Genomic DNA, 56,955 nt, shown 5'->3' on the forward strand with positions numbered 1-56,955 from the left:
ACAGAGGGTTTGCAAGCCAACTCCCACATTCGAACCCGGCTTTTACAGGAGAGCCGCCGGGGTCAACTGCTTGCCTCGCCATTCAAACCCGACAGGCGCCAGCACTTGGTCGATCTGCGCATCGCGCCATAACTCGGCCATTGTCTTATCGACTTCAGGGTGCACACGATCCGGCGCCATCAACGACAACGGCCACAACACAAAAGCATTCTTCAGGATCTCTGCACGCGGCAGGATCAAACCATCGAAATTCCCCACCAAGTCACCGTACAGCAGCACGTCGATGTCCAACGGCAGCCCTTTGCGGTCCGGGGCATAACGGCCATTGTCGGCCTCGATGAATTTCAAACGGCGATCCAGCTCCATCAACGGCAAGTCGGTATATGCCGACACGACGAGGTTGAAGAATGGCCCGCTCTTGATGCCCACCGGCTGGCTTTCGAACACCGCAGAGCAGCGTACATCCGTCAGGAAACTCGCCAACGCGTCCAAACCGGCACGCAGGTGCGACTCGCGCTCGATATTGCTGCCAAGGCCAAGGTAAACCTGAGTTAGCGACATCCGCGCTCGATCTCCACGCCCACGCCCTTGGCAGCCGGCACGGCACCGGGCTTGGTCAGTTTGAGGTGCAGCCAGGGAATCTGGAATTCGCTCATAAGCACTTCGGCCAGCCGCTCGGCAAAGGTTTCCACCAGTTGGTACTGGGATTGCTCGGCAAAGGCCTGGATGCGCGTGGACACACTGGCGTAATCCAGCGCCAGGGTCAGGTCGTCACCGGCAGCCGCCGGGCGATTGTCCCAGGCGAAGCTCAGGTCCAGGCGCAGGCATTGTTTGATGCCGCGCTCCCAGTCGTAGGCCCCGATCACGGTGTCGACTTCCAGGCCTTCGATAAACACTCTGTCCAAGCTCTTCTCCGCAGCACGACAAGGGCGCAATGCCCCGTTAGAATCAGGGCGTCCTCGCCCGGAATAGTTAGCATGTTTTGGTTACTGGCGATACTCGCCTACCTGCTCGGCTCGCTGTCCTTCGCCATTTTGCTCAGCCGCCTGACGGGAAATCCCGACCCGCGAATGAGTGGCTCAGGCAATGCCGGCGCCACCAATATGTTGCGCCTGGCCGGCAAAAAACTCGCCGTACTGACGCTGCTGGGCGACCTCTGCAAGGGCTTGTTGCCCGTACTGATCGCCAGCTTCGCCGGTCTTACCTTGCAACAGCAGGCCTGGGTGGGCGTGTGCGCCGTCCTGGGCCATCTGTTTCCACTGTACTTTCGTTTTCGCGGCGGCAAAGGCGTCGCGACCGCGGCCGGCATGCTGCTGGGGGTTTACCCTCCGGCAGCGCTGCTGGCCGTGCTGGCCTGGCTGCTGACGTTCTACCTGACCCGCACCAGCTCGCTGGCCGCCCTGATCGCCACGCCACTCACCCTGCCGTTGCTGGCCTGGCAGGCACCGGCGGCGTTGCTGCCGATGAGCGTACTGACACTGCTGATCGTGTGGCGCCACCGCGGCAATTTACGCGACCTGTTTGCCGGGCGCGAACGGCATTTTTAAATACCGCTGATGAACCCGGCTCAGGCCAATCCGCTTACAACGGCGAAAGCTGCTCCATCGGCCAGCGCGCCTGCACGCTGATCGCCAGGCTTTCGTGCTGCCCGGCCTGCAAGCGCTGGCAACCGGCGTAGGCAATCATTGCGCCATTGTCGGTGCAGAACTCAGGGCGTGCGTAAAACACATCGCCCTTCATGTCGCCGAGCATTTTTTCCAACGAGGTGCGCAATGCCTTGTTGGCGCTGACGCCGCCTGCGATCACCAGGCGCTGCATACCCGCCTGCTTCAGGGCGCGCTTGCACTTGATGGTCAAAGTCTCCACCACGGCCTGCTGGAACGCCAGCGCGATGTCGCAACGGGCTTGCTCACTGTCGTCCCCGGCGCTGACGCTTTGCTGCCAGGTGTTCAGTGCGGAGGTTTTCAAACCGCTGAAGCTGAACATCAGGCCTGGGCGGTCGCACATCGGACGCGGGAAGGTGTAGCGGCCCGGCACGCCTTTTTCGGCCAGCCGCGCGATCTCCGGGCCACCGGGATAATTGAGGCCCATCATCTTCGCGGTTTTGTCGAAGGCTTCGCCGGCGGCGTCGTCCAGCGACTCACCCAAAAGCGTGTATTGGCCGATTCCATCCACTTGAACCAACTGCGTGTGGCCGCCCGAAACCAACAAAGCGACGAACGGGAACTGTGGCGGTGTTTTTTCCAGCATCGGCGCCAGTAAATGGCCTTCCATATGGTGCACGCCAAGGGCTGGAATGCCCCAGGCAAATGCCAGCGCCTGGGCGCAAGAGGCCCCAACCAGAAGGGCTCCGACCAATCCGGGGCCTGCGGTGTAGGCGATCGCGTCGATCTCGGTCGGCACGCAGCCGGCCTCGTCCAACACCTGGCGAATCAAGGGCAGCATGCGCTTGACGTGATCGCGGCTGGCCAGCTCCGGCACCACCCCGCCATAAGCGCGGTGCAGGTCGATCTGACTGAACAGCGCATCGGCCAAAAGCCCGCGTTCACTGTCGTAAAGTGCGACACCGGTTTCGTCGCAGGAGGTTTCAAGTCCCAGTACTAGCATGGGTTTGCGCCTTGTAGAGGCTGAATTCGAAGGCGCGCATAATAGTCGCCACTCCCCCTCCCGACTAGCGGTTTTCGATCAGAGGCTTTGCATTCCGGTCAATGAGGGGTTAACATCCGCAACCCTTAAAAACCGACGACCTCAGCCGCGAATTTTTTGCGACGAGAACGTTGATTCCCGGTAATGAAAGAAGGTAGCTCTGGATGCCAGCCGTCAAAGTAAAAGAGAACGAACCCTTCGACGTAGCTCTGCGTCGTTTCAAGCGCTCCTGCGAAAAAGCCGGTGTTCTGGCTGAAGTTCGTAGCCGCGAATTTTATGAGAAGCCAACTTCTGAGCGTAAGCGCAAAGCAGCAGCCGCTGTTAAGCGTCACGCCAAGAAAGTTCAGCGCGAACAGCGCCGCGCCGTTCGTCTGTACTAATACACAGACTTACGTAGCAAGCTTCTGCCAAGCCCGGCCCTCAGCCGGGCTGTTGGCATTTGCGGATATCGCTTGATGCTTCACCGTCGACGCCGCACACGCGACCGAGACACTGCTTCACACGTCAGGACTGGCTCTTCTGCCAGCGGTGCGCGTCTCTTCTGACGAGCCTAACAAGGCTACTGACGAGCACACCCCTTTTTCTTGCAACACAGATTTCTACAAACAGACGATCAACTGTGTCGGCTGTGCCCATCAAGGCGTTTCCGAGGCCACTATTGGCCAACACCGGACGCACGGGCAACATTCCAAGCCGAAGACTGATAGAAATTAACGTCAGTGAATGCTCGGCAGATACACTCCCCATATAAACGACAGATGTTCGAGCACTCGATACGTGCGCTTGATCACTTCACGGGCCCTCATTTACACGCAGTGATGACGAGAACGCCATGGCCGGGCTGATTCCCCAGAGTTTTATTGACGACCTTCTTAACCGCACCGACATCGTCGACGTTGTCAGCTCGCGCGTGCAAATGAAGAAGGCCGGCAAGAACTACACCGCCTGCTGTCCGTTCCACAAAGAAAAAACCCCGTCATTCAGCGTCAGCCCCGACAAGCAGTTCTACTACTGCTTCGGTTGTGGCGCAGGCGGCAACGCCCTCGGCTTTATCATGGACCACGACAACCTGGACTTCCCCCAGGCCGTCGAGGAACTGGCCAAAGCCGCCGGCATGGAAATCCCCCGCGAAGAAAGTGGCCGCCCACACAAGCCGCGCCAACCCACCGATTCGCCGCTGTACCCGCTGCTGACAGCCGCTGCCGACTTCTACCGTCAGGCGCTTAAAAGCCATCCGCAGCGCAAGGCCGCCGTCGAGTACCTCAAGGGTCGAGGCCTGACCGGCGAGATCGCGCGGGATTTTGGCCTGGGTTTCGCCCCGCCAGGCTGGGACAACCTGTACAAACACTTGAGCAGCGACACACTGCAGCAGAAGGCCATGATCGATGCCGGCCTGCTGGTGGAAAACGCCGAGACCGGCAAGCGTTATGACCGCTTCCGCGACCGCGTGATGTTTCCGATCCGCGACAGCCGTGGCCGCATCATCGCTTTTGGTGGTCGCGTATTGGGTGACGACAAGCCCAAGTACCTGAACTCCCCGGAAACACCGGTGTTTCATAAGGGCCAGGAACTCTACGGCCTGTTTGAAGCACGCAAGAACAATCGCAACCTTGATGAAATCATCGTAGTGGAAGGCTACATGGACGTGATCGCCCTGGCCCAGCAGGGCCTGCGCAATGCCGTCGCCACCTTGGGCACCGCCACCAGCGAAGAACACATGAAGCGCCTATTTCGCGTGGTGCCCAGCGTGCTGTTCTGTTTTGACGGCGACCAGGCTGGCCGCAACGCCGCGTGGCGTGCGCTCGAAGCCACGTTGTCGAGCCTGCAGGACGGACGCCGCGCGCGCTTTCTGTTCCTGCCCGAAGGCGAAGACCCAGACACCCTGGTGCGCTCCGAAGGCACCGACGCCTTCCGCGCCCGCATCAATCAACACGCGCAGCCGCTGGCGGACTATTTCTTCCAGCAATTGACCGAAGAAGCCGACCCGCGCTCCCTCGAAGGGAAGGCCCACATGGCCACCCTCGCGGCGCCACTGATCGACAAAGTGCCGGGCGCCAACCTGAAGTCGCTGATGCGCATGCGCCTGCTGGAAATCACCGGCCTGAGCGGCGAGGCCGTCAGCCAGCTGGTGCACAGCGCGCCGCAGGAAGCACCACCGGCCTACGACCCCGGCATGGATTACGACGCCATGCCGGATTATTCCGACTTCCACCAACCGCAGGAGGCCTACGCGCCCCAGCAGGAATGGACGCCGAAGAAACCCGGTGCCGGCGGCAAAAAATGGGACAAAAAACCCTGGAGCAAGAACGGCAAGCGCGGTGACCGTGACGAGACTTACGCGCCGCGAACTCCTGTCGCTGTCGAAGCTCCAACGCTCATTGCGCTGCGCACACTTATTCACCACCCGCAATTGGCAAAAAAAGTTGAAAGCGCCGATCACTTTGCCAACGAGAGCAACACTTATGCTCAGGTACTGATCGCCTTGATCGAGGCGGTACAGAAAAATCCTAAGCTAAACTCAATTCAATTGATGGCTCGCTGGCATGGCACCGAACAAGGACGTTTGCTCAAAGCACTGGCGGAAAAGGAGTGGCTAATTGACGGCGACAACCTTGAACAACAGTTTTTAGACACCATTACTAGGTTATCCGCAGGTCAGCACACCCAGACCCTGGATGAGCTGATCAAGCGAGCAAGACAGCCGGGTTTGTCGGCTGAAGAGCAAATTCAGATAGCAAAACAGATGCGCGACCTCTTAAAACAGAATGTTTGCACATCAAACCCGACCTCAGCTGGCGTGTGAGGTCATAGCTCGGGTATAATCCTCGGCTTGTTTTTTGCCCGCCAAGACCTTCAGTGGATAGGGTGTTATGTCCGGAAAAGCGCAACAGCAGTCTCGTATCAAAGAGTTGATCACACTGGGTCGTGAGCAGGGTTACCTGACTTACGCGGAGGTCAACGACCACCTGCCTGAGGATATTTCAGATCCAGAGCAGGTGGAAGACATCATCCGCATGATTAACGACATGGGGATCAACGTATTCGAAACTGCGCCAGATAAGGATTCCCTTATGCTGGCCGACGCCGATACCGACGAAGCCGCCGCTGAAGAAGCCGCCGCCGCGTTGGCTGCGGTGGAGACCGATATCGGCCGCACGACGGACCCGGTGCGCATGTATATGCGTGAAATGGGTACCGTGGAGCTGCTGACACGCGAAGGCGAAATCGAAATCGCCAAGCGTATCGAAGAGGGCATCCGTGAAGTGATGGGCGCAATTGCGCACTTCCCAGGCACGGTTGACCATATTCTCTCCGAGTACACCCGCGTGACCACCGAAGGTGGTCGCCTGTCCGACGTTCTGAGTGGCTACATCGACCCGGACGACGGCATTGCGCCGCCTGCCGCCGAAGTGCCGCCGCCTGTCGATGCGAAAGCCGCGAAAGCCGACGACGAAGCCGAAGACGACGATGCTGAAGCCAGCAGCGACGACGAAGACGAAGTTGAAAGTGGTCCGGACCCGATCATCGCAGCCCAGCGTTTCGGTGCGGTTTCCGATCAAATGGAAATCACCCGCAAGGCTCTGAAAAAGCACGGTCGCGCCAACAAGCTGGTAATTGCCGAGCTGGTGGCCCTGGCTGAGCTGTTCATGCCGATCAAGCTGGTGCCTAAGCAATTTGAAGGCCTGGTTGAGCGTGTTCGCAGTGCCCTTGAGCGCCTGCGTGCTCAAGAGCGCGCAATCATGCAGCTGTGTGTGCGTGATGCACGCATGCCGCGTGCCGACTTCCTGCGCCAGTTCCCGGGCAACGAAGTAGACGAAAGCTGGTCCGACGGCCTCGCCAAGGGCAAAGGCAAATACGCCGAAGCCATTGGCCGCTTGCAACCGGACATCATTCGTTGCCAGCAAAAGCTGATCGCGCTGCAAACCGAAACCGGTCTGACGATTGCTGAAATCAAAGACATCAACCGTCGCATGTCGATCGGTGAGGCCAAGGCCCGCCGCGCGAAGAAAGAGATGGTTGAAGCGAACTTGCGTCTGGTGATCTCGATCGCCAAGAAGTACACCAACCGTGGCCTGCAATTCCTCGATCTGATCCAGGAAGGCAACATCGGTTTGATGAAGGCGGTGGACAAGTTCGAATACCGTCGCGGCTACAAGTTCTCGACTTATGCCACCTGGTGGATCCGTCAGGCGATCACTCGCTCGATCGCCGACCAGGCTCGCACCATCCGTATTCCGGTGCACATGATCGAGACGATCAACAAGCTCAACCGCATTTCCCGGCAGATGTTGCAGGAAATGGGTCGCGAACCGACCCCGGAAGAGTTGGGCGAACGCATGGAAATGCCTGAGGATAAAATCCGCAAGGTATTGAAGATCGCTAAAGAGCCGATCTCCATGGAAACGCCGATCGGTGATGACGAAGACTCCCATCTGGGTGACTTCATCGAAGACTCGACCATGCAGTCGCCAATCGATGTCGCCACTGTTGAGAGCCTTAAAGAAGCGACTCGCGACGTACTGTCCGGCCTCACTGCCCGTGAAGCCAAGGTACTGCGCATGCGTTTCGGCATCGACATGAATACCGACCACACCCTTGAGGAAGTCGGTAAGCAGTTTGACGTGACCCGCGAGCGGATCCGTCAGATCGAAGCCAAGGCGCTGCGCAAGTTGCGCCACCCGACGCGAAGCGAGCATCTGCGCTCCTTCCTCGACGAGTGATACCAGAACCCCCGGCCCAGGCCGGGGGTTTTGTTTTCTATAGATTAATTTCTACAGATTAACTTCCCCCGCAACACCCCTCCCCCGCAATGCCCGTCTACACTCGACACATTCCCCGTGCCATAACGAGACCGTTATGCCCAGACTGCCGACCGTGATACTGCTGTCGCTGCTGACCTGGACCGCAACGGCTGGCGCGTTGACTCTTACTGATGATGAGCGTGGCTGGCTGGCGGACCATCAGGAGCTGCGCCTGGGGGTGGACGCTTCTTGGCCGCCCTTCGAATACCGTGATGAAAATGGCCGTTATCAAGGCCTTGCTGCCGACTATGTACGCCTGATCCAGGACCGCCTGGGCGTACGGATAAAGCTGATCGAGCCGGCAAACTGGACCGCCGTGCTCGAACAGGCGAAAAACAACCAGCTCGACCTGCTGCCCGGCATCATGTCGACGCCCGAGCGCCAGAACTACCTGGCCTTTACGCGCCCGTACCTGGACTTTCCCATCGTCATCCTCGCCCATGAGGGCGGCGCGAAACCGCGCAACCTCAAAGACCTGTACGGCCTGAAGATTGCCGTGGTGGAAAACTACGCGCCGCACGAATTACTGCGCACTCACCATCCCGACCTCAACCTGGTGGCCATGCCCAACGTCAGCTCGACGCTGCAAGCCCTGGCCACCGATGAGGTGGATGCGGTTGTCAGCGACCTCGCCTCCAGTGTCTGGAGCCTGCGCCAGCTCAAGCTGGATGGTTTGTACGTCAGCGGCGAAACGCCCTATCGCTACCAGCTGGCGATGGGCGTGCCGCGCGATCAGAAAATACTGGTGGGCATCCTGGACAAAGTCCTCGCCGACCTCAGCTCCGACGAAACCGATGCGATCCAGCAACACTGGGTCGGCAGCTTCACCGATCACCGCACCTTCTGGGCCGATTTACTGATGTACGGCCTGCCGGCGGTGTTGCTGTTGAGCACAGTGCTGGCCATCGTGATTCGCATCAACCGCCGGCTCAGCTCGGAAATTGCCCGGCGGGTCGCCCTTGAGCAGGAATTGCGCAGCAGCGAATACCATTATCGTGGCCTGGTGGAGAGCCTGTCCGCGATTGCCTGGGAAGCCAGCATCACCGACTTCACCTACAGCTACGTGTCGCCCCACGCCGAAGACCTGCTGGGTTACCCCCGTGCCCATTGGCTGATTCCAGGCTTCTGGCGCAACATCATCCACCCCGCCGACCTGACGCGCGCAGAGGCATACTGCTACCGGGAAACCCGTGCCAACCGCGATCACAGCCTCGATTACCGGGTGATCACCGCCGACGGCCGTTGCTTGTGGGTGCGCGATATCGTCAGCCTGATCGAGCACGGCCATGAGCCGGTGTTGCGCGGCTTGATGATCGATATCAGCGAAGCCAAGCGTACTGAAGAAGCGCTGCAGCTTTCCGAAGAAAAGTTTGCCTCGGTGTTTCAGCAATGCCCGGACATTCTGGTGATCGCCCGCCTCTCTGACGGCTGTCTGCTGGAGGTGAACAAGGCCTTCGAGGACCAGATTGGGCTAAGCGCCGAACAAGTCGTGGGCAAAACCGCCACCGAGCTGAATATCTGGGGCGTTCAAGGCGTTGGCCCCGACCTGCTGCAACGGGTGCAGACCACCAGCATCCGCAACCTGGAAATGCCGTTTCTGCGCAGTAATGGCCAAGCGTTTACCGGGCTGATCTCCGCCGAACCGTTCCAACTCGACACCACCGAAGCCTTGGTGGTGGTGGTGCGGGACATCACCCAACTCAAGGAAACCCAGCAACTGCTGCAAACCTCCGAAGAGAAATTCGCCAAGGCCTTCCACGCCTCACCCGACGGTTTGCTGCTCAGCCGCCAGCGCGATGGGCGTTTGATCGAAGTGAACGAAGGCTTCACCCGCCTGACGGGTTTCACCAGCGCCAGTTCGCTCGACCAGTCGACCCTGGACCTGGGCATCTGGGTCGACCTCAACGAACGCAAGCACCTGCTGGAATTGATGCAACGCGACGGTTTTGTGCGCGACTTCGTCTGCCATATCCGCCGCGCCGACGGTTCGATTCGCCTGTGCGAAGTGTCCAGCCGCCCGCTGCCCATCGGCGAGGACGACTGCATGCTGACCATCGCCCGCGACATCACCGAGCGCCAAGTGATGCAGGAAAAACTGCAGCAGGCCGCCACCGTATTCGAGAGCACCGCCGAGGGCGTATTGATCACCGACACCCGGCAGAACATCAGCGCCGTCAACCGTGCCTTCAGCGAAATCACCGGCTACAGCGAAGCCGAAGCCCTCGGCAGCACGCCGCGTCTGCTCGCTTCCGGCCTGCATGACAGCGCGTTCTATGCGGCGATGTGGCATCAATTGACGGCCCACGGTCATTGGCAGGGCGAGATTTCCAACCGTCGCAAAAACGGCGAGCTGTACCCCAGTTGGCTGACCATCAGCGCCGTGCGCAACCGCGACCAGTTGATCACGCACTTTGTTGCCGTGTTTGCCGATATCTCCAGCCTCAAGCACGCCCAGGCTCGCCTCGACTACCAAGCGCACCACGACCCACTGACCGGCCTGCCCAACCGCACCCTGTTTGAAAGCCGACTGCAGGCTGCCCTCAACAGCCAGGAAGAAACCGGCAACCAAGGCGCCGTGCTGTTTCTCGACCTGGACCGGTTCAAGCATATCAACGACAGCCTCGGCCACCCCGTCGGCGACCTGCTGCTCAAGGACATTGCTGTGCGCCTCAAGGAGCAACTGCGCGACATCGACACCGTGGCACGCCTGGGTGGCGACGAATTCATCATCCTGCTGCCCGGCCTGCAACAAGCCAGCGATGCCGAACACCTGGCGAATAAACTGCTCGCCTGCTTCACCCCACCGTTCCAGGCCGGCGAGCACGAGTTCTTTATCAGCGCCAGCATCGGCACCAGCCTCTATCCACAGGACGGCATCGACGTCGCCACCCTGGTCAAAAACGCCGACGCCGCGATGTACCGCTCCAAGGCCAAAGGCCGCAACCGGGTCGAAAGCTACACCCAGGACCTCACCGCCCAGGCCAACGAACGCGTGGCCCTCGAACACGAACTGCGCCGCGCCATCGAGCGTGAAGAGCTGTTTTTGTACTACCAACCCAAGCTCAGTCTGATCACCCAGGAACTGATCGGCGCCGAAGCCTTGATTCGCTGGCACCACCCGACCTTTGGCGACGTGCCGCCGGAACACTTCATCGCCCTGGCCGAAGAGAACGGCATGATCCTGCAAATTGGTGACTGGGTGCTGGAACAGGCCTGCCATCAGATGCACGCATGGAAACTCGCCTTCAACGATTTCGGCCCACTGTCAGTCAACCTCGCCGGCGCGCAACTGCGCCACCCCAACCTGCTGGCGCGCATCGAACAACTGCTGCATGACTACCACCTGGAGCCCGGTTGCCTGCAACTGGAGATCACCGAAAACTTCATCATGAGCCAGGCCGAAGAAGCCCTCGAAGTGCTGCACCAACTCAAGCACCTGGGCGTGCAACTGGCCATCGATGACTTTGGCACCGGCTACTCATCCCTCAGCTACCTCAAGCGCCTGCCACTGGATTTCCTCAAGATCGACCAGTCCTTCGTGCGCGGCCTGCCCGACGACCCCCACGACGCCGCCATCGTGCGCGCCATCATCGCCCTGGGCCACAGCATGCAATTCACCATCATCGCCGAAGGCGTGGAAAACCCCGCACAACAAGCCTTCCTGGCCGCCGAGGGCTGCGAACAGATGCAAGGCTACATCGTCAGCCTGCCGCTGCCGCCGGAGCTTTTTGCCGAGACTTTTCTTCATATGCGGGTTTCAGACTTTTCGGATGGCACAGCACGGAAACCGTCGCTATAATCCGCGTCCTACTGAGGGCCTATAGCTCAGTTGGTTAGAGCAGGGGACTCATAATCCCTTGGTCGTAGGTTCGAGTCCTACTGGGCCCACCAAACAAGAAAGCCGCGCATTGCGCGGCTTTTTCGTGTCTGGCATTCGACTCACACGGCCAGTTCACGCAGCGCTGCTGTCGCCAAAAAACCTGAGCGCGACGCGTAGCGATGATCCTTCTGCACACGCTCATCGATGCGGTGCAACAACTGCTCCGGCAAAGAAGCGTTGAACCGCACCGACTTACCCAAGTACGGAGTCAGGTCAAAGTCGACAATCGCCCATACGCCACCGGCGTAATCCGGATTGTCCAGATGAGCATCCACCTCTTGGGCCTGAGGAAGCTTTTCTTCGTCGGCGACCAGCCCTTCGAGATGCAGCGCCAGCGCTTCCCGAACATTATCCAACGCCTCGGAAAACGAAGCGCCTGCCGAGAAGCAACCTGGTACGTCCGGAACGGTCACGCTGTAGTCCGAGTCGGCGTCTTTATGTACTACCACTGGGAATTTCATTGGTCATCCTCTGAACGAACTCAACCGAGCCCATCCAATTCCTCAGTCAAGCGCTTCAGTTGAGGCCTGCTGATTTGAAAATACTGTGCAGGGTGCCCTTGGCAATCTCTGACTTGGGATGAGGCACGGTCACACGTCCTCGCTTCTCTGGGTGTTTGAACTGGTGATGACTGCCCTTTACCGCCACCTCAAACCATCCATCCTCAACCAAAAGCTCAATCACCTCTCTGCTTCTCATCGCCCACCCTTCAGTGTGTATATTACACACTACCGAGCAGCAGCGCGTTTTTTGTACACACAAGACACACCTATAAAAAGTCTTCTCAGCCTTCAAGCAGACCTGTGTGATGAGATGATGGAGACGTATAACCCCTTTTCGCCAGCGAACAACTGTCAGTTTTTGTGCCCACACCCAATCACATTCATCGCAGCCCCGCCCACCTCCTTGCCAACACAAGCCTGTAACATATCCGATCATTGCCCATCGCACCGGAGCCCCACCCTTGCCCGCCCTCGACGAAATCGATCGCCAACTGATCGCCGCCTTGCAGATCAACGCCCGCGAAAGCGTGGCCATGCTTGCCCGGCAGTTGGGCATTGCGCGCACCACGGTGACGTCGCGCCTGGCGCGCCTGGAGAAAACCCAGGTGATTACCGGTTATGGCGTGCGCCTCGGGCAGCGTGTGGTCGATGGGGGTTTGCAGGCGTATGTCGGCATTACCGTTCAAGCGCGTTCGGGCAAGGAGGTGCTGCGCCGGTTGAGCGCCATGGCGCAGGTGCAGCAGTTGTGTGCGGTAAGTGGCGAGTTCGATTACGTGGCGTGGCTGCGCACTGATTCGCCGGAACAGTTGGACCAGCTGCTGGACCAGATCGGCAGCGTCGAGGGCGTGGAAAAAACCACCACGTCGATCATCCTCAGTAACAAATTGGACCGTGGCCAGCCAGTTTGACCAGTAACTTCGTCATTGTGACTAAAAACAATCCAATCCGACGACACATTGCGTCTTAATAACGAACGCTACGCTCCCTAAACTGGCTGCCATCTTTTCCTATACTCAACGGGCCGAATCCCGCCGAGTCGTCAGTAAGGTCAGCCATGAGCATTCCGTCCAGCACCATCAGCAAGACCAATCGCCATCCCGCCGACGGTAAAAAACCTATCACCATCTTCGGCCCGGATTTTCCGTTTGCCTTTGATGACTGGATTGAACACCCGGCCGGCCTGGGCAGTATTCCCGCCGCCAACCATGGTGCGGAAGTGGCGATTGTGGGTGCCGGGATCGCAGGTCTGGTGGCCGCCTACGAGCTGATGAAGCTGGGCCTCAAGCCGGTGGTGTATGAGGCCTCGAAGATGGGCGGGCGCTTGCGCTCCCAGGCGTTTGAAGGCGCCGAAGGCATCATCGCCGAGCTGGGCGGCATGCGTTTTCCGGTGTCGTCCACCGCGTTTTACCACTATGTGGACAAGCTGGGCCTGGAGACCAAACCTTTTCCTAACCCGCTGACACCTGCTTCCGGCAGCACAGTGGTCGACCTCGAAGGCCAGACCCACTACGCGCAGAAACTCTCGGACTTGCCGGTGCTGTTCCAGGAAGTGGCCGATGCCTGGGCGGATGCACTGGAGGCCGGCTCGCAGTTCGGTGATATCCAGCAAGCCATTCGCGACCGTGACGTGCCGCGCCTCAAGGCGCTGTGGAACAAGTTGGTACCGCTGTGGGACGACCGCACCTTCTATGACTTCGTCGCCACTTCCAAGGCGTTCGCCAAACTGTCGTTCGCGCACCGCGAAGTGTTTGGTCAGGTGGGTTTCGGCACGGGCGGCTGGGACTCGGATTTCCCCAACTCGATGCTGGAAATTTTCCGCGTGGTGATGACCAACTGCGACGATCACCAACACCTGGTGGTTGGCGGCGTAGCGCAAGTGCCCATGGGCATTTGGCGCCATGTGCCGGAGCGCTGCGCCCATTGGCCGACAGGCACCAGCCTCAGTTCATTGCATCGCGGCGCACCACGGGCGGGGGTAAAGCGTATCGCTCACGCTGCTGATGGCCGCTTCGCGGTCACCGATAACTACGGCGACACCCGCGAATACGCCGCCGTGCTGACCACCTGCCAAAGCTGGCTGCTAACCACTCAGATCGAATGCGACGAAACCCTGTTCTCGCAAAAGATGTGGATGGCCCTGGACCGCACGCGCTACATGCAGTCGTCCAAGACCTTCGTGATGGTCGACCGCCCATTCTGGAAGGACAAAGACCCGGAGACCGGCCGCGACCTGATGAGCATGACCCTCACCGACCGCCTTACCCGTGGCACCTATCTGTTCGACAACGGTGACGACAAGCCAGGCGTGATTTGCCTGTCGTACTCGTGGATGAGCGACGCGCTGAAAATGCTCCCGCAGCCCATCGACAAGCGCGTGAAGCTGGCCCTCGACGCGCTGAAAAAGATCTACCCGAAAGTCGATATCAAGGCGCGCATCATCGGCGACCCGATCACCGTGTCCTGGGAAGCCGACCCGCATTTCCTCGGGGCCTTCAAAGGCGCCTTGCCCGGCCACTATCGCTACAACCAGCGCATGTATGCGCACTTTATGCAGAAGGACATGCCCGCCGAACAGCGTGGGATTTTTATCGCCGGTGACGACGTATCCTGGACGCCTGCGTGGGTCGAGGGCGCGGTGCAAACCTCGCTGAATGCGGTGTGGGGCATCATGACCCACTTCGGCGGCGGCACTCACCCCGAGAACCCGGGCCCAGGTGATGTCTTTGACGAAATCGGCCCGATCGCCCTGGCCGATTAAGGAGTTGAGCATGCGTGTCGCCCTGTACCAATGCCCACCGCTGCCGCTGGATGTGGCCGGCAACCTCAAGCGCCTGCATCAATTGGCCCATGAGGCCACCGGTGCCGACGTGCTGGTGCTGCCGGAGATGTTCCTCAGCGGCTACAACATCGGTGCCGAAGCGGTGGGCGCACTCGCCGAAGCCCAGGATGGGCCATCGGCACAGGCGATTGCCGAGCTGGCCAAAAGCGCCGGTTTGGCAATCCTCTACGGTTACCCGGAGCGGGCTGAGGACGGGCAGATCTACAACGCCGTGCAATTGATCGATGCCCATGGCCAGCGCCTGTGCAACTACCGCAAGACTCATCTGTTTGGCGACCTGGACCACTCGATGTTCAGTGCCGGGGAAGATGACTTCCCGCTGGTGGAGCTTAACGGCTGGAAGCTCGGGTTTCTGATCTGTTACGACCTGGAGTTCCCGGAAAACACCCGCCGCCTGGCCCTGGCCGGCGCGGAGTTGATCCTGGTGCCGACAGCCAATATGGTGCCGTTCGACTTTGTTGCCGACGTGACCGTGCGGGCGCGGGCCTTTGAAAACCAATGCTATGTGGCCTACGCCAACTACTGCGGGCATGAAGGCGAAATTCAGTACTGCGGGCAGAGCAGTATTGCTGCGCCCAATGGCCAGCGAATCGCCCAGGCGGGATTGGATGAAGCGTTGATCGTCGGTACGCTGGATCGCCAGTCGATCCTGGATGCTCGCGCGGCGAATCACTATCTGCAAGACCGTCGCCCAGAGCTGTACGGCGCGCTGCACAAGCCCTGAACCAGCCGGTTTGTTAGCATAGGCACATTCTACGTTTCGGAAGTGCCCATGCCTGCGCCGGCCCACCCTCATTACCTTGACTTGACCCTGGCCAACGGCCTGCGGGTTTCCTTGCGCCATGCGCCACGCTTGAAGCGTTGCGCCGCGCTGCTGCGCGTGGCCGCCGGCAGCCATGACGTGCCAGTGGCGTGGCCGGGCTTGGCACATTTTCTTGAGCATTTGCTGTTTCTCGGCACCGCGCGTTTTCCCACAAGCGAAGGCTTGATGGCTTACGTGCAGCGCCAGGGCGGGCAGGTCAACGCCAGCACCCGCGAGCGCACCACGGACTTTTTCTTTGAATTGCCAGTGCCGACCTTTGCCGGGGGACTCGAGCGGCTGGCGAATATGCTCACCCATCCGCGCCTGGCGATTGAAGACCAAGTGCGTGAGCGCGAAGTGCTGCAGGCAGAGTTTGTGGCCTGGTCACAGGATGCCAAGGCGCAGCAGCAGGTTGCGCTGCTGGAAGGCTTGGCGGAGGACCATCCGCTGCGCGGTTTTCATGCCGGTAACCGGGATAGCCTGCCGGTGGAGCGTGAGGCCTTTCAGCAGGCACTGCGGGAATTTCACCGCGAGTTCTATCAAAGCGGGCAGATGACGTTGAGTCTTGCCGGCCCGCAGTCGCTGGAAGAACTGCAAGCGTTGGCCGAGCGTTTCAGCGACGAATTGGTCCCTGGCCCGCTGCGCCCACAAACCGCACCGCCAGCATTGATGCCAGGCCACGCGCGCAGCTATCAACACGGCGCCAATAATCACCTGCACCACGTCATCACCTGTGGCGCTTCTCGCCAAGCGCTGGAGTTTCTCTGCACCTGGCTCAACGCTGCGGCGCCGGGTGGTTTACTGGCTGAGCTGAAAGCGCGAAAACTGGCCAGTGCAATGCAGGCGTCCGTGCTTTATGCGTTCGCCGGGCAAGCCGTGCTGGATATCGACTTTACTCTCGCTACTCAAGACGATTCGGCTACGCAAATCGAAGCATTGCTGCACGACTGGCTGAGCTTTTTCGCACACTGCGATTGGGCATCTTTGCGCGAAGAGTTCGCCTTGCTGAACGCTCGCCAGCAACAGGTGCAAAGCGCACTGGCGGTGGCGCGAAATGAACGTGAAGACCTGTCGGAACAGGGCGCGGCCGAACTGAAAGAGCTACTTGATTCGCTGCGCCTTAAACCGTCCCAACACCCTTGGCAGTTGCCGCCAGGCAACCCGTTCCTGCGTTCACCTGCCAAAGAAGAACGCGCCGGGCTTATCCGTGGCCAGACCAGTGCCCACCGGGGTTTGCGCACCTTCGCCCAAGACCGCTCCCGTGGCCGCCGGGAGGTTTCGGCGCTGACATTCAGCCAGGCATTGGCGGATGACACCGATGAAGGCGCGCTGTATCTGCAATGGCAGTTTGATAACGCCGCGCCCGTGGGGTTGGAACATACGTTACAACCATTGCGCGAGAATGCCCGGCAGGCCGGCGTTGAGTTGTCTTTCGAAACGATCGGCAATGATTTCCTGGTGAAGATGGTCGGTCTTCACCAGCCCATGCCGGCTGTTCTGGACGTATTGGCGCAAAGCTTAAGCCTGCCACCAGAAGCCGCACCCGCCACGACACCGATGATCGCCATTCGAGCGTTGCTCAAGGCGCTGCCCACTTGCTGCACCGACACTCACTCCGGGCCAGCTTCATGGGCGACGGCTCGATGGCATGGGCTCGGCTTTGGATTACCGGCCGCTTGTGAAGCCGCGGTCAAAATCGCCGCAGTCCGGCTACCGGGTCAGCCGACAAGCATTGAACGCACGCCGCAGCCCCTCACCGGTCAGAAACTCTGGCACGAGGTGAAAACCGACGCCAACGAAGCCGCTTTGCTGCTGTTTTGCCCCACGCCCACGCCTTCCCTGGCCGATGAAGCCGCGTGGCGACTGCTTGGGCATCTACTCCAAGGGCCTTTTTACCAGCGTCTGCGGGTCGAACTACAAATCGGCTACGCAGTATTCAGCGGCATCCGACAGGTCAACGGGCAAACCGGGCTGCTATTTGGCGTGCAGTCCCCCAGCGTTTCACTGAGCGGGATCGTCGATCACCTGCAAAGCTTTCTGAAGCAGTTACCAATGTTAATCGACAGCAGCCCAGACCTGGGCAACCAGGCCCTGGCGCAGCAATTCAATGCCCGGGAACTGCCGCTCAGCCAGGCCGCCGAGCTGCTGTGGCAGGCGCAGTTGGCGGGCCACCCGTCGGGTTATCTGGAGCAGCTACAACAGTTGATACAAAACCGCACACGCGAGGATGTGCAGCGTGCCGCCCAGCAACTCAACGACGCTGCCGGCGGCTGGCGCTGCCTAGCCAACGGCCCGTCTATCAACGATTACTGGCAGCCGGCAGGCTGATCGTTGCCAACCCTGCAACAGGCTTTTTCCGTCAAGACAGCGCTAACTTGAAAAGAATTGCGTAATATTCATGCGCAATATCTGAACATCTCCGATAGGAGGTGGACTATATGTATTACTTGGTAGTGAACGTCCCATCCCTTGGTAGGAGTATGAATATGACCTGGTCCAAACCCGCTTACACTGATCTGCGTATCGGTTTCGAAGTCACCATGTACTTCGCCAGCCGTTGATTGGCTGAGTAATACAACGCCTCGGTTCGCCCGGGGCGTTTTTGTTTTGAGCTTTGCGTGATGGAGCAATCATGTTTGTCCAGATTCTAGGTTCCGCCGCCGGCGGTGGCTTCCCGCAGTGGAACTGCAACTGCGTGAACTGCGCAGGCTTTCGCGACGGCAGCCTGCGCGCCCAGGCGCGTACCCAGTCGTCCATCGCGATTTCTGACGATGGCGTGAACTGGGTGCTGTGCAATGCATCGCCGGATATCCGTGCGCAACTGCAAGGCTTCGCGCCCATGCAACCCGGTCGCGCGCTGCGCGACACCGGCATCAGCGCGATCATCCTGATGGACAGCCAGATCGACCACACCACCGGCCTGTTGAGCCTGCGCGAAGGCTGCCCGCATCAGGTGTGGTGCACCGACATGGTCCATGAAGACCTCAGCACCGGTTTTCCGCTGTTCACCATGTTGACCCACTGGAACGGCGGCCTGGCCTGGAACCGTATCGAGCTGGACGCCAGCTTCACGATCCCGGCCTGCCCGAACCTGCGCTTCACCCCGCTGCCCTTGCGCAGCGCCGCGCCGCCCTACTCGCCGCACCGCTTTGACCCGCACCCAGGCGATAACATCGGCCTGATCGTCGAAGACCTGCGCACCGGCGGCAAGCTGTTCTATGCGCCGGGCCTGGGCAAAGTCGACGCGCCGCTGCTGGAAATCATGGCCGCCAGCGACTGCTTGTTGGTGGACGGCACGATGTGGGACGACGATGAAATGCAGCGCCGTGGCGTCGGCACGCGCACCGGTCGCGAGATGGGTCACCTGGCGCAAAACGGCCCCGGCGGCATGCTCGAAGTACTCGAGCAGCTACCCAAGCAGCGCAAGGTGCTGATCCACATCAACAACACCAACCCGATCCTCGATGAAGACTCCCCAGAGCGCGCCGAGCTGGTGCGGCGCAATGTCGAAGTGGCTTACGACGGCATGAGCATTGAATTGTAGGAGCAGACGAAGTGACTGACACACCGTTGACCACCGCCGAGTTCGAAGCCGCCCTGCGAGCCAAGGGCGCCTTCTACCATATCCATCACCCGTACCACGTGGCGATGTACGAAGGCCGCGCCACCCGCGAGCAGATCCAGGGCTGGGTCGCCAACCGTTTCTACTATCAAGTGAACATCCCGCTGAAGGACGCCGCGATCCTGGCCAACTGCCCGGACCGTGAGATCCGCCGCGAGTGGATCCAGCGCCTGCTCGACCACGACGGCGCGCCCGGTGAAGACGGCGGTATCGAAGCCTGGCTGCGCCTAGGCCAGGCCGTCGGCCTCGATCCCGACCAGTTGCGCTCCCAGGAACTGGTGCTGCCCGGTGTGCGTTTTGCGGTGGATGCCTACGTCAACTTTGCCCGCCGCGCCAGCTGGCAAGAAGCTGCCAGCAGCTCGCTGACCGAACTGTTTGCGCCGCAGATCCACCAGTCGCGCCTCGACAGCTGGCCGCAGCACTACCCGTGGATCGACCCGGCCGGTTATGAGTATTTCCGTACTCGTTTGGGCCAGGCGCGTCGCGACGTAGAGCATGGTTTGGCGATTACGCTGCAGCACTACACCACTCGCGAAGGCCAGGAACGCATGCTGGAAATCCTGCAGTTCAAACTCGACATCCTGTGGAGCATGCTGGATGCCATGAGCATGGCTTATGAACTCAAACGCCCGCCGTATCACAGCGTGACCGAGCAGCGGGTCTGGCATAAAGGGATCACCCTATGAGCTTTGATCGCAGCAAAACACCCACCTGGCGCCAGGGCTATCGCTACCAGTACGAGCCGGCGCAAAAAGGCCACGTATTGCTCTACCCCGAAGGCATGATCAAGCTCAACGACAGCGCCGCATTGATTGGTGGCTTGATCGACGGCGAGCGCGACGTGGCCGCCATCATCGCCGAGCTGGATAAGCAATTTCCCGGCGTACCTGAGCTCGGTCAAGACATCGAGCAATTCATGGAGGTCGCCCGTGCTGAGCACTGGATCGAACTTGCCTGAAAAGCCCCCGGTTGGCCTGCCATTGTGGCTACTCGCCGAGCTGACTTACCGCTGCCCTTTGCAGTGCCCGTATTGCTCCAACCCGCTGGATTTTGCCGAGCAGGGTAAAGAGCTGAGCACTGAGCAGTGGATCAAGGTGTTTCGCGAAGCGCGGGAAATGGGCGCCGCGCAACTGGGGTTTTCCGGCGGTGAACCGTTGGTGCGCCAGGACCTTGCCGAATTGATTGCCGAGGCGCGCAAGCTGGGTTTTTACACCAACCTGATCACCTCGGGTATTGGACTCACCGAGCAGAAAATCAGCGACTTCAAGAAGGCGGGCCTGGACCATATCCAGATCAGCTTCCAGGCCAGCGATGAGCAGGTGAACAACCTGCTCGCCGGCTCGAAAAAAGCCTTCGCGCAAAAGCTGGAAATGGCCCGCGCAGTGAAGGCGCACGGCTACCCGATGGTGCTCAACTTCGTCACCCATCGGCACAATATCGACAAGATCGACCGCATTATTGAGTTGTGCATCGCACTGGAGGCGGACTTCGTCGAACTTGCCACCTGCCAGTTCTACGGCTGGGCGCAGCTCAATCGTGTGGGCTTGTTGCCGACACAGGAACAGCTGGTACGCGCCGAACGCATCACCAATGAATACCGCGCCAAGCTCGAAGCCGAAGGCCACCCGTGCAAGCTGATATTCGTGACACCGGATTACTACGAGGAACGCCCAAAAGCCTGCATGAACGGCTGGGGCAGTATTTTTTTTACGGTCACACCGGACGGCACCGCCCTGCCTTGCCACGGCGCCCGACAGATGCCAGTGCAATTTCCCAATGTGCGCGACCACAGCATGCAACACATCTGGTACGACTCGTTTGGCTTCAACCGCTTTCGCGGCTACGACTGGATGCCCGAGCCGTGCCGGTCATGCGATGAAAAAGAAAAGGACTTCGGCGGCTGCCGTTGCCAGGCGTTCATGCTCACAGGCGATGCGAGCAATGCCGACCCGGTGTGCAGCAAGTCCGAGCAGCACGGCATCATCCTCAAGGCGCGGGAAGAAGCCGAGCATGCCACCCAGACCATCGAGCAGTTAGCCTTTCGCAACGAACGTAACTCACGGCTCATTGCAAAAGGCTGACGGCCTCAGCGCTTGGCGATGATGTACACCGCGTGGATGATGCCGGGGAAGTAACCGCACAGGGTCAGCAGGATGTTCAGCCAGAATGCGCCGCCGAAACCCACTTGCAGGAACACACCCAGTGGCGGCAGCAAGATAGCGATGATGATACGAATGATGTCCATGGGTCAGCTCCAAAAAATCGGCTCGTGTGAGCCGTGTAGCTAATCGACCTTGGGCGTTCGTGAGGGTTCAGTGGGATCTGGCGTTGGGCCATCTTCAGGCCAGAATCTCCAGGCCGTGCTTCTGTACGATGCTCAGTAACTTGAGTGCCATGCCACTGGGTTGTTTTTCGCCGGACTCCCACTTTTTCACGGTGGAGGCGCTGGTGTTGAGGTAGCGGGCGAAAACGGGCTGGCTGACATGGCTGCTTTCACGCAGCTGCTTGATCTGCTCGGCCGGAATTTGTTCAGGAACGGCCGATAAGCATGCTTCGTCATATTCTCGGAGGGTGGTTTTGCTGATTGCTCCAATTGAATGAAGTGCTACGGCAGATTTATGAATCGACTCCAGCGCTTCACTTTCATATTTTTTGATCATGATGAACCTCCACAAACTCCCTTAAATCCAGTAATTGCTGGACTTGTGTGTCTTTTAAGCCTTCATAATTTTTTGCCATCGCCCGAAACCAAATCAAATCTTTTTGACTGATATTGCTTTGATTCTGCTTGGCAAATAGCAGCTGATAAACCCAGTAGTGCCTGCCCTTGGCCAGGACAATTGAACGATGACGGTTTTGATTGAGGCGCTTCTTCCAGACCCCGCCTCCCAGGTTATCGGCTTGGCCCTTCAACATCTCGCTGAATGCTTCGCTTAACTCCGAATCACAGATCCAGGCCTTGGCGGCTGCATCAGCAAAGTCCCGTGTCTTGAACAACCTAAGCTTCATGGATATCCCTTCCCACAAACATACCACCCAGTGGTACAGATTAGTAATGGAGCAAGTAAAATTCTTTGTGCCCCAGCGGCAGTCCTTGCTGATGCCCGCTAAAAAGCCATGGTTTTCACGGATGCTCAATGAACGTTTTCAATCCAAAAATTTCACGGACAAAAAAACGCCCCCAGCCAAAAGAATCAGGCTGGAGGCGCCGCGTATGCCGCGAGACGGTTCAGAAATATGAGGTTAAACGGCGATGCCCTTGCGGCATTGCAGTTGAGCTGTGCGCACGCGGGAGAAGGCGCGCGCCAGGCGCAGGAGCATTTCGTCGATGTGGCTTTTGCTGATGTTCAGGGCTGGAGTAAAACGCAAGCAGTCAGGTTGTGCGGCCGCGAGGATCAAGCCTTCGTGCAGCGCAGCCTTTACCACCGCCTCTGCGCAATCGTCCGACAGCGTCAGGCCCCACATCAGCCCGTTGCCGCGTAATTGCCCGTGTTCATAACGGTAGGCCAAACGGGCAAGCCCTTCTCCCAGGTACAAGCCGGCTTCGCGTACCTGTTCGAGAAAGCCACTTTCCAGCACCGCGTCGAGCACCGCGACTCCCGCCGACGCCATCAGTGCATTGCCGTGATGCGTACCTTCCAGCTCGCCCACTTCAAAACAGCAAGCCTTGCCCCGCGCCAGCAGCGCGGCCAGCGGCACACCGCCGCCCAGGCCCTTGCCGAGCGTGATGATGTCGGCGCGCACGCCGTACTGTTCTTCAGCGAGCAATGTGCCGCAGCGGCCAATGCCGGTTTGCACTTCGTCAAAAATCAGCAGAATACCCAGCTCGCGGCACAGGCGTTCAACGCCTTTGAGGTAATGCTCAGTCGCAGGAATCACCCCGGCTGCGCCTTGGATCGGCTCCAGCATGATCGCGACTGTTTGCGCATCGACGGCGGCGTGCAGGGCCGGCAGGTCGTTGAAAGGCACGTGGCTGAAGCCTGGCAATTGCGGCTCAAAACGATTGTTATCAAAACGCGCCGACGCGGCCATGGTGGCGAAACTACGACCATGGCAACCGCCGCTGGCCGTGATGATGTGATGAGCACCGCCGCGATGCAGTTGGCCCCACTTGCGCGCCAGCTTGATCGCTGCCTCACAGGCTTCAGACCCGCTGTTGAGCAAGTAAGCCTGGTCACTGCCGGTGCGATGGCACAGACGGTCGACCAAATTGAGTTGCGCCCGGTTGTACAGGCCAACGCCGGGGTTGATCAACGTTTGCATCTGCTCAGCCAGAGCCGTGAGCACGACCTGCGAGCTGTGGCCGAAGCTATTGGCGCCGCCGCCCTGGTTGAAGTCCAGATAGGCACGATCATCGCTGTCCGAAAGCCACGAGTCTTGGCCCCGCACGAAGACTTGGGCCGGGCGCGCCACAGTGGGCATCAGGCATTCGCTGGAGAGATCATCACGCGGTATATCGAGAACCAGATCGTCCAGGCTCGGCGCAGGTCGACGGAACAAATTCACAATTTACCTCCGATAGCAACCTGACCTTGGTCGACAGGCCCAGCAGACCTTGACTGGAAGTGTTTTGCCTTGCCTATGTAAACGCCATCAACATAAACGCTGTTCATTGTCCGATCCGGCCCTGTAAGCCCTGCGAATAGGCGCTAGACTAGGCGTCCGAGGGGCCATCGGCCATTTCGATTTTCCAGCTTTTTCGATAAGTAAGTCTTATGGATTTCAAGCAACTGCGTTATTTCGTCGCGGTGTATGAGGAAGGCCACGTGGGCCGTGCCGCCGAGCGCCTGTCGATCTCACAACCGGCCTTGTCGCAACAGATCCGCCAGCTGGAACAGAACCTGGATGTCAGCCTGTTCGAGCGCAGCAGCAAGCGCCTGCTGCCCACGCTGGCGGCACACACCTTGTACAACCACGCCTTGCCGCTGATCGATGGCATGCAGCAAGCCGTCGAGGCGTTGCGCAACTTCAAGGGCCAAGCAATGCGCACCCTGGCCATTGGCGTGCTGCAAACCGTGCACACCAGCCTGGTCCCGCAGATGCTCGAGCGTGTGCGCAAAGCCCAACCGCATCTGGTGGTGCAGATCTATGAATTGACTGGGCTTGAGATCGAACGGCGTTTGCTCAACGGCTCGTTGGACATCGGCATCAGCTACTTGCCACCCCGTCAGCCGGGATTAACGGGCGTGCTGCTGTACGAAGATGAACTGAAGGTCGTCATCCCCGAAGACCATCCACTGCGGGAATTCAAGAAAGTCTCGCTGAAACAGGCAGCCGAGTTGCCGATGCTGCTGTTGGGGGAGGAGTTTCAGGTGCGCCAGATCTGGCAAGGCCAGTTATCCAACCTGGGGCGACGGCCCCAGGTGCAGGCGGAGTTGAATACAATGGCCGGGATTCTCGACAGCTTGCCCCATACCCAGCTCGCCACGGTATTGCCGGGGCGTTCCCAGGATGAGCACAACAGCAAGGCGCTGCTGTGGAAGCCCTTGAGTGAACCCAGAGTGCCGCTGAAAGTGGGGTTGGTGTGCCGCGATGTGCAGCGCCAGCAAGCGACGGTGGCGCTGTTGCGCACCTTGCTGGAAGACGTGATGAATGCCCCGTCGGCAAGCGCCTGACTTTTTCGCGGGCAAAAGAAAACCCCGCCGAAGCGGGGCTTTGCAGACTGTTTCCCTGACATCCATTTCACTCCGCCATCCTGGCAGAATCCTACGTGTCCCTGTTGTTGCTTTGCGCTTCCTGCGCGACGTCCATGTGAAGTAGATTATCCGTGGATCCAATTTGGCGATAGAGGACGAATAGCAGCACGTCATGTAAGAGAATGCTTACACGCCCTCCAAGCCCTTAGAACAGGGCTTCATCCAGCAAAAACAATGATTCGCTACCGGCTTTTACCGACGCACTCAGCGAATGAATACGTGGCAGCAAGCGAGCAAAGTAGAAACGCGCAGTGCCCAGCTTGCTAGCGTAGAAGTCTTCTTCAGTCTCTTTGCCCAGCGCGGCCTTGGCCATGCGCGCCCACATATAGGCATAGGCCATGTAGCCAAAGGCGTGCAGGTACTCAACCGAAGCCGCGCCGATTTCATTCGGGTTGGTCTTGGCGCGGTCCAGTACCCAGGCGGTCAACTCATCCAGATTATCCACGGCAGCGCTGAGCGGTCGGGTGAACTCGCTCAACTCGGCGCCTGAAGCCGCGATGAACTGGCGGATCTCGTCGGCAAACAGGGTGTAGAACGCCCCGCCGCTGCCAACGATCTTGCGCCCCATCAAGTCCAGGGCCTGAATGCCGTTGGTGCCTTCGTAGATCTGGGTGATGCGCACATCACGCACCAACTGCTCCTGGCCCCACTCGCGGATATAACCGTGGCCGCCAAAGATCTGCTGGCCAAGCACGGTGGTTTCCAGGCCAAGGTCGCTGAGGAAGGCCTTGGCAACAGGTGTCAGCAGCGCCACCAGGTTGTCCGCACGTTCGCGAGCGGCGGCATCTTCACTGAACTTGGCGATGTCCAATTGCGTGGCCACGTAGGTGGAGAACGCGCGACCGCCTTCGTTCGACGCTTTCATGGTCAGCAACATGCGGCGCACATCCGGGTGCACGATGATCGGGTCGGCCACTTTGTCCTTGGCTTGGGCGCCGGTCGGCGAACGGCTTTGCAGGCGGTCGCGCGCATATTCAATCGCGTTCTGGTAGGAGCGCTCACCCGACGCCAGGCCCTGAATACCCACGCCCAAACGCTCGTAGTTCATCATGGTGAACATCGCCGCCAAGCCACGGTTCGGCTCACCTACCAGGTAACCCACGGCAGCATCGAAGTTCATCACGCAGGTCGCGGATGCCTGAATGCCCATCTTGTGTTCGATCGAGCCACAGCTCACCGGGTTGCGCGCGCCCAGGCTGCCGTCGGCATTGACCATGAACTTCGGCACCAGGAACAGCGAGATACCCTTGGGCCCGGCCGGTGCATCCGGCAGTTTGGCCAGCACCAGGTGGATGATGTTGTCGGTGAGGTCGTGCTCGCCGCCGGTGATAAAGATCTTGGTGCCACTGATGGTGTAGGACCCGTCCGCCTGAGGCTCGGCCTTGGTGCGGATCATTCCCAGGTCAGTCCCGGCGTGCGCTTCGGTCAGGCACATGGAACCGGCCCATTCACCTGAATACATTTTCGGCAGGTAGGTGGCCTTGAGATCTTCGCTGGCGTGGGTGTTGATCGACACGCAAGCGCCGGAGGTCAGCATCGGGTACAGGCCAAACGCCAGGCTCGACGAGTTGATCATCTCTTCAACCTGGGCCGAGACCGCCTTGGGCATGCCCATGCCGCCGAAGATCGGGTCGCCGCCTACGCCCACCCAGCCACCTTCGGCGTAGGTCTTATAAGCCTGTGGGAAACCATCCGGCGTGCTGACAGCAGTGTCCGCCCAACGGCAACCTTGCTCGTCGCCATTACGGCTGAGCGGCGCGATGGATTTGGCCGTGACCTTGCCGGCTTCCTCAAGGATCGCCTCTACGGTTTCGGCATCTACGGTGTCTGCCAATGCCGGCAATTGGGCCCAAGTGTTGGCGACCTCAAAAACTTCGTTGAGGACGAAGCGCATATCACGCAGCGGCGCTTTGTAATCAGCCATGGCAAACCTCGTGAGAACATGAAAAGTGATTCGATAGGATCGGTTTTACAGGCTCCGAGTGTAACCGAACAACATTTGAGACACATAGGGTCTGTTCATGACCATTAGGTATTTATTAGTCACAGCCCTGTATCAATGTGGGCTTGTGTGGGAGCTGGCTTGCCTGCGATGGCATCAACTTTATGTACCTGATACACCGAGGTGCCCGCATCGCAGCATAGGTATCTACACAGCCGGTTAGGCTGTTGTGGCGAGCAGGCTTGCCCTGCGTTGGGCTGCGAAGCGGCCCCAGTACAGGCCACCGCAATTTCCCTGAAAGAACTCAGCGTCTGGTTTTGGGGCTGCTTCGCAGCCCAACGCAGGGCAAGACTGCTCGCCACAACGGCTCACCTGCCACAGATTTCGTGTCAACCGGCTGTGTAGATACCTATGCCCATCGCAGGCAAGCCAGCTCCCACATGTTGACCAGCGGTTAATCAGTCACCTTTACAGCGCAAAAAATTGCGCAGGCAAGCTCATCAGGCACTCACTGCCCGCCTCTACAGCGGCGCGATGCGTTGCAGTACGCGGCAACAGGCGCTTGAAGTAGAAATCGCAAGTGGCCAATTTGGCCTGGGCGAACTCGGCGTCGCCCTGTGACTGCGCCGCAATCGCCATGCGCAACCACAGGTACGCCAAAATGATGTAACCGCTGTACATCAAGTAATCCACCGCTGCTGCGCCCACTTCATCCGGGTTTTTCATGGCGGCCATGCCGACCTTCATCGTCAGCTCGCCCCATTGCTGGTTCAGTTGGTTGAGCTGCTCCACCTGTGCCTTGAACTGCGGATGCTCGGCATTTGCCGCGCAGAACTTATGCACAAGCTTGGTAAACCCGCGCAGCAACTTGCCCTGGCTGCCCAGCACCTTACGGCCCAGCAAGTCGAGCGCCTGGATGCCATTGGTGCCTTCATAGATCGGCGCAATCCGCGCATCACGTGCCAGTTGCTCCATGCCCCATTCGCGAATGTAGCCGTGGCCGCCAAACACCTGCATACCGTGGTTGGTCACCTCCAGCCCGGTTTCGGTCATGAAGGCTTTGCAGATAGGCGTGAGGAACGCCAACAGGTCTTCGGCCTCCTGGCGTTGGGCGGCGTCGCTGCTCAAGTGCGCGGTGTCGAGCAACTGCGCGGTGAAGTAGGTCAGCGCCCGATTGCCTTCGTTGAAGGCCTTCATGGTCAGCAACATGCGGCGCACATCCGGGTGCACGATGATCGGGTCGGCGGCTTTATCCGGGGCCTTGGCGCCGGTCAGCGAGCGCATTTGCAGGCGGTCGTAGGCGTATTTGATTGCGCCCTGGAAGCTCGCCTCGCCATTGCACAAACCCTGCATGCCAGTGCCCAGGCGCGCATGGTTCATCATGGTGAACATGCAGTTAAGGCCTTTGTTCGCCTCGCCAATCAAAAAGCCCTTGGCGCCGTCGAAGTTCAGCACGCAGGTGGCCGAGGCCTTGATGCCCATCTTGTGCTCGATGGAGCCGCAGTGCACCGCGTTGCGCGCGCCCGAATCGGCGTGGAACTTGGGCACGATAAACAACGAGATACCTTTGGTGCCCGCCGGAGCGTCCGGCAGTTTGGCCAGCACCAAGTGAATGATGTTGGCGCTCATGTCGTGTTCGCCGGCCGAGATGAAGATCTTGCTGCCGGTGACCGCGTAGCTGCCATCTGCCTGGGGCACGGCGCGCGTCTTGATCAGGCCCAGGTCGGTGCCGCAATGGGCTTCGGTCAGGCACATGGTGCCGGTCCATTCGCCGGCGGTGAGTTTGCTCAGGAACGTGGCTTTCTGCTCCTCGGTGCCGTGGGCGTGGATCGCCGACATGGCGCCGTGGGTGAGGCCCGGGTACATGCCCCAGGAGGTGTTGCTGGAGCCGATCATCTCGCTGAGCACCAGGCCCAGGGACAGCGGCAAGCCCTGGCCACCATAGGCTGGGTCCGCCGCCACGCCATGCCAGCCGCCTTCCACGTACTGGGCGAAGGCTTGCTTGAAGCCCTTGGGCGTGGTGACCACGCCGTTGTCGAAGTGGCAACCTTCTTCATCGCCACTGCGATTAAGCGGCGACAGCACGTTTTCGCAGAATTTGGCGCCTTCTTCGAGGATCGCGCTGACCATATCCGGGCTCGCGTCGGTAGCGCCCAGCGCGGCGTAATGGCCGTGAAAATCAAATACGTTGTCGATCAGAAAGCGCATGTCGCGCAGGGGAGCTTTGTACTCAGGCATGGCAATTTCTCCGGCAGCAGATACCTTCAACCTACTGCCGGCCACCGCACGGAACAATCACTGTAGAACCGCTGAATACACCGCCATCACTCAACCGGCAGCGCTCTCCATGCGCACCGCACCACGCCGGTTCTGGCCAGACGCGACCACGCAGTTACGCCCGGCGCCCTTGGCGGCGTAGAGCGCCTGGTCGGCCGACTTGAGCACTTCTTCGGGTGTGCGTTGCTCGGCCTGGCGTTCGGCCACGCCAATGCTGACCGTCACCGACACACTCGAGGCGCCACTGCCTGCCCGGCGTTGGCGGCCCTGCTGGTCGTCGTGGGGGCGGTCCGGGTTGCGCAGCTTGATGTCGTAGTTGGCGATGATCTCGCGAATCTCTTCCAGGTGCGGCATGCACTCGTCCAACGTCTTGCCGGCGAACACCACGGCAAACTCTTCCCCGCCATAGCGATAGGCACGCCCGCCGCCATTGACCTTCGACAGCTTGCTGGCCACCAGCCGCAATACTTGGTCACCGACATCATGGCCGTGGGTGTCGTTGAAGCGCTTGAAGTGATCAACGTCACTCATCGCCAACACATAATTGCGCCCCAGCCGTTGCATGCGCTCATTGAGCGCGCGCCGCCCCGGCAGGCCAGTGAGTTCATCGCGAAAGGCCATCTGATAAGCCTCGTGCGCCACGCCGGCGGCAATCATCAGCATCACCTGGCTGCACATGATGTTCAGGGTGAATGGCAGGATGAAGGTTTGCGGCAACATCCAGAACAGCCCCAGCAAACCCACCAGTTGCGCGGCGTGCAAGGGCCGCGGCTGATACCAGTACTGCGCCGCCAGGGTGACAAAGCCAATCAGGAACATCGGGTATGACAACTGGATCAGGCTCATCCAGCTGCCATGCAGCGCCGGCCAGCGAATCTCCGCCAGCCAGCTCAGCAAGGCTTGGGGAAAGCTCTGCTCAAGCGCCAGCGCCACGCTGCCGAATGCAAAGAGCACGGCGCAGCGCGCCACGAAGTCGCGGAACAGGTGGGTTTTCTCCTGCCACAGCGCGTAGATGCTGAACAGCAACGGCAACAGCAAGCAACACAGGTGGAACACCACGGCGGCGTCTTCGCGCACGCTGCCGTTGTCGCGGTAGTAGTCGGTCTGGGTGTCGAGCAGGAAATAAACGACGTACACCGTGATCATCAAAAACAGCTCACGCTGACGCCGATACACCGCGCAGTACGCACCGCCGAGCAACAACACCAAGGTCGGCAGCACATTGAACAATGAGGTGAAGAACACGTTGAGATCTTTGACATACGCAGCCGAGAGCCCGGCCAGTAACAGCAGCAACGAAGGAAGAAAATGACTGAAACGTACAGCGGACACGCGTGACAAGGGTAAAGCTCCGACCCACTCAGAAAGATGGCACAGTGCCTTCACTGAGCACAGTTAAGCACATTCAATGTGACCTGTATCACATTGCCATCACTGTAACGGCAGCCAAAGGCAATCCCTGAGTGCTGTGCTGTGTTTTTTATCGCGCATAAAAAAACCGCCGCTCCCAAAGGCAGCGGCGGTTTTCAAGAGAACCGGCTGGGCTTAGTAAGCCAGGCCGAAGTCTTCTTCTTTCATGTCCATCAGGTTGTTGGCGCCCGACAGCATGGTGACCTTATGGGTCTGGGTACGCGGCAGGATGCGCTGGAAGTAGAAGCGCGCAGTCTGCAGCTTGGCGGTGTAGAACGCCTCTTCGGTGGTGCCGGCAGCCAGTTTTTCGGCGGCCAGGCGTGCCATGTCGGCCCAGAAGTAAGCCAGGCACGCGTAGCCGGAGTACATCAGGTAGTCCACCGAGGCGGCACCGACTTCTTCACGGTCTTTCATCGCGGCCATGCCGACCTTCATGGTCAACTCGCCCCACTCTTTGTTCAGTGCCGCCAGCGGAGCAACGAATTCTTTGACGGCTTCGTTGCCTTCGTTGGCCTGGCAGAACTTGTGCACGATCTTGGTGAAGCCCTTGAGCGCTTCGCCTTGAGTCATCAGCACTTTACGGCCCAGCAGGTCGAGTGCCTGGATGCCGGTGGTGCCTTCGTACAGCATCGAAATGCGGCTGTCGCGCACGTTTTGCTCCATGCCCCACTCGGCGATAAAGCCGTGGCCGCCGTAGATTTGCACGCCGTGGTTGGCCGATTCAAAACCGACCTCGGTCATGAACGCCTTGGCGATCGGGGTCATGAAGGCCAGCAGGCCATCGGCTTGCTTCTTGGCTTCGTCGTCGGTGCCGTACTTGACGATATCCACTTGCTTGGCGGTGAAATACACCATCGCACGGTTGCCTTCAGCGAAGGCTTTCATGGTCAGCAGCATGCGGCGCACGTCAGGGTGCACGATGATCGGGTCGGCGGCCTTGTCTGGCGCTTTCGGGCCGGTCAGGGAGCGCATTTGCAGGCGGTCGCGAGCGTATTTCAGGCCGCCCTGGAAGCCGATCTCTGCGTGGGACAGGCCTTGCAGCGCGGTGCCCAGGCGCGCGGTGTTCATAAAGGTGAACATGCAGTTCAGGCCTTTGTTCGCCGGGCCGATCAGGAAACCGGTGGCCGCGTCGAAGTTCATCACGCAGGTGGCGTTACCGTGGATACCCATCTTGTGTTCCAGGGAGCCACAGGTCACCGCGTTGCGCTCGCCGACCGAGCCGTCTGCGTTCGGCAGGAACTTAGGCACGATGAACAGCGAAATACCTTTGGTGCCGGCCGGTGCGTCCGGCAGGCGGGCCAGTACGATATGGACGATGTTGTCGGCCATGTCGTGTTCACCGGCCGAGATAAAGATCTTGGTGCCGGAGACTTTGTAGGAACCGTCGGCCTGAGGCTCGGCCTTGGTGCGCAGCATGCCCAGGTCGGTGCCGCAATGCGGTTCGGTCAGGCACATGGTGCCGGTCCACTCACCCGAAACCAGCTTGGTCAGGTAAGCGTCTTGTTGTTCCGGGGTGCCGTGCTCGGAGATGGTGTTCATCGCACCGTGGGACAGGCCAGGGTACATGCCCCACGACCAGTTGGCGGCGCCGACCATTTCGCTCACGGCCAGGCCCAGGGATTCCGGCAGGCCTTGGCCACCGTGCTCCACGTCGTGGGCCAGGCTTGGCCAGCCGCCTTCGACGAACTGCTTGTAGGCTTCTTTGAAACCAGTAGGGGTTTTTACGCCTGACTCGCTCCAGGTACACCCTTCGATGTCACCCACGCGGTTCAACGGTGCCAGCACTTGCTCACAGAACTTGGCGCCTTCCTCAAGAATGGCGTCAACCATGTCCGGGGTAGCGTCCTGGCAAGCCGGCAGGCTCTGATAGTGCGCTTCATAACCGAGCAGTTCGTCACGAACGAAGCGAATATCACGCAAGGGGGCCTTGTAGTCAGGCATAGCGATAAACCTCTGCTGATGTATCTGGGATGAACAACCGCGTGGATTTGTTATGGCGGTCAAACAGGTGTTTGAAACATACGTTTACGACCTGGGGTTGTCAAGCATCGCACCGAAGCCGTTTGTCCTGACGTGAGTCAACTCCAGGCACGGCAAGGCCTGAGGCGGGATGCCACGTGATTTGAAAGTGTAGAAGTTCTGAAGGACGAATCAGGACAATGTGGGAGCTGGCTTGTGTGGGAGCTGGCTTGCCTGCGATGCAGGCGCCGCGGTGTATCAGGAGGATTGAGTCGATGCTATCGCAGGCAAGCCAGCTCCCACAGAAGAGCCGGCGCGTGCCCGTAGAAAGTTAAGCGTAGGTATCGATCAACGTGCCAAGCATTTCATCCGAAGCCTTGGCGACTTTCGCGCCCAGCTCCACTTGGAATTTGCCTTGGGCCATTTCGACCATGTTGCTCGCCGAGTTGGACGGCTGGGCGCGATCGTTGGCTTGCAGACGATCGCTTTGTGCATCCGAGGGCTGGGTGGTCGCGGCGCCGGCGATTTTGCCGGCGGCCTGGTCGACGCGGTTCTGCCCGGCCTGAATGGTGCTCAGCCCCGAATAAAACGCGCTGCTTCCAGAGATTTCCATGGCGTAAGCCTGCCTTTAGAGAATCGTGAACTTGAATTGAAGCAGACATCCTGTCAAAACGCCCGTCAAAAACACTAATGGCATAATGCCTTAGCGATAGCCAAAATCAGTCAAGCAGGTCCAATTCCAGGTACTCGGCCACCGCTTTTGCGCTTGCCTGCTTGAGCTTCGGCACGCGCCCCAGGCACGGCGCCGGCAACCGCTCTGCCAGGGTGGCGAGGTTCTCTTCCAGACGAGAGGTCTTGGGGTCGATGATATTCGCCACCCAACCCGCCAACGGCAAACCGTCGCGTGCAATGGCTTCGGCAGTGAGCAAGGCATGGCTGATACAACCCAGACGCACGCCCACCACCAGGATTACCGGCAGCTTGAGCGCGATGGCCAGGTCCGACAGGTTGGCCTGATCGGCCAACGGCACTCGCCAGCCGCCTGCACCTTCGATCAAGGTGAAATCCGCGTGCTGCGCGAGTATGTGCTGCATCGGTTTCAACAGTGATTGCACCGTCAGCGCCACACCCGCCTCCCGCGCAGCCAAGTGCGGCGCAATCGCGGGCTCGAAGGCCACCGGGTTGACCTCGGCATAGGTCAGCGGCAGCGAACATTCGGCCAGCAGCGCCAAGGCGTCGGCATTGCGCAACCCTTTAGGCGTGAGCTGGCAGCCTGAGGCCACCGGTTTTCCGGCGGCGGTGCTTTTACCCGCAAGCCGCGCGGCATGCAGCAGCCCGGCGGCGATGGTGGTTTTGCCCACATCGGTGTCGGTGCCGGTGATGAAATAAGCAGCGCTCATAACGGTTTCTCCAGTACGGCGTACACCACTTGGTACGTGGCGGGCAGGCCCTGGGCCTGGCGGAACTGCTCGTAAGCGTGCACCAGTGCAACAATCCGCGCGCGGCCCGTCAACCCTCCCGGCCGACCGGGGTTGAGGTTATGCGCGCCCAACGCCTTGAGTTCGTGGGTCAGGCTGCGCACATCCGGGTAATGCAGCACGTGGGGCTGGCGCTCCAGGCTCAGCACCCGCAAACCGCTGGCAGCGCACAGCTGTTGGTAGGCCTCGAAGGTGCGGAAGCGGTTGACGTGAACCAGGCCATCCGCCGCACGCCAGCTTTGGCGCAACTCGTCCAGGGTGCCCACGCACAGGCTCGCAAATGCGAACACTCCCCCGGGTTGCAGCACACGATAGGCCTCACTGAGCACCGCGTCGAAATTAGCGCACCACTGCACCGCCAGGCTGGAGAACAGCATCTCGAAGCTTCCAGCCGCCAGCGGCAAGCGCTCGGCATCACCCGCGATAAAGTGCTGCGCGCCACCCAAAGGCCGCGCATGGCTAAGCATGCCTTCGGCAATATCCAGCGCTACGCCTTGGCTTGCGGGCAACAGTTCGCCCAGCGCACGGCTGAAATAACCCGTGCCGCAGCCTACATCCAGCCAGCGCCGGGGCGCGATGGCCGCCGGCAAGCGGGACATCAGCGCATGCCCGACTGCGCGCTGCAACTCGGCCACGCTGTCGTAGCTGGCGGCGGCGCGGGAAAACGAGGCCGCCACCTGGCGCTTGTCCGGCAAGCCGCCCGGCAGTGGCGGCTGGGATAAATCAGTCATCGACACACTCATGCAAAAAAGCCTGGATGGCCCCCGCTACACCGTGAGGGTCTTCCAGAAGAAACGCGTGACCGGCCTGTTCAATCAGGCCGATTTCTACATCGGGCAACAGCGCCAGCAAAGCACTCGCGGCTTCGGCGGGCACCAGCTCATCCATGCCCGCAAACAAGTGCAGTTGCGGGCCGCGATACGCCTGCAAAGCGGCGCGGGTATCCAGTTGTGCAAGCAACTCCAGACCTGGCATCAACACGCTGGAAGGTGCATTCGGTGCGCCGCCGACCAACAAACGCGACAGCCCGCGCGGGTCTGCGGCACCTTTGGCGCACAGCAAACCGAAACGTTTGAGGGTGACCTGAGAGTCGGCATGGCAACCCGCGAGAAACGCATCGAACGTCTCGGCAGGCATCGCACTGGGCCAGCCTTCATGGGCGACAAAACACGGGTTGCTCGCCAACGTCAGCAGCCCGCAGCAGCGTTCGCCGCGCCGCGCCGCCAGCTCGGAGGCGAGCATGCCGCCCAGGGACCAGCCGCCCAGCCAGGCGTTGTCCGGCAGCGTGGCGTCGAGCTCGTCGAGCCATTCATCCAGATCGCTGGAAGCCAGCACGGGCAACGGCTCGATATGCACTTGCAAGTGTTCGTCCAGCCCCTGCAAGGCGGCAGCCAGAGGCTCCAGCGGTGACACGCCGAGCCCCCAACCGGGCAGCAATACCAGTCGATCACGCATGGTCGGGCTCCGTAATACTTAACAACCGGAAACACTCATCCAATCCGTTTAACAATAGCTGCACCTGGGCCGCGCTGTGGGCTGCCGTCAATGTTACGCGCAAACGCGCACTGCCGGCCGGCACGGTCGGTGGGCGGATGGCCGTGACCATCAGGCCGCGCTCGCGCAACATCTGCGACAGGCGCATGGCGGTGGCGCTGTCGCCGATCAAAATCGGCTGGATTGGCGTAAAGCTGTCCATCAGCTTTAAGCCGATCTGCTCGGCGCCCTGGCGGAACTGGCGGATCAGGCCGTTGAGGTGCTCACGCCGCCAGTGCTCGGTGCGCAACAGCTCCAGGCTCTTCAAGGTGGCGCAGGCCAATGCCGGTGGCTGGCTGGTGGTGTAGATGTAGGGCCGGGCGAACTGGATCAGGCTTTCGATCAGCTCTTCACTGCCCGCCACAAACGCCCCGGCCGTGCCGAAGGCTTTACCGAGGGTGCCGACCAATACCGGCACATCTTCCTGGCTCAAGCCGAAATGCTCGACAATGCCACCGCCCGTAGCGCCCAACGGGCCGAAGCCATGGGCGTCATCGACCATCAACCAGGCGCCTTTGGCGCGTGCCTCACGGGCCAGCGCAGGCAGGTCGGCCAGATCGCCGTCCATGCTGAACACGCCATCGGTGACCACCAATGTATTGCCGGTGGCCTTCTCCAGGCGCTTGGCCAGGCTGCTGGCGTCGTTATGCAGATAGCGGTTGAAACGCGCCCCGGACAGCAGCCCGGCATCCAGCAGCGAGGCGTGGTTGAGTCGGTCTTCCAGCACCGTATCGCCCTGCCCCACCAACGCGGTGACCGCGCCCAGGTTGGCCATATAGCCGGTGGTAAACAGCAGCGCGCGCGGGCGCCCGGTGAGGTCCGCCAGCGCTTCCTCAAGTTCATGGTGCGGCGTGGCATGGCCGATCACCAGGTGCGAAGCGCCACCGCCCACGCCCCAACGGGACGCACCGGCGCGCCAGGCTTCGATCACTTGCGGGTGATTGGCCAGGCCCAGGTAGTCGTTATTGCAAAACGCCAACAGCGATTGGCCATCCACTACCACTTGCGGGCCTTGCGGGCTCTCAAGCAAAGGGCGTTGGCGATAGAGATGTTCGGCCCGGCGGGCAGCGAGGCGCGCGGCGAGATCAAAAGACATGCAGGCCTCGGCAGATCAAAGAACTTGAGACTGAATGCGGTCAACTGTGGGAGCGGGCTTGCTCGCGAATGCGGTGTGTCAGTAAACACACCCGTTACTGAACCACCGCTTTCGCGAGCAAGCCCGCTCCCACAGTTGGATTGCATTCCAAAGGTTGGAGCTGGGCGTTAAACCACCGCGTTATAAAACTGCTCGCTGCTCTTTTGCTCCACCAACGCCTGCTCAATCGCCGCCTGATGCACTTCATCGGCGTGCTCTTCACGCGCTTCCGGCAAGATCCCCAGGCGCGAGAACAGTTGCATGTCCTTGTCGGCCTGCGGGTTGGCGGTGGTCAGCAACTTGTCGCCGTAGAAGATCGAGTTGGCGCCGGCAAAAAACGCCAGGGCCTGCATCTGCTCGTTCATGGCCTCACGACCGGCCGACAGGCGCACATGGGACCGCGGCATCAGGATGCGCGCCACGGCGAGCATGCGGATAAAGTCGAACGGGTCGATGTCTTCGGCGTTTTCCAGCGGCGTACCGGCGACCTTCACCAGCATGTTGATCGGCACCGACTCCGGATGCTCCGGCAGGTTGGCCAGTTGGATCAGCAGGTTGGCACGGTCGTCGAGGGACTCGCCCATGCCGAGGATGCCGCCCGAGCAGATCTTCATTCCCGAATCACGCACGTAGGCCAGGGTTTGCAGGCGCTCGCCGTAAGTGCGGGTAGTGATGATGCTGCCGTAGAACTCAGGCGAGGTGTCGAGGTTGTGGTTGTAATAGTCCAGGCCGGCCTGGGCCAGCGCTTCGGTCTGGTCCTGATCGAGTCGGCCGAGGGTCATGCAGGTTTCCAGGCCCATGGCCTTCACGCCTTTGACCATTTGCAGCACATAGGGCATGTCTTTGGCCGACGGGTGCTTCCAGGCGGCACCCATGCAGAAGCGCGTCGAGCCGATGGCTTTGGCGCGGGCCGCCTCTTCGAGGACCTTCTGCACTTCCATCAGCTTTTCTTTTTCCAGGCCGGTGTTGTAGTGGCCCGACTGCGGACAATATTTGCAATCTTCCGGGCAGGCGCCGGTTTTGATCGACAGCAAGGTCGAGACCTGCACGCGGTTGGCGTCGAAATGCGCGCGGTGCACGGTCTGCGCCTGGAACAACAGGTCATTGAAGGGTTGCACAAACAGCGCTTTGACTTCGGCTAAAGACCAATCGTGACGCAGGGTGGCAGAGGTGCTGGCGCTCATGGGCGATTCCTTGATTATGCTTGGGCTTACGCTGCGGGAAGGGCAATACCCGAAATACCCACAGTCAGTCGCGACACGGATGCTCGGCATATTTAAGGAAGATTCATGCACTGTCAACCTGGATACAAACACCAAGTTTACATCTGGTTAGAAAACAACCAATTCTGTTTAATTTGCGATGAAGCAACAAACACCCACCACACGGTGTGCAACGTCTGCGAAACCGAGCTGCCCTGGCTGTTGGAGCACTGCGAGGTGTGCGCCCTGCCACTGCCGATGGAAGGTTTGATCTGTGGCGCCTGTCAAAAAAAGCCGCCTGCCTATAAACAGGTGATCGCCCCCTGGACCTACGGTTTCCCCGTCGACACCCTTATCAGCCGCTTCAAGCACCAATCGCGCTGGCCCCTCGGCCATCTGCTCGCCCGCTTGCTGGGGCAGTATCTGCAACACCGTTTCGACGACACCGGACTCACCCGCCCCGACTGCCTGCTGCCGGTGCCCATGGCGCGCAAGCGTCTGCGTGAGCGCGGCTTCAACCAGGCGCTGATGCTGGCCCGTTGGCTCAGCGAAGATCTCGACCTCCCACACGATGAACACCTGTTGTTACGCCCCCATGAAACCGTCGCGCAACAAGCCCTCGACGCCAAGACCCGCCAACGCAACCTGCTCACGGCGTTTGCGCTGGCACCGGGTGCCCAGGTGCAGGGCCGCCACTTCGCGCTGGTGGACGACGTACTCACCACCGGCGCCACCGCCCACAGCCTGGCCCGGCTGTTGATGGCCGCCGGCGCCCGTCAGGTCGATGTGTTCTGCCTGGCCCGCACGCCAAAACCGGGCACATGACTTGACTCGCGTGCGCCGCGCCTGCAACGTCCGCTGACCTCATCGAAGCGTATCCACATGTCCCTGCCGACCTCACTCAGCCAACACATCATCCGCCGTCCCCAGCGCATCGCCTTGCTGGCGCATATTGCCGAGCAGGGTTCGATAACCCGCGCGGCCAAGAGCGCCGGCCTGAGTTACAAGGCTGCGTGGGATGCGATCGACGAGCTGAACAATCTCTCGCAAAAACCGCTGGTGGAGCGCAGCGTCGGCGGCAAAGGCGGCGGTGGCGCCAAGCTGACGGCCGAGGGTGAGCGTGTGCTGCGCCTGTACCAACGCCTGCAAGTGTTGCAAGCCGAAGTGCTCGGTTCGGATGAGGACGCGAGCGACTTCAACCTGCTCGGCCGCTTGATGCTGCGCACCAGCGCGCGCAACCAGTTGCACGGCCAGATCAGCGCCATCGAACACCAGGGCCGCAATGACCTGATTCGCCTGCAACTCTCGGGCGGCTTGAGCCTGAATGCGCAGATCACTCACGACAGCACGCAGCGCCTGGAGCTGGAAACCGGCGTTGAAGTGGTCGCCTTGATCAAGGCCGGATGGCTTGAATTGCTCGACATCGGGCAGGCTGCAACACCTGGACACAATTGCATGAGTGGTGTGATCGAGACGATTCTCGACGCCGACGACGGCCCCAGCGAAGTGCGCATCACCCTGCCCAACGGCCAGGTTTTATGCGCCCTGGCGCAGCCCGCCGCGCTCAAGGCACTGGATGCCGTCGAAGGCGCGCCGGTTCAGGTGCAATTCTCACCCAACAATGTGCTGCTCGGCACACCGGTCTAGGCGCCCGCCGTCTTCAAGCTGCAACAAATTCGTCACGCGCGCTCCTTAAGGTGTCTGCAAAAACCGCAGGGAGCCTGAAATGAGCCTATTAGAAGAAAACCAAGCCACCGACTTTGAACAGATGGTCGGCCTCACCCGCCGCCGCTTTATCGGCGCTGGTGCCCTGTGCGGTGCCGCGATGTTCCTGGGCGGCAACTTGCTCACCCGCAGCGCACTGGCCGTGAACGCGGCCACCGCCAGCCCCTTGCTGGGCTTTACCAGCATCGCCGCGGCCACCAGCGACGCCATCACCTTGCCGCCGGGTTACTCCGCCTCGGTGCTGATCAGTTGGGGCCAGCCGCTGCACAAGAACGCGCCGGCCTTCGACCCGTCCGGCAACGGCACCGCCAAGGCCCAGGAACAGCAGTTCGGCGACAACAACGACGGCATGAGCCTGTTCGCCTTCCCCGGCGACAACAACCGTGCGCTGATGGCCATCAACAACGAATACACCAACTACCGCTACCTCTACGCCCATGGCGGCGCGCCGCAATCGGCCGAAGATGTGCGCAAGGCCCAGGCCAGCGAAGGTGTGTCGGTGATCGAAGTGCGCCGCAAGGGCGATACCTGGCAGTTCGTGCAGGACTCGCGCTACAACCGCCGCATCCACGGCAACTCGCCGATCCGCCTGGGCGGCCCCGCGGCCGGTCATGCCTGGCTGAAAACCAGCGCCGACAAAACCGGCAAGAAAGCCCTCGGCACCTTCCAAAACTGCGCCAACGGCAAGACGCCGTGGGGCACTTACCTGACCTGCGAAGAGAACTTCACCGATTGCTTCGGCAGCAGCAACCCGCAACAAAGCTTCGATGTCGGGCAAAAACGCTACGGCGTAGTGGCCGCCAGCCGCGAGATCAACTGGCACCTGCACGACCCGCGCTTCGACATGGCCAAGAACCCCAACGAACTCAATCGCCACGGTTGGGTGGTAGAAATCGACCCGTTCGACCCGCAATCCACGCCGGTCAAGCGCACCGCCCTGGGCCGCTTCAAGCACGAAAACGCCGCACTCGCCGAAACCCGCGATGGCCGTGCCGTGGTGTACATGGGCGACGACGAACGTGGCGAGTTTATCTACAAGTTCGTCAGCCGCGACCCGATCAACCATCACAACCCTAAAGCCAACAAGAACCTGCTCGACCACGGCACCTTGTACGTGGCGATTTTCGATGCCGGCGATGGCAATGCCGACCACCCCAAGGGCAAGGGCGAATGGGTCGAACTCACCCACGGCAAAAACGGCATCGACGCCAGTTCGGGTTTTGCCAGCCAGGCCGAAGTGCTGATCCACGCGCGCCTGGCCGCCAGCGTAGTGAAAGCCACACGCATGGACCGCCCGGAATGGATCGTGGTCAGCCCCACCGACGGCCAGGTCTATTGCACGCTTACCAACAACGCCAAACGCGGCGAAGACGGCCAGCCGGTAGGCGGGCCGAATCCGCGTGAGAAAAACGTCTACGGCCAGATCCTGCGCTGGAAAGCCGATGCGGATAACCACGGCGCCAACACCTTCACCTGGGATTTGTTCGTGGTGGCCGGCAACCCCGGTGTGCATGCCGGTACGCCAAAAGGCGGCTCGTCCAACATCAACCCGCAAAACATGTTCAACAGCCCCGATGGCCTGGGGTTCGACAAGGCCGGGCGCTTGTGGATCCTCACCGACGGCGACTACAGCAACAAGGGCGACTTCGCCGGCATGGGCAATAACCAAATGCTCTGCGCCGACCCCAACACCGGGGAAATCCGCCGCTTCATGGTCGGGCCGGTGGCGTGCGAGGTTACGGGTATCAGCTTCTCGCCGGACCAGAAGACCCTGTTTGTGGGGATTCAGCATCCAGGGGAAACCGGTGGTTCGACCTGGCCGGAGCATCTGCCAAACGGCAAGCCGCGTTCGTCGGTGATAGCGATTCGGCGTGATGATGGTGGAATAGTCAGCGCCTGACAGGGCCTCGTGGCGAGCGGGCTTGCCCCGCGTTGGGCTGCGCAGCGGCCCCAAAACAGCGGGAGCGCTGCGCACTCCAACGCAGGGCAAGCCCGCTCGCCACAAACAGCCACCACCTGCCTATGCTGTTACCATACCCGGCCGGACGCGGCGCCCTGCTGCGCGCAGGAGTTCGCATGGCCCATCCGTTTGAAACACTCACCCCCGATTTAGTACTCGACGCCGTCGAAAGTATCGGCTTCCTCAGCGATGCGCGCGTGTTGGCGCTCAACAGCTACGAAAACCGTGTGTATCAGGTGGGTATCGAAGACTCCGAGCCGCTGATCGCCAAGTTCTACCGCCCGCAGCGCTGGACCAACGAAGCGATCCTCGAAGAACACCGCTTCACCTTCGAACTGGCCGAGTGCGAAGTGCCAGTGGTTGCGCCGCTGGTGCATAACGGCGAAAGCCTGTTCGAACACGCCGGCTTTCGCTTCACGCTGTTCCCACGCCGTGGCGGCCGTGCGCCGGAGCCGGGTAACCTGGATCAGCTCTATCGCCTCGGGCAATTGCTCGGCCGTTTACACGCGGTGGGCTCCACCCGCCCGTTTGAACACCGCGAAGCCCTGGGTGTGAAGAACTTCGGTCACGATTCCCTCAACACTTTGCTTGAAGGCAATTTCATTCCCAAAAGCCTGCTGCCCGCTTACGAGTCTGTCGCACGCGACCTGCTCAAGCGCGTGGAAGAGGTGTACAAGGCCACACCGCACAAGAACATCCGTATGCACGGCGATTGCCACCCCGGCAACATGATGTGCCGCGACGAGATGTTCCACATCGTCGACCTGGATGACTGCCGCATGGGCCCGGCCGTGCAGGACCTGTGGATGATGCTCGCCGGTGACCGCCAGGAATGCCTGGGCCAGCTGTCGGAATTGATGGACGGCTATCAGGAGTTCCACGACTTCGACCCACGCGAACTGGCTTTGATCGAACCCCTGCGCGCCTTGCGCCTGATGCACTACAGCGCCTGGCTGGCGCGACGCTGGGATGACCCTGCATTCCCGCACAGCTTCCCGTGGTTTGGCAGCGAGCGGTATTGGGGCGACCAGGTGCTGGCATTGCGCGAGCAACTGTCGGCGCTGAATGAAGAACCCCTGAAACTCTTCTGACTACCGATCGTCCCCACGCTCCGCGTGGGAATGCATCCTGCGACGCTCCGCGTCACGCACCTCAACTGCGGACGCAGAGCGTCCAACACGGCATTCCCACGCAGAGCGTAGGAACGATCATCCCATTGCCTGACAAAAATCCTTACAATCGCGCTTTGTAAGCTGCCTGAGCAAGGATTCTGCAATGCACGCCGCCAACCCCCGCAAGGGGTACATCCTGGGCCTGAGTGCCTATGTCATCTGGGGTCTGTTCCCACTTTATTTCAAAGCCATCGCCAGTGTGCCCGCCGCCGAGATCATCGTGCACCGCGTGTTGTGGTCGGCGCTGTTCGGCGGCTTGCTGCTGATGGTGTGGAAGCACCCCGGCTGGTTCCGCGAACTGCGCGACAACCCCAAACGCCTGGCGATTCTGGCACTCAGTGGCTCGTTGATTGCGGCCAACTGGCTGACCTATGTATGGTCGGTGAACAGCGGACGCATGCTCGAAGCGAGCTTGGGTTACTACATCAACCCGTTGGTGAATGTGCTGCTGGGCATGCTGATCCTGGGCGAGCGCCTGCGCCGTCTGCAGTGGATCGCCGTCGGGCTGGCGGCGGTGGGTGTGGCGCAGCAAGTGTGGCAAGTCGGCAGCCTGCCGTGGGTGTCGCTGGTGCTGGCGCTGACCTTCGGCTTTTACGGCTTGATCCGCAAACAGGCGCCGGTCAAAGCGCTGCCAGGGCTGGTGGTGGAAACCTGGATGCTGGTGCCGATCGCTGTGGCCTGGTTGCTGTTCAACCCGTCGGCCCATAGTGCGCAGCTTGAGTTTTGGAGCACCTCCGAAGCCTGGTGGCTGGTGGCCGCAGGCCCGGTCACGCTGATTCCGCTGGTGTGTTTCAACGCCGCCGCACGGCATTTGCCCTACACCGCGCTGGGCTTTTTGCAGTACGTGGCGCCGACGCTGGTGCTGTTGGAAGCGGTGTTGCTGTTCGGTGAGCACCTGGCGACCAGCACGCTGATTGCTTTCGCCTTTATCTGGGCGGGCCTGGTGGTCTACAGCCTGGATGCCTGGCTGACGGTGCGCAAACGCTGATCAAATAACGTACAAACCCCTGCAAGCCACGGTGCACGTGGCTTGCAGGCATTCACCCCAAGGTTATCCACAACCTGATCCCCGCCATTTGTGCACAAGCCATTGAAACTGCTCGTTTTTTGCTCAATAGCCAGAGAAGCCCGGCCGGCGTGGCCTGGCGCCGGGTCTCTACAGGTTATCCACAGGCCCATGCAAGATTTCCATGCATAACCCTGTGGGCCGATTACTCCTCGTGGTGCAATTCCACCATCAAATCATCGGCCAGGGTTTCCAGGGACAGTTGCAAGGTATCCAGGGATAACGCTGCCGGCACCTGCAACAGTGCTTCGGCAGTGAACAGTGGATCACCGCTCATGGGCGCGGGACGCACATCCGTGCTCAGGCTTGCCAGGTTCACGCCTTGTTTGCTCAGCAGCGCGGTTATTTCGCGCACGATGCCCGCGCGGTCATTGCCCACCAACGTCATCATGATCGATTTGGACGCCGAGGCCTGCCCGCTGCTGCCCTCGCCCACAAGCACACGAATGCCGTGGGTGGATAAGTCCTCCAGCGCGCCGACCAGGGCCTGACGCTGTTCCGTCGGCACACTGACCCGCAAAATCCCGGCAAACTGCCCGGCCATGTGCGCCATACGGCTTTCCAGCCAGTTGCCGCCATGGGCAGCAATGTTCTGCGCGATGCGTTCAACCAAGCCGGGTTTGTCGGCGGCGATAATAGTGAGTACAAGATGGTCCATGGCGAAGCCCTCTGGAATTCAACCTACAAGGTGGACGCAGGCGCCCTCAAAAACAAATCGTGTACCATTTTTATATTTATCTGGAACAATCTAATAGTTTTTTGAGAACATCTGATTCTCCGCTGTGACCGTACGACCAAAATGGGTCGCTAAACGACGTATTTAGTCTAATTTTCACAACCGCAAGTCATCATGTAGTATGCCCAACCGTGCACTACATAATGAAAATCTGAAACAGCGCATAAGCTCCGCAGAGTGAGGCAAGCAATGACTGAACACGTTCAAGTCGGTGGCCTGCAGGTCGCCAAAGTCCTGTTCGACTTCGTGAACAACGAAGCCATTCCCGGCACCGGCATCACTGCCGACCAGTTCTGGGCCGGTGCCGACAAGGTCATCCACGACCTGGCACCGAAGAACAAAGCCCTACTCGCCAAACGCGATGATTTCCAGGCGCGGATCGACACCTGGCACCAGACCCACGCCGGCAAAGCCCACGACCCAGTGGCCTACAAAGCCTTCCTGCAAGATATCGGCTACCTGCTGCCAGAAGCCGCAGATTTCCAGGCCTCGACCCAGAATGTCGATGACGAAATTGCCCGCATGGCCGGTCCACAGCTGGTGGTGCCGGTGATGAATGCCCGCTTCGCCCTCAACGCCTCCAATGCCCGCTGGGGCTCGCTGTATGACGCGCTGTATGGCACCGATGCCATCAGCGAAGCCGACGGTGCCGAGAAGGGCAAGGGCTACAACAAAGTGCGTGGCGACAAGGTGATTGCCTTCGCTCGTGCTTTCCTCGACGAAGCCGCGCCGCTCACCGCCGGCAGCCACGTCGACTCCACCGGTTACAAGATGGTGGATGGCAAGCTCATCGTCAGCCTCAAGGGCGGCAGCAACAGCGGCCTGCGCGACGATGCACAGCTGATCGGCTTCCAGGGCCCTGCGGCCGAGCCGATTGCGATCCTGCTGAAACACCACGGCCTGCACTTCGAAATCCAGATCGACGCCAGCACCCCGGTCGGGCAGACCGATGCCGCCGGCGTCAAAGACGTGCTGATGGAAGCGGCGCTGACCACCATCATGGACTGCGAAGACTCCGTCGCCGCCGTCGATGCCGATGACAAAGTGGTGATCTACCGCAACTGGCTCGGCCTGATGAAGGGCGACCTGGCCGAAGAAGTGGCCAAGGGCGGCAAGACCTTCACCCGCACCATGAACGCCGACCGCGTCTACACCGGCGTGGATGGCAAGGACGTAACTTTGCACGGCCGTTCGCTGTTGTTCGTGCGCAACGTTGGCCACTTGATGACCATCGACGCGATCCTGGATAAAGACGGCAACGAAGTACCGGAAGGCATCCTCGATGGTCTGCTCACCAGCCTGGCGGCGATCCACAGCCTCAACGGCAACAGCAGTCGCAAGAACAGCCGCACCGGTTCTGTGTACATCGTTAAACCGAAGATGCACGGCCCCGAAGAAGCCGCGTTCACCAATGAGCTGTTTGGCCGCATCGAAGACATGCTGAACCTGCCACGCAACACCCTCAAAGTCGGGATCATGGACGAGGAGCGCCGCACCACGGTCAACCTCAAGGCCTGCATCAAGGCGGCCAGCGAGCGTGTGGTGTTTATCAACACCGGCTTCCTCGACCGCACCGGCGATGAAATCCACACCTCCATGGAAGCGGGCGCGATGGTGCGCAAAGCCGCCATGAAGGCCGAAAAATGGATCGGCGCCTATGAAAACTGGAACGTCGATATCGGCTTGAGCACCGGCCTGCAAGGCCGTGCGCAAATCGGTAAAGGCATGTGGGCCATGCCCGACCTGATGGCGGCGATGCTTGAGCAGAAAATCGCCCACCCATTGGCCGGTGCCAACACCGCCTGGGTGCCATCGCCGACGGCGGCTGCGCTGCATGCGCTGCATTACCACAAGGTTGATGTGTTCGCCCGCCAGGCCGAACTGGCCAAACGCGAGCGGGCTTCGGTAGACGACATCCTGACCATTCCTCTGGCCAGCAACACCGATTGGTCCGAAGAAGAAATCCGCAACGAACTGGACAACAATGCCCAGGGCATCCTCGGCTATGTCGTCCGTTGGATCGACCAGGGCGTCGGCTGCTCGAAAGTGCCGGACATTAACGACGTAGGCCTGATGGAAGACCGCGCCACCCTGCGCATCTCCAGCCAGCACATCGCCAACTGGTTGCGCCACGGCATCGTCAATGAAGCCCAGGTAATGGAAAGCCTCAAGCGCATGGCGCCGGTGGTGGACCGTCAGAATGCCGGGGATGCGCTGTATCGCCCGTTGGCACCGGATTTCGACAGCAACATCGCGTTTCAAGCGGCGGTGGAGTTGGTGATTGAAGGGACTAAGCAGCCGAATGGGTATACCGAGCCGGTGTTGCATCGCAGGCGTCGGGAATATAAGGCGAAAAACGGCATTTAATCAGAAAACAACTCCCTGATCTGCGGATCAGGGAGTTCAAGCCTACACATAAACTTACCTCTCCGATTTCATCATGGGATGTATTTGATAACAGCCGCCCCCTTAAATAGGTACTTCTTCCCGGGTACTTTTTCATAGTTGGCATCTATTGTTATTGTTTGATGATCGCCATCGTCCGAAGCGACCACAGTAACTTTCCCGTCCAAACCGCGGGCGTCTCCGTCACCAAAGAACTGTAGCCCCCAAGGATGACTTGCTGGGTATTCAAACGAATAGGTTTCACCGTTTTTAACGTCACGAGGGTAAACAATGGATAGGATTGTTTTGCCTTTTTCGTCAAAAGCAACGAAATTGTTGGCGCTCCCTTCAACCTTATCCAAATCAAACTCAAGGTGGGGTTTGTCGTTATAGGTAACTTTCAGAGTTGCCGAACCTTCGAACTTGCTTTTAGTCGCCATTACCATCTCCTGTTCAATGAATATTTAAAGTAACGATCTCTGCGCGTCACTTCACCCAGTAAACAAGAGCTTATTCAACTTTCCTACTGTGAACATTGACAGGTAAAAAATAAAACTGACCAACGGCAACTACTGCGCCATCCCCAATTCCCGCTTGACCATCTTCGCCAACTTCACGCTATCAATCGGCTTGAGCAAAAAATCCACCACGCTCAAATGCATCGCATCAATCACATCCGGCGCTTCCGCGTCCCCCGACATGATGATGATCGGCAACGCCGCACGGGTTGAATCGCGCACCTTGCGAATCAATTGCAGGCCGTTGCTGGGCGCCATGCGCAAATCGGTGATCAGCAAACCGATGGAGCTGCTGGACTCCAACAAATCCCACGCTGTCTCGCCACTGTCAGCGGTCATGCAGCGAATGCCGTCCAGGCCCAGGATTTCCGCCAGCAGTTCACGTGCGTCCTTGTCGTCGTCGACAATCAACACCCGTTGTGGCGGCAGATCGGGCTCCAGCATCACGGCGCTCAGCGCCTCGCGCTCGGCATCACTTAAAATATCGTGGTCGGACATACGTTTCTCAGCAGTTCTATTCAATCTCCCAGCACACTCGTCAGACATCTGCGGAAGGGCGAACAATGTGCACTTCGTCGGAAAGTTTGCCTAGTGGGCGTTCTACGGGGTTTGGACGATAGTCATGTAAGGTTTTTCCCTAGTCGTAGTGGGTTTTGTCCAGACCTAGACTTACGTCCAATGGGCACCCGCCGCGCGGGAGTCGACCATGCAGGACGATAACGACAAAAAAACTGCGGTCACTGTTATGAGTAAAGCTGATGCTTTCACGCAGGCGGGAAAAACCGCCGTGTTGCAGAACATCCACGGCACCCTGCAATTCCTGCAACGCTTCCCCCCGTTCAACCAGATGGAAAACGCCCACCTGGCGTTTTTGGTCGAACAGTGCCAACTGCGCTTCTATGGCCCCGGCGACAGCATTCTCAAACCGTCCGGTGGGCCGGTAGAACACTTCTATATCGTCAAGCAGGGCCGCGTCGTCGGCGAGCGGCCGGACTCGACGCAAACCACCTTCGAAATCACCACCGGCGAGTGCTTCCCCCTCGCCGCGTTGCTGGGTGAGCGTGCGACCCGCACCGAGCACAAAGCCGCCGAAGACACCTTCTGCCTGCAACTCAACAAGCCGGCGTTTATCAAGCTGTTCGCCCTTTCCAGCCCGTTTCGCGATTTTGCCCTGCGCGGTGTCAGCAGCCTGCTGGATCAGGTCAACCAACAGGTGCAGCAAAAGGCTGTGGAAACCCTGGGCACCCAGTATTCGCTGAACACCCGCCTGGGCGAATTGGCCATGCGCCACCCGGTCACCTGCAGCCCGACCACGCCGCTGCGCGAGGCGGTGACGCTGATGCATGAGCAACAAGTGGGCAGCATCGTGATCGTCGATGAGCACAAGGCGCCGCTGGGGATTTTCACCTTGCGCGACCTGCGCCAGGTGGTCGCCGACGGCACCGGCGATTTCAATCAAGCCATCGCTGGCCATATGACCCAGGCACCGTTCTTTTTAAGCCCGGACCACAGCGCTTTCGATGCCGCCATCGCTATGACCGAGCGGCATATCGCGCATGTGTGTCTGGTGAAAGACCAGCGCCTGTGTGGCGTGGTGTCCGAGCGCGACCTGTTTTCCTTGCAACGGGTCGACCTAGTGCACCTGGCTCGCACCATCCGCAACGCACCCCGGGTGGAAAACCTGGTGGTGATTCGCGGCGAGATTGGCCAGTTGGTGGAACGCATGCTGGCCCATGGTGCGTCGTCCACCCAAATCACCCACATTATTACCCTGCTCAACGACCATACCGTGTGCCGGGTGATCGAACTGACCCTGGCCGACAAAGGCGACCCTGGCGTGCCCTTCACCTGGCTGTGTTTCGGCAGTGAGGGGCGCCGCGAACAAACCCTGTTTACCGACCAGGACAACGGCATCCTGTTCGAGGCCAAGGACGCCGCCGAAGCCGCCGAGATTCGCGGCCGCCTGCTGCCCCTGGCGCAGCAGATCAACCAGAGCCTGGCGCTGTGCGGCTTCAGCCTGTGCAAGGGCAATATCATGGCCGGCAACCCCGAGCTGTGCCTGTCGCGGGCCGAATGGGCGCGGCGCTTTGGTGCGTTTATTCGCGAAGCCACGCCGGAGAACCTGCTGGGCTCGAGCATCTATTTTGATTTGCGCGTGGTGTGGGGCGACGAGCGCGGTTGCGAGCAACTGCGCCAGGGCATCCTCGATCAGGTGGCCGATAACCGGTTGTTCCAACGCATGCTGGCCGAGAACGCCTTGCGCCAGCGCCCGCCGGTCGGGCGTTTCCGCGACTTTGTGCTGACGCGCAAAGGCGCCGAAAAGGCCACGCTCGACCTCAAGGTGCAGGGCCTTACACCTTTTGTGGATGGCGCGCGCCTGTTGGCCCTGGCCAATGGCATTCACACCAACAACACTTTGGAGCGCCTGCGCCAACTGGTAGCCAAGGAGGTCATCGAACCGCTGGATGGCGCCGCCTATGAGGAGGCCTATCACTTTATCCAGCAAACCCGCATGCAGCAGCATCAGTTGCAAACCCGCGAGAACCTGCCGTATTCCAATCGTGTCGACCCCGACAGCCTCAACCATTTGGACCGGCGCATCCTGCGTGAATCCCTGCGCCAGGCCCAACGCCTGCAAAGCAGCCTGACATTTCGGTATCAGCTGTGAGTTTTTTCGGTTGGCTGCATAAGAAAAAGCCTGGGCTCGACGCTGATCAGAAGCAGCGCCTGGCGCAATTGCCCAAGCCCGCAGTGTTAGGCGACGGGTCTCTACGCGGGCAGCGCTGGGTGGTGGTCGACCTGGAAACCAGCGGCCTGAATCTCAACCGCGACCAGGTGTTGTCCATCGGCGCAGTCGTGATCGAGGATGGCGCAGTGGATTTCTCGCAGATGTTCGAGCGCACCCTGCATCGGGCCAACACCAAGGTTGGCCCCAGTGTGCTGATCCATGGCCTCGGCCCCAGCGCGATTGCCGCCGGCAGCGACCCGGCCGAAGCCTTGCTGGACTTTATGGCCTTTGTCGGCGACAGCCCGTTGCTGGCGTTCCATGCGCCGTTCGACCAACACATGTTGTGCCGGGCGCTCAAAGACAGCCTGGGTTATCGGCTGGCCCACCCGTTCCTCGATGTAGCCGACATCGCCCCGCTGTTGTGCCCCGACGCGACTATCCGTGAGGCCGGGCTCGACGACTGGATCAACCACTTCAAGCTGCACGTGGGCGAACGCCATCACGCCAGCGCCGATGCGCTGGCCACGGCGGAGCTGATGCTCATCCTGTTCAGCCGTGCGCGCCAACAGCAAATCGACAGCCCACATGCGCTGCAAGAGCGCTTGAGCCAATGGGCACGGCGCAAACAAGCGCCCTCGTTCTAGGGGACGCGGAGCGTCCCAGGAGGCGTTCCCACGCAGAGCGTGGGAACGATCGTCCGACAGACGCCAATTGCGCAGGCTCACAGCCTCTGACACAATCGCGAATAATTCTCGTTAGTTTAAACCCCCTTGTTTATTCGGTGATGCCTTGTCGTCGGTCCAAACCCCACACAGTGAGCTTGTTGGCGCGTTGTATCGCGACCATCGTGGCTGGCTGTTGGCGTGGCTGCGACGCAATGTGGCCTGCCCGAGCCGCGCCGAAGACCTGAGCCAGGACACCTTCATGCGCCTGCTGGGCCGTGAAGAGTTGCGCGAACCGCGCGAGCCACGCGCGTTTCTGGTGGCCATCGCCAAAGGCTTGCTGTTCGACTACTTCCGCCGCGCGGCGTTGGAACAGGCCTACCTCACTGAGTTGATGCTGATCCCGGAAAGCGAACACCCCTCGCCCGAACAACAGCAACTGATCCTCGAAGACCTCAAGGCCATCGACCGCCTGCTCGGCAAGCTGTCGAGCAAGGCCCGCGCCGCCTTCCTCTATAACCGCCTCGACGGCCTGGGCCACGCCGAAATCGCCCAGCGCCTGGGCGTGTCGGTGCCGCGTGTGCGCCAGTACCTGGCCCAGGGCATTCGCCAGTGCTACATCGCGCTGTATGGCGAGCCACTGTGACAGGCGCCAAACCGGTCACGGCCCGCGTGCTGGATGCGGCGATTGCCTGGCAACTGTCGCTGGACTCGGGCGCCGGCAACGCGGTGGAACAGGAAGAGTTCGGCAAATGGCTGGCCAGTGATGAAGAACACGCACGCGCCTGGCGCCAGTTGGGCATGCTCGACCAGCGCTTCAGCGTGGCCTCGGGCCCGGCGCGGGCGGCGTTGATGCAGTCACGCCAAGGCATTCGCCAGCGCGTGCGCAAGTTGGGCAGCGGTTTGGCCAGCATCGCGCTGGTGATTGGCTTGGCGCTGTTTGCCGGTGAGCGTTACGTGCCGATCCACTATTGGCTGGCCGACCAGCGCACGGCTACCGGCGAGCAACGCACGCTGAAGCTGGCCGACGGCACACTGGTCAACCTCAACACCCACAGCGCCATTGACGTGCGCTTCGATGAAAAACGCCGGCTGATCGTGTTGCAGGAAGGCGAAATCCTCGTCGAAACCGGCCACAACGATACGCGCCCGTTCTACGTGCAAACCCGCGACGGCAGCCTGCGAGCCCTGGGCACGCGGTTTATCGTCAAGCGCGAAGACGACGCCACGCGCCTGAGCGTGCTGCAATCTGCCGTGGCCGCCCAGCCTGAGGCGCTGCATCAGGAACAGATTTTCAAAGCAGGCCAACAGGTGCTGATGCGCAGCGACGGCCTCGGCCCTGCGCTGGTGGTGACACCCGCCGCAGACGCCTGGACGCGCGGCATGCTGGTAGTCGACAACGCCCGCCTGGGCGATGTTGTTGCCGAGCTCAGTCGTTACCGCACCGGCTACCTGGGCGTGGACAAAAACGTGGCCGACCTGCGCATCACCGGCAGCTTCCCGCTGCACGACACCACCTTGGCGCTCAATGCCCTGCTGCCGACCCTGCCGGTGCAAATCGAGCAGCACACGCCGTGGTGGGTCACCGTTAAGGGTAAGCCTTAGTTTTTTTGTGCCAGGGCGATCGCCTTCGCAGGCAAGCCAGCTCCCACATTTGGAATCGTGAACACCGTTAAATGTGGGAGCTGGCTTGCCTGCGATGAGGCCCTCAAAGCCACCTCAGAAAAATATTTTCACCCAGCCCTATCACTTTTTGATTCTCGTCCGGCACCTAGGCAATTGAGAAATATTTTCATTCAGGAGCCGCCCTATGTCCCGCACGCTAGACACCTTGTTGCGCCCCAGCCTGTTAGCCGTCGCCATTGCCCTCAGCGCCCCGCTGACGAGCACCGCGCTGATCGCCGCCGAGCAAGCTTCCAGCGTGCGCGCCTATAACCTGCCGGCTGCGCCCTTGGCCAGCACCCTGAACCAGATCGCCAGCCAGGCCGGTCTGGCGCTGACGCTTAACCCTTCGCTGGCAGCGGGCAAGACCTCGGCACCGGTCAAAGGCCAGTTCGATGCCCAGGGCGCGTTGCACGAGGCGTTGCGTGGCACGGGCTTGCAGTTGGAGCAGAGCAGTGCGGGGACGTTTACGCTGGTGGCCATTCCTGAAGGTGTCGTGGCACTGCCAGAGACCAGCATCATTGCCCAGGGCAGCGATGAAAGTGCCTGGGGCCCTGTCGACGGCTACCTGGCCAAGCGCACTGCCGCCGGCACCAAAACCGACACCGCGCTGGTCGAAGCCCCGCGCTCGATCTCCGTCGCCACCCGTGAGCAGATGCAGGACCGCAACGTCCAGAACCTGGATGACGCGGTTAAATACATGCCAGGCATCGTGTCCGCCAGCTACGGCAGCGACACCCGCTATGACTGGATGCGCGTGCGCGGCTTCGAGCCCACCCAATTCCTCGACGGCCTGCCACTGCCACGCGGCGTGTACGCCAACCCGAAAGCCGAAACCTGGAACCTCGACCGCCTCGCCCTGCTGCGCGGCCCGGCCTCATCGGTTTACGGCCAAACGCCACCGGGCGGCCTGTTGGACATGGTCAGCCGTCGTCCCAGCGCCGAACAAAGCAGCGCCATCCAGGTGCAATACGGCAGTGACAACTACCGCCAGATCAACTTCGCCAGCACTGGCAAGATCGATGATGAAGGGCAGTTCCTGTATGGCCTCAGCGGCGTGGTGCGCGATGCCGGCACCCAGATCGATCACATCGACAACAAGCGCTACAACATTGCGCCGAGCCTGACCTGGAACATCGACCCGGATACCAAGCTGACCTTACTGTCGCAGTTCACCCGCGACGATACCGGCGCCACCAGCCAGTTTTTGCCGATCCAGGGCACCAAGATCAAATCGCCGCTGGGTGATATCTCCCATCACAAAAACCTGGGCGACCCGAACTACGAGTTCTACGACCGCACCTACTACGCATTGGGCTATGCCTTTGAGCATCGCCTCAATGACACCTGGCAGTTCCGTCAGAACCTGCGCTACACCAAGTCGGAATTGTCATTCCAGACACTCACTGTAGGTGCGTATCCCTACACCATGGTTGACGCAGACGGTAACGTTGGCCGCACGTCGACAAACGTGGACGAGAACATCGGCCAATTGGCCCTGGACAACAACTTCCAGGCCGACTTCGCCACCGGCGACATCTCCCACACCCTGCTGCTCGGCCTGGATCACCAGCGCACCGACACCTCGTACCTGTCGATTTACGGCGACGGCCTGAAGACCAACGTTAACAATCCGATCTACGGCCAGCCCATCGTTCGTCCCGCTCGCTCCGGGGCGTATTACGACTACAACCAGAAGACCGTGCAGACCGGCCTCTACGCTCAAGACCAGATGGCGCTTGACCAATGGCGCCTGACCTTGGGCGGCCGCGAAGACTGGGTGCATCAGGGCACCACGTACTTCAACCAGAAAGATGCGACCAATACCGACCGAATCAAACATTTCAGCGGCAACGCCGCACTCAGCTACGTATTTGATTCCGGCTTCGTACCCTATATTTCCTACGCAGAATCCTTCCAACCGGCGAGCAATGCCAGCGTCTCGGCGACCGAGTCGTACAAGCCCACCGAAGGCAAACAGTGGGAACTGGGTATCAAGTACCAGCCGCCTGGCTCGAACACACTGCTCACTGCTGCCGTGTATGACCTGACCCAGAAAAACGTGCTGGTAACCACCACTACCGCTGGCAGCATTCCAGTCACCAACCAGACCGGTGAAGTGAAAGTCAAAGGCCTGGAACTGGAAGCCGTGTCTGATGTGACCGACAACCTCAAAGTCATCGCTTCCTATACCCTGGCCAAATCCGAAGTGCAAAAAGGTGACTACAAAGGTAATCGTCTGCAACTGATGCCAAACCAGCAAGCAACCCTGTGGACAGATTACACCTGGCACACGGGTGTCCTCGACGGCTTCGGTATTGGCCTGGGTGCTCGCTACACCGGCAATACCTACGGCGACCAAGGCAATACGTGGTTGGGCAAGGCCGACGCCTACACCGTGTTCGATGCGGCGGTGCACTACGACCTCGGTCGTCTGGACAACAGCCTCAAAGGTGCCTCGGTGAAACTGAACGCCACCAACCTGTTCGACAAGGACTACATTTCAACCTGCGATGGTTTCTATTGCTATTACGGCGACCAACGCAGCGTCGTCGCCAGCGCCACTTACCAGTGGTAATCGGCTGAGTTAACAACCGGGCCGCCCCTGGGGCGGCTTTGGTGTGTCTGAAGGCTAGAAAATGAAAAGCAAAACCATACGCCGCTGGTCCTTCATCCACACCTGGACCAGCCTGATCTGCACGGTGTTCCTGCTGCTGCTCGCCCTTACCGGCCTGCCGCTGGTGTTTCACCACGAGATCGACCATCTGCTGGGCAACGAGCCGGAACTGGCGCAGATGCCCGCCGATACGCCGCAACTGAACCTTGAGCAGTTGGTGGCCAAAGCCCAGGCTCATCGCCCCGGCGAGGCCATGCAGTACCTGGCGTGGGACGAAGACGACAAGAACGGTGTGATTGCGATCATGGCCGCCACGGCGGGCACCGAGCCGAATTCATCCCACACCTTCATGCTCGATGCGCGCACCGGCGAGGCGGTGGAAACCCCGGCGGCCAATGGCGGGCTGACGCTGTTCCTGCTGCGCTTGCATACGGACATGTTCGTCGGCCTGCCGGGCAAGTTGCTGCTGGCGTTCATGGGCATTCTGTTCGTGGTGGCGATTGTCTCGGGTACGGTGCTGTACCTGCCGTTCATGCGCCGGTTGAAGTTCGCCACCGTGCGCAAAGACAAATCCACGCGCCTACGCTGGCTCGACCTGCACAACCTGATCGGTGTGGTCACGCTGACCTGGGCGCTGGTGGTGGGTGTGACCGGCGTGATCAGCGCCTGCGCCGACCTGATCATCGCCGCCTGGCGCCAGGACAGCCTCAGCGCCATGATCGAGCCGTACAAAAACGCGCCGCCGCTGAGCCAACGCGCACCGGCCACCGAATTGCTGAGCATCGCCGCCAAGGCCGCGCCCGGCATGGAGCCGGACTTTATCGCCTTCCCCGGCACACGCTTTTCCAGCGAGCACCACTACGCGGTGTTCATGAAGGGCAGCACGCATTTGACCTCGCACCTGCTCACGCCGGTGCTGATCGACGCCAGCACCCTGGCCGTCACCGCCATCGCCGAACGGCCGTGGTACATGGACGCCATGGGCATGTCCCAGCCGTTGCACTTTGGCGACTATGGCGGCATGCCGATGAAGATCCTCTGGGCGGTGCTGGATGTGCTGACCATCATCGTGTTGGGCAGCGGGGTTTACCTGTGGATAGTGCGGCGCAAGGCGGCCAAGTCATGAAGCCGCGCCAGTCGAGTTTCTGGAAGGTATTCGGCATCCCGCTGGGGATTGGCCTGCTCAGCGCGGCCGGGTTGTTTGCGGCGCTGTTGGGTGACGGGCTGTGGGATTCGGTGAGTTGGGTGGGGTTGGGTATTCCGGCTGCAATTGGGGCTTGGGCGTTGCTCAAGCGCTGAGATAGATTAGCGCTGCCCTTTTCCGAGGAATGCCCATGTCCGCGCCCAGCATGACCTTGTTTCACAACCCCGCCTCACCCTTTGTTCGCAAAGTCCGCGTGCTGCTGATCGAAACCGGCCAGCAAGGCCGCGTGGCCCTGCACGGCTGCATGCCGACGCCGGTCAACCCCGATGCGCAGGTGGTGCAGGACAACCCCGTGGGCAAGATCCCGGCCCTGCGCCTGGCCGATGGTTCGGTGCTGCACGACAGCCGGGTGATCCTCGATTACTTCGACCACCAGCACGTCGGCAACCCGCTGATCCCGCGTGACGGCTCCGCCCGTTGGCGCCGCCTCACCCTCGCCTCGATGGCCGACGGCATCCTGGATGCCGCCGTGCTGGTGCGTTACGAGACCGCCATGCGCCCGGCAGAAAAACACTGGGACCAATGGCTGGAGGGGCAGCGCAACAAGATCCACCGCACCCTCGCCGAGCTGGAAGCCGATGCGATTGCCGAACTGGCCAGCCACTTCGACATCGCCGCCATCAGCGTGGCCTGTGCCCTGGGTTACCTGGATTTTCGCCATCCCGACCTGCAATGGCGCGCCAACCACCCCAAGCTTGCCGACTGGTATGCCGAGGTCAGCCAACGGCCTTCGATGCTGGAAACTCAGCCACCGCTCTAACAGGCTGGAACTCGGTCCCTTGTGGCGAGCGGGG

General features: G+C 60.4%; 51 protein-coding genes and 1 tRNA gene. 30 read left to right on the top strand and 22 right to left on the bottom strand.

What is annotated here, in order from left to right:
• Nucleotides 1–42: 42 nt before the first annotated feature.
• Nucleotides 43–561, bottom strand: coding sequence for a 2-amino-4-hydroxy-6-hydroxymethyldihydropteridine diphosphokinase (folK, locus tag K0H48_RS24955; protein ID WP_219269540.1), 519 nt, complete (start codon nucleotides 559–561; stop codon nucleotides 43–45).
• On the bottom strand, nucleotides 552–905 hold the full coding sequence (gene folB / locus K0H48_RS24960; RefSeq protein WP_078739419.1) for a dihydroneopterin aldolase: 354 nt from the start codon (nucleotides 903–905) through the stop codon (nucleotides 552–554). Before folB ends, folK begins: the two co-directional genes overlap by 10 nt.
• 72 nt (nucleotides 906–977) lie before the next feature.
• Between folB and plsY the strand changes: the two genes are divergently transcribed.
• Complete coding sequence (gene plsY / locus K0H48_RS24965) at nucleotides 978–1,547, top strand: glycerol-3-phosphate 1-O-acyltransferase PlsY (RefSeq protein ID WP_056857845.1); 570 nt, start codon at nucleotides 978–980, stop codon at nucleotides 1,545–1,547.
• Between the two features lie 34 nt (nucleotides 1,548–1,581).
• On the opposite strand, the gene tsaD is transcribed toward plsY, so the two are convergent.
• Nucleotides 1,582–2,607, bottom strand: a complete 1,026-nt coding sequence (tsaD, locus tag K0H48_RS24970) for a tRNA (adenosine(37)-N6)-threonylcarbamoyltransferase complex transferase subunit TsaD (RefSeq protein ID WP_017138051.1) — start codon at nucleotides 2,605–2,607, stop codon at nucleotides 1,582–1,584.
• A gap of 203 nt (nucleotides 2,608–2,810) precedes the next feature.
• Between tsaD and rpsU the strand changes: the two genes are divergently transcribed.
• The 5 genes from rpsU to K0H48_RS24995 all read left to right on the top strand — a co-directional run bounded on the left by rpsU (nucleotide 2,811) and on the right by K0H48_RS24995 (nucleotide 11,339).
• Nucleotides 2,811–3,026 carry a 30S ribosomal protein S21 gene (gene rpsU, locus K0H48_RS24975; RefSeq protein WP_002551877.1) on the top strand — a complete coding sequence of 72 codons (216 nt, stop codon included), beginning with the start codon at nucleotides 2,811–2,813 and terminating at the stop codon, nucleotides 3,024–3,026.
• Nucleotides 3,027–3,478: 452 nt separating this feature from the next.
• Nucleotides 3,479–5,449: a DNA primase gene (gene dnaG / locus K0H48_RS24980; RefSeq protein ID WP_219269542.1), complete on the top strand. Its 1,971-nt coding sequence runs from the start codon at nucleotides 3,479–3,481 to the stop codon at nucleotides 5,447–5,449.
• A gap of 67 nt (nucleotides 5,450–5,516) precedes the next feature.
• On the top strand, nucleotides 5,517–7,367 hold the full coding sequence (gene rpoD, locus K0H48_RS24985) for an RNA polymerase sigma factor RpoD (RefSeq protein WP_219269544.1): 1,851 nt from the start codon (nucleotides 5,517–5,519) through the stop codon (nucleotides 7,365–7,367).
• 136 nt (nucleotides 7,368–7,503) lie between these two features.
• The gene (locus K0H48_RS24990) at nucleotides 7,504–11,247 is read left to right on the top strand and encodes an EAL domain-containing protein (protein ID WP_219269546.1); all 3,744 of its coding nucleotides are present in this window, start codon (nucleotides 7,504–7,506) and stop codon (nucleotides 11,245–11,247) included.
• Nucleotides 11,248–11,262: 15 nt separating this feature from the next.
• A tRNA-Ile gene (locus K0H48_RS24995) sits at nucleotides 11,263–11,339 on the top strand.
• A 48-nt stretch (nucleotides 11,340–11,387) separates the two neighbouring features.
• Here K0H48_RS24995 and K0H48_RS25000 read toward each other — a convergent pair.
• Nucleotides 11,388–11,789, bottom strand: a complete 402-nt coding sequence (locus tag K0H48_RS25000; protein WP_219269548.1) for a type II toxin-antitoxin system HicB family antitoxin — start codon at nucleotides 11,787–11,789, stop codon at nucleotides 11,388–11,390.
• 55 nt (nucleotides 11,790–11,844) lie between these two features.
• Complete coding sequence (locus tag K0H48_RS25005) at nucleotides 11,845–12,027, bottom strand: type II toxin-antitoxin system HicA family toxin (RefSeq protein ID WP_219269550.1); 183 nt, start codon at nucleotides 12,025–12,027, stop codon at nucleotides 11,845–11,847.
• 265 nt (nucleotides 12,028–12,292) lie between these two features.
• Between K0H48_RS25005 and K0H48_RS25010 the strand changes: the two genes are divergently transcribed.
• The 9 genes from K0H48_RS25010 to pqqE all read left to right on the top strand — a co-directional run bounded on the left by K0H48_RS25010 (nucleotide 12,293) and on the right by pqqE (nucleotide 21,175).
• Nucleotides 12,293–12,739 carry an Lrp/AsnC family transcriptional regulator gene (locus K0H48_RS25010; protein ID WP_058420501.1) on the top strand — a complete coding sequence of 149 codons (447 nt, stop codon included), beginning with the start codon at nucleotides 12,293–12,295 and terminating at the stop codon, nucleotides 12,737–12,739.
• A gap of 167 nt (nucleotides 12,740–12,906) precedes the next feature.
• Nucleotides 12,907–14,589 carry an NAD(P)/FAD-dependent oxidoreductase gene (locus tag K0H48_RS25015; RefSeq protein WP_219337605.1) on the top strand — a complete coding sequence of 561 codons (1,683 nt, stop codon included), beginning with the start codon at nucleotides 12,907–12,909 and terminating at the stop codon, nucleotides 14,587–14,589.
• 10 nt (nucleotides 14,590–14,599) lie between these two features.
• A complete protein-coding gene (locus K0H48_RS25020) occupies nucleotides 14,600–15,394 on the top strand; it encodes a carbon-nitrogen hydrolase family protein (protein ID WP_219269552.1) in 795 nt (264 codons plus the stop codon).
• Nucleotides 15,395–15,442: 48 nt separating this feature from the next.
• Nucleotides 15,443–17,800 carry a pyrroloquinoline quinone biosynthesis protein PqqF gene (pqqF, locus tag K0H48_RS25025; RefSeq protein WP_219269554.1) on the top strand — a complete coding sequence of 786 codons (2,358 nt, stop codon included), beginning with the start codon at nucleotides 15,443–15,445 and terminating at the stop codon, nucleotides 17,798–17,800.
• Between the two features lie 158 nt (nucleotides 17,801–17,958).
• On the top strand, nucleotides 17,959–18,033 hold the full coding sequence (gene pqqA / locus K0H48_RS25030; RefSeq protein ID WP_003194766.1) for a pyrroloquinoline quinone precursor peptide PqqA: 75 nt from the start codon (nucleotides 17,959–17,961) through the stop codon (nucleotides 18,031–18,033).
• Between the two features lie 71 nt (nucleotides 18,034–18,104).
• Nucleotides 18,105–19,016 (top strand): pyrroloquinoline quinone biosynthesis protein PqqB, encoded by a 912-nt coding sequence (pqqB, locus tag K0H48_RS25035; RefSeq protein ID WP_219269556.1) that lies wholly within the window; start codon nucleotides 18,105–18,107, stop codon nucleotides 19,014–19,016.
• Nucleotides 19,017–19,027: 11 nt separating this feature from the next.
• The gene (pqqC, locus tag K0H48_RS25040) at nucleotides 19,028–19,780 is read left to right on the top strand and encodes a pyrroloquinoline-quinone synthase PqqC (protein ID WP_017138042.1); all 753 of its coding nucleotides are present in this window, start codon (nucleotides 19,028–19,030) and stop codon (nucleotides 19,778–19,780) included.
• The gene (gene pqqD / locus K0H48_RS25045) at nucleotides 19,777–20,052 is read left to right on the top strand and encodes a pyrroloquinoline quinone biosynthesis peptide chaperone PqqD (protein ID WP_219269558.1); all 276 of its coding nucleotides are present in this window, start codon (nucleotides 19,777–19,779) and stop codon (nucleotides 20,050–20,052) included. The genes pqqC and pqqD overlap by 4 nt, the downstream gene beginning before the upstream one ends.
• Nucleotides 20,024–21,175: a pyrroloquinoline quinone biosynthesis protein PqqE gene (gene pqqE, locus K0H48_RS25050; protein ID WP_219269560.1), complete on the top strand. Its 1,152-nt coding sequence runs from the start codon at nucleotides 20,024–20,026 to the stop codon at nucleotides 21,173–21,175. The genes pqqD and pqqE overlap by 29 nt, the downstream gene beginning before the upstream one ends.
• Before the next feature lie 5 nt (nucleotides 21,176–21,180).
• On the opposite strand, the gene K0H48_RS25055 is transcribed toward pqqE, so the two are convergent.
• The 4 genes from K0H48_RS25055 to K0H48_RS25070 form a co-directional block, all read right to left on the bottom strand.
• Nucleotides 21,181–21,339 (bottom strand): YqaE/Pmp3 family membrane protein, encoded by a 159-nt coding sequence (locus tag K0H48_RS25055; RefSeq protein ID WP_003194776.1) that lies wholly within the window; start codon nucleotides 21,337–21,339, stop codon nucleotides 21,181–21,183.
• Nucleotides 21,340–21,433: 94 nt separating this feature from the next.
• Entirely contained in the window at nucleotides 21,434–21,754 is a 321-nt protein-coding gene (locus K0H48_RS25060; RefSeq protein WP_017138039.1) for a DNA-binding transcriptional regulator, read from the bottom strand.
• On the bottom strand, nucleotides 21,738–22,103 hold the full coding sequence (locus K0H48_RS25065; protein ID WP_219337606.1) for a type II toxin-antitoxin system RelE/ParE family toxin: 366 nt from the start codon (nucleotides 22,101–22,103) through the stop codon (nucleotides 21,738–21,740). The genes K0H48_RS25060 and K0H48_RS25065 overlap by 17 nt, the downstream gene beginning before the upstream one ends.
• A gap of 234 nt (nucleotides 22,104–22,337) precedes the next feature.
• On the bottom strand, nucleotides 22,338–23,600 hold the full coding sequence (locus K0H48_RS25070; protein ID WP_219269562.1) for an aminotransferase class III-fold pyridoxal phosphate-dependent enzyme: 1,263 nt from the start codon (nucleotides 23,598–23,600) through the stop codon (nucleotides 22,338–22,340).
• Between the two features lie 209 nt (nucleotides 23,601–23,809).
• Between K0H48_RS25070 and K0H48_RS25075 the strand changes: the two genes are divergently transcribed.
• Nucleotides 23,810–24,709 carry a LysR family transcriptional regulator gene (locus K0H48_RS25075; RefSeq protein WP_138813587.1) on the top strand — a complete coding sequence of 300 codons (900 nt, stop codon included), beginning with the start codon at nucleotides 23,810–23,812 and terminating at the stop codon, nucleotides 24,707–24,709.
• 226 nt (nucleotides 24,710–24,935) lie between these two features.
• On the opposite strand, the gene K0H48_RS25080 is transcribed toward K0H48_RS25075, so the two are convergent.
• The 10 genes from K0H48_RS25080 to bioB all read right to left on the bottom strand — a co-directional run bounded on the left by K0H48_RS25080 (nucleotide 24,936) and on the right by bioB (nucleotide 37,708).
• Nucleotides 24,936–26,714 (bottom strand): acyl-CoA dehydrogenase C-terminal domain-containing protein, encoded by a 1,779-nt coding sequence (locus tag K0H48_RS25080; protein ID WP_219269566.1) that lies wholly within the window; start codon nucleotides 26,712–26,714, stop codon nucleotides 24,936–24,938.
• A gap of 486 nt (nucleotides 26,715–27,200) precedes the next feature.
• Nucleotides 27,201–28,970, bottom strand: coding sequence for an acyl-CoA dehydrogenase C-terminal domain-containing protein (locus K0H48_RS25085; RefSeq protein WP_219269568.1), 1,770 nt, complete (start codon nucleotides 28,968–28,970; stop codon nucleotides 27,201–27,203).
• 90 nt (nucleotides 28,971–29,060) lie between these two features.
• Nucleotides 29,061–30,350, bottom strand: coding sequence for a diguanylate cyclase (locus tag K0H48_RS25090; protein WP_219269573.1), 1,290 nt, complete (start codon nucleotides 30,348–30,350; stop codon nucleotides 29,061–29,063).
• Between the two features lie 204 nt (nucleotides 30,351–30,554).
• Nucleotides 30,555–32,360 (bottom strand): phenylacyl-CoA dehydrogenase, encoded by a 1,806-nt coding sequence (locus tag K0H48_RS25095; protein WP_219269575.1) that lies wholly within the window; start codon nucleotides 32,358–32,360, stop codon nucleotides 30,555–30,557.
• A 349-nt stretch (nucleotides 32,361–32,709) separates the two neighbouring features.
• Nucleotides 32,710–32,991 (bottom strand): hypothetical protein, encoded by a 282-nt coding sequence (locus tag K0H48_RS25100; RefSeq protein WP_017138029.1) that lies wholly within the window; start codon nucleotides 32,989–32,991, stop codon nucleotides 32,710–32,712.
• 106 nt (nucleotides 32,992–33,097) lie between these two features.
• A complete protein-coding gene (gene bioD / locus K0H48_RS25105) occupies nucleotides 33,098–33,778 on the bottom strand; it encodes a dethiobiotin synthase (protein WP_219269577.1) in 681 nt (226 codons plus the stop codon).
• Nucleotides 33,775–34,587, bottom strand: a complete 813-nt coding sequence (gene bioC / locus K0H48_RS25110; RefSeq protein ID WP_219269579.1) for a malonyl-ACP O-methyltransferase BioC — start codon at nucleotides 34,585–34,587, stop codon at nucleotides 33,775–33,777. Before bioC ends, bioD begins: the two co-directional genes overlap by 4 nt.
• Nucleotides 34,580–35,311 carry an alpha/beta fold hydrolase gene (locus K0H48_RS25115; RefSeq protein WP_219269583.1) on the bottom strand — a complete coding sequence of 244 codons (732 nt, stop codon included), beginning with the start codon at nucleotides 35,309–35,311 and terminating at the stop codon, nucleotides 34,580–34,582. The genes bioC and K0H48_RS25115 overlap by 8 nt, the downstream gene beginning before the upstream one ends.
• Nucleotides 35,304–36,485, bottom strand: a complete 1,182-nt coding sequence (gene bioF, locus K0H48_RS25120; protein WP_219269585.1) for an 8-amino-7-oxononanoate synthase — start codon at nucleotides 36,483–36,485, stop codon at nucleotides 35,304–35,306. Before bioF ends, K0H48_RS25115 begins: the two co-directional genes overlap by 8 nt.
• A 167-nt stretch (nucleotides 36,486–36,652) precedes the next feature.
• Complete coding sequence (gene bioB, locus K0H48_RS25125) at nucleotides 36,653–37,708, bottom strand: biotin synthase BioB (RefSeq protein WP_219269589.1); 1,056 nt, start codon at nucleotides 37,706–37,708, stop codon at nucleotides 36,653–36,655.
• A 105-nt stretch (nucleotides 37,709–37,813) separates the two neighbouring features.
• On the opposite strand from bioB, the gene K0H48_RS25130 reads away from it, so the two are divergent.
• The 5 genes from K0H48_RS25130 (at nucleotide 37,814) to rarD (ending at nucleotide 43,571) form a co-directional block, all read left to right on the top strand.
• Nucleotides 37,814–38,551 (top strand): ComF family protein, encoded by a 738-nt coding sequence (locus K0H48_RS25130; RefSeq protein WP_219269591.1) that lies wholly within the window; start codon nucleotides 37,814–37,816, stop codon nucleotides 38,549–38,551.
• A gap of 57 nt (nucleotides 38,552–38,608) precedes the next feature.
• Nucleotides 38,609–39,373, top strand: a complete 765-nt coding sequence (locus tag K0H48_RS25135; protein WP_219269593.1) for a TOBE domain-containing protein — start codon at nucleotides 38,609–38,611, stop codon at nucleotides 39,371–39,373.
• 79 nt (nucleotides 39,374–39,452) lie between these two features.
• On the top strand, nucleotides 39,453–41,351 hold the full coding sequence (locus tag K0H48_RS25140; RefSeq protein WP_219269595.1) for a PhoX family phosphatase: 1,899 nt from the start codon (nucleotides 39,453–39,455) through the stop codon (nucleotides 41,349–41,351).
• 176 nt (nucleotides 41,352–41,527) lie between these two features.
• On the top strand, nucleotides 41,528–42,502 hold the full coding sequence (locus tag K0H48_RS25145; RefSeq protein ID WP_056857817.1) for a serine/threonine protein kinase: 975 nt from the start codon (nucleotides 41,528–41,530) through the stop codon (nucleotides 42,500–42,502).
• Nucleotides 42,503–42,686: 184 nt separating this feature from the next.
• Complete coding sequence (gene rarD / locus K0H48_RS25150; protein WP_017138019.1) at nucleotides 42,687–43,571, top strand: EamA family transporter RarD; 885 nt, start codon at nucleotides 42,687–42,689, stop codon at nucleotides 43,569–43,571.
• 223 nt (nucleotides 43,572–43,794) lie between these two features.
• Here rarD and K0H48_RS25155 read toward each other — a convergent pair whose 3' ends face one another.
• Nucleotides 43,795–44,307 (bottom strand): glycine cleavage system protein R, encoded by a 513-nt coding sequence (locus K0H48_RS25155; RefSeq protein WP_219269597.1) that lies wholly within the window; start codon nucleotides 44,305–44,307, stop codon nucleotides 43,795–43,797.
• A 267-nt stretch (nucleotides 44,308–44,574) separates the two neighbouring features.
• Between K0H48_RS25155 and K0H48_RS25160 the strand changes: the two genes are divergently transcribed.
• A complete protein-coding gene (locus K0H48_RS25160) occupies nucleotides 44,575–46,752 on the top strand; it encodes a malate synthase G (RefSeq protein WP_219269600.1) in 2,178 nt (725 codons plus the stop codon).
• A 71-nt stretch (nucleotides 46,753–46,823) separates the two neighbouring features.
• Here the strand turns inward: K0H48_RS25160 and K0H48_RS25165 are convergent, their stop codons facing one another.
• Together K0H48_RS25165 and K0H48_RS25170 are read right to left on the bottom strand one after the other, a co-directional pair.
• Nucleotides 46,824–47,210 carry a hypothetical protein gene (locus K0H48_RS25165; RefSeq protein WP_219269604.1) on the bottom strand — a complete coding sequence of 129 codons (387 nt, stop codon included), beginning with the start codon at nucleotides 47,208–47,210 and terminating at the stop codon, nucleotides 46,824–46,826.
• A gap of 129 nt (nucleotides 47,211–47,339) precedes the next feature.
• The gene (locus K0H48_RS25170; protein WP_219269612.1) at nucleotides 47,340–47,786 is read right to left on the bottom strand and encodes a response regulator; all 447 of its coding nucleotides are present in this window, start codon (nucleotides 47,784–47,786) and stop codon (nucleotides 47,340–47,342) included.
• A gap of 247 nt (nucleotides 47,787–48,033) precedes the next feature.
• Between K0H48_RS25170 and K0H48_RS25175 the strand changes: the two genes are divergently transcribed.
• The 8 genes from K0H48_RS25175 (at nucleotide 48,034) to K0H48_RS25210 (ending at nucleotide 56,921) form a co-directional block, all read left to right on the top strand.
• Nucleotides 48,034–49,956 (top strand): putative nucleotidyltransferase substrate binding domain-containing protein, encoded by a 1,923-nt coding sequence (locus tag K0H48_RS25175; RefSeq protein ID WP_219269615.1) that lies wholly within the window; start codon nucleotides 48,034–48,036, stop codon nucleotides 49,954–49,956.
• Nucleotides 49,953–50,660, top strand: a complete 708-nt coding sequence (locus K0H48_RS25180; protein ID WP_219269617.1) for a 3'-5' exonuclease — start codon at nucleotides 49,953–49,955, stop codon at nucleotides 50,658–50,660. The genes K0H48_RS25175 and K0H48_RS25180 overlap by 4 nt, the downstream gene beginning before the upstream one ends.
• Before the next feature lie 145 nt (nucleotides 50,661–50,805).
• Nucleotides 50,806–51,324 carry an RNA polymerase sigma factor gene (locus tag K0H48_RS25185; RefSeq protein ID WP_219269619.1) on the top strand — a complete coding sequence of 173 codons (519 nt, stop codon included), beginning with the start codon at nucleotides 50,806–50,808 and terminating at the stop codon, nucleotides 51,322–51,324.
• The gene (locus K0H48_RS25190) at nucleotides 51,321–52,283 is read left to right on the top strand and encodes a FecR family protein (RefSeq protein ID WP_219269621.1); all 963 of its coding nucleotides are present in this window, start codon (nucleotides 51,321–51,323) and stop codon (nucleotides 52,281–52,283) included. Before K0H48_RS25185 ends, K0H48_RS25190 begins: the two co-directional genes overlap by 4 nt.
• Nucleotides 52,284–52,488: 205 nt before the next feature.
• Nucleotides 52,489–54,918 carry a TonB-dependent siderophore receptor gene (locus K0H48_RS25195; RefSeq protein WP_219269623.1) on the top strand — a complete coding sequence of 810 codons (2,430 nt, stop codon included), beginning with the start codon at nucleotides 52,489–52,491 and terminating at the stop codon, nucleotides 54,916–54,918.
• A 61-nt stretch (nucleotides 54,919–54,979) separates the two neighbouring features.
• Complete coding sequence (locus tag K0H48_RS25200) at nucleotides 54,980–56,083, top strand: PepSY domain-containing protein (RefSeq protein ID WP_219269625.1); 1,104 nt, start codon at nucleotides 54,980–54,982, stop codon at nucleotides 56,081–56,083.
• Complete coding sequence (locus K0H48_RS25205) at nucleotides 56,080–56,256, top strand: DUF4175 domain-containing protein (protein ID WP_219269627.1); 177 nt, start codon at nucleotides 56,080–56,082, stop codon at nucleotides 56,254–56,256. The genes K0H48_RS25200 and K0H48_RS25205 overlap by 4 nt, the downstream gene beginning before the upstream one ends.
• Nucleotides 56,257–56,291: 35 nt before the next feature.
• Complete coding sequence (locus K0H48_RS25210) at nucleotides 56,292–56,921, top strand: glutathione S-transferase family protein (protein ID WP_219269631.1); 630 nt, start codon at nucleotides 56,292–56,294, stop codon at nucleotides 56,919–56,921.
• Nucleotides 56,922–56,955 lie beyond the last annotated feature (34 nt).

The organism is Pseudomonas sp. Xaverov 259, assembly GCF_019352915.1.
In the GTDB taxonomy this organism is placed as follows: Bacteria; Pseudomonadota; Gammaproteobacteria; order Pseudomonadales; family Pseudomonadaceae; genus Aquipseudomonas.

What these genes read in the sequence shown, in the direction of transcription:
- folK (WP_219269540.1), bottom strand. Translation starts at nt 561, where the DNA reads ATGTCGCTAACTCAGGTTTACCTTGGCCTTGGCAGCAATATCGAGCGC.
- plsY (WP_056857845.1), top strand. Translation starts at nt 978, where the DNA reads ATGTTTTGGTTACTGGCGATACTCGCCTACCTGCTCGGCTCGCTGTCC.
- tsaD (WP_017138051.1), bottom strand. Translation starts at nt 2,607, where the DNA reads ATGCTAGTACTGGGACTTGAAACCTCCTGCGACGAAACCGGTGTCGCA.
- rpsU (WP_002551877.1), top strand. Translation starts at nt 2,811, where the DNA reads ATGCCAGCCGTCAAAGTAAAAGAGAACGAACCCTTCGACGTAGCTCTG.
- dnaG (WP_219269542.1), top strand. Translation starts at nt 3,479, where the DNA reads ATGGCCGGGCTGATTCCCCAGAGTTTTATTGACGACCTTCTTAACCGC.
- rpoD (WP_219269544.1), top strand. Translation starts at nt 5,517, where the DNA reads ATGTCCGGAAAAGCGCAACAGCAGTCTCGTATCAAAGAGTTGATCACA.
- K0H48_RS24990 (WP_219269546.1), top strand. Translation starts at nt 7,504, where the DNA reads ATGCCCAGACTGCCGACCGTGATACTGCTGTCGCTGCTGACCTGGACC.
- K0H48_RS25000 (WP_219269548.1), bottom strand. Translation starts at nt 11,789, where the DNA reads ATGAAATTCCCAGTGGTAGTACATAAAGACGCCGACTCGGACTACAGC.
- K0H48_RS25005 (WP_219269550.1), bottom strand. Translation starts at nt 12,027, where the DNA reads ATGAGAAGCAGAGAGGTGATTGAGCTTTTGGTTGAGGATGGATGGTTT.
- K0H48_RS25020 (WP_219269552.1), top strand. Translation starts at nt 14,600, where the DNA reads ATGCGTGTCGCCCTGTACCAATGCCCACCGCTGCCGCTGGATGTGGCC.
- pqqF (WP_219269554.1), top strand. Translation starts at nt 15,443, where the DNA reads ATGCCTGCGCCGGCCCACCCTCATTACCTTGACTTGACCCTGGCCAAC.
- pqqB (WP_219269556.1), top strand. Translation starts at nt 18,105, where the DNA reads ATGTTTGTCCAGATTCTAGGTTCCGCCGCCGGCGGTGGCTTCCCGCAG.
- pqqD (WP_219269558.1), top strand. Translation starts at nt 19,777, where the DNA reads ATGAGCTTTGATCGCAGCAAAACACCCACCTGGCGCCAGGGCTATCGC.
- K0H48_RS25055 (WP_003194776.1), bottom strand. Translation starts at nt 21,339, where the DNA reads ATGGACATCATTCGTATCATCATCGCTATCTTGCTGCCGCCACTGGGT.
- K0H48_RS25060 (WP_017138039.1), bottom strand. Translation starts at nt 21,754, where the DNA reads ATGATCAAAAAATATGAAAGTGAAGCGCTGGAGTCGATTCATAAATCT.
- K0H48_RS25065 (WP_219337606.1), bottom strand. Translation starts at nt 22,103, where the DNA reads ATGAAGCTTAGGTTGTTCAAGACACGGGACTTTGCTGATGCAGCCGCC.
- K0H48_RS25075 (WP_138813587.1), top strand. Translation starts at nt 23,810, where the DNA reads ATGGATTTCAAGCAACTGCGTTATTTCGTCGCGGTGTATGAGGAAGGC.
- K0H48_RS25080 (WP_219269566.1), bottom strand. Translation starts at nt 26,714, where the DNA reads ATGGCTGATTACAAAGCGCCGCTGCGTGATATGCGCTTCGTCCTCAAC.
- K0H48_RS25085 (WP_219269568.1), bottom strand. Translation starts at nt 28,970, where the DNA reads ATGCCTGAGTACAAAGCTCCCCTGCGCGACATGCGCTTTCTGATCGAC.
- K0H48_RS25095 (WP_219269575.1), bottom strand. Translation starts at nt 32,360, where the DNA reads ATGCCTGACTACAAGGCCCCCTTGCGTGATATTCGCTTCGTTCGTGAC.
- K0H48_RS25100 (WP_017138029.1), bottom strand. Translation starts at nt 32,991, where the DNA reads ATGGAAATCTCTGGAAGCAGCGCGTTTTATTCGGGGCTGAGCACCATT.
- bioD (WP_219269577.1), bottom strand. Translation starts at nt 33,778, where the DNA reads ATGAGCGCTGCTTATTTCATCACCGGCACCGACACCGATGTGGGCAAA.
- bioC (WP_219269579.1), bottom strand. Translation starts at nt 34,587, where the DNA reads ATGACTGATTTATCCCAGCCGCCACTGCCGGGCGGCTTGCCGGACAAG.
- K0H48_RS25115 (WP_219269583.1), bottom strand. Translation starts at nt 35,311, where the DNA reads ATGCGTGATCGACTGGTATTGCTGCCCGGTTGGGGGCTCGGCGTGTCA.
- bioF (WP_219269585.1), bottom strand. Translation starts at nt 36,485, where the DNA reads ATGTCTTTTGATCTCGCCGCGCGCCTCGCTGCCCGCCGGGCCGAACAT.
- bioB (WP_219269589.1), bottom strand. Translation starts at nt 37,708, where the DNA reads ATGAGCGCCAGCACCTCTGCCACCCTGCGTCACGATTGGTCTTTAGCC.
- K0H48_RS25130 (WP_219269591.1), top strand. Translation starts at nt 37,814, where the DNA reads ATGCACTGTCAACCTGGATACAAACACCAAGTTTACATCTGGTTAGAA.
- K0H48_RS25135 (WP_219269593.1), top strand. Translation starts at nt 38,609, where the DNA reads ATGTCCCTGCCGACCTCACTCAGCCAACACATCATCCGCCGTCCCCAG.
- K0H48_RS25140 (WP_219269595.1), top strand. Translation starts at nt 39,453, where the DNA reads ATGAGCCTATTAGAAGAAAACCAAGCCACCGACTTTGAACAGATGGTC.
- K0H48_RS25145 (WP_056857817.1), top strand. Translation starts at nt 41,528, where the DNA reads ATGGCCCATCCGTTTGAAACACTCACCCCCGATTTAGTACTCGACGCC.
- rarD (WP_017138019.1), top strand. Translation starts at nt 42,687, where the DNA reads ATGCACGCCGCCAACCCCCGCAAGGGGTACATCCTGGGCCTGAGTGCC.
- K0H48_RS25155 (WP_219269597.1), bottom strand. Translation starts at nt 44,307, where the DNA reads ATGGACCATCTTGTACTCACTATTATCGCCGCCGACAAACCCGGCTTG.
- K0H48_RS25160 (WP_219269600.1), top strand. Translation starts at nt 44,575, where the DNA reads ATGACTGAACACGTTCAAGTCGGTGGCCTGCAGGTCGCCAAAGTCCTG.
- K0H48_RS25165 (WP_219269604.1), bottom strand. Translation starts at nt 47,210, where the DNA reads ATGGCGACTAAAAGCAAGTTCGAAGGTTCGGCAACTCTGAAAGTTACC.
- K0H48_RS25170 (WP_219269612.1), bottom strand. Translation starts at nt 47,786, where the DNA reads ATGTCCGACCACGATATTTTAAGTGATGCCGAGCGCGAGGCGCTGAGC.
- K0H48_RS25175 (WP_219269615.1), top strand. Translation starts at nt 48,034, where the DNA reads ATGAGTAAAGCTGATGCTTTCACGCAGGCGGGAAAAACCGCCGTGTTG.
- K0H48_RS25195 (WP_219269623.1), top strand. Translation starts at nt 52,489, where the DNA reads ATGTCCCGCACGCTAGACACCTTGTTGCGCCCCAGCCTGTTAGCCGTC.
- K0H48_RS25200 (WP_219269625.1), top strand. Translation starts at nt 54,980, where the DNA reads ATGAAAAGCAAAACCATACGCCGCTGGTCCTTCATCCACACCTGGACC.
- K0H48_RS25205 (WP_219269627.1), top strand. Translation starts at nt 56,080, where the DNA reads ATGAAGCCGCGCCAGTCGAGTTTCTGGAAGGTATTCGGCATCCCGCTG.
- K0H48_RS25210 (WP_219269631.1), top strand. Translation starts at nt 56,292, where the DNA reads ATGTCCGCGCCCAGCATGACCTTGTTTCACAACCCCGCCTCACCCTTT.